Here is a 40,825-nt window from a genome sequence, read left to right on the forward strand (position 1 = left end):
GAAAGTGGTAAGCGACTCATTTTACCCAAGAAAAGAAAGAGGAAGCCTTTTCCTCGGGTTGTTCTGTATAAGGCTCCCCGGTATCCACATAAGAAAAGAGCCGCACGCTGTTAAGCGAGCGGCATTATGCCTTCGGGTGGCGTTTTTTGTTTTCATCTCAACACACCTATACCATAGGCGCGTCCAGCATTTAGCCCACTTGAAAGAATCTGTTATCACCCCTTTCTAAAAAATCACTAGTCCTATCCAAATACGATTTGTTAGTAGAATCAAAAAACTAGAAACAACAGATCTAGGAATCAAATACATAAGAGGCTATGTATTGATGCATTAGGTTGTGGTTTTCTTTAGGCAAGAAAAAAGCCCCTTTTCCTTTGAGAGAACCGGGGCTGTTACTAGTCAGAGTCATGCGGAGATCAGAGAAATGAAACATATCCCTAACTAGCCAGGTGCATCCAATACAAATTACTAAACATTCCGCAGGTAAGAGATGAGAGAGCGTCCTGTTTTTTGTACCTTCCGCGCTTGCTAACTTAGCTTCACCATTCGCCCATCCACGTCTGTCCAGGCGATGACGTGCATTACTATTGAAGTAATTGCATTGCTGAGTTTGGCAACTGTTTTGCTTGAGCAAGTATTGATGTACCTGCCTGTTGCAAAATCTGCGATTTCGTAAGTTCCGTGGTCTCTTTTGCCCAGTCTGTATCTTTGATACGACTGTTGGAAGCATCCACATTCTCACGTACGTTTGCTAAGTTATTGATGCTGTGACTGAGTCGGTTTTGTTTCGCACCTAAATCCGCACGTTGGCTATCAATATACTTGAGCGCGGCATCCACTACGCTAATGGCGTTTTGAGAGCCTGCAACCGTTCTGAGGTCCAAATCTTGAACCGTCGTTTGTACACCCGGACCACTCGTTAACCCGACTTCCCCGGCAAGTGCCCCAGAGATAGTAAGATCACCTTCCAAATGTGGTTCGGCTACGAAAACTTGTATCTGTCCATTTTCACTGACAGAAGCGTGAATCATATCCGACTGACCATTAATGTATGTCGCCAGTTCTTCGATATCATCACCAGCATTCGCCATTATCTCGATAACTTGTGCTTCACCCGCCTTTGTTGTGAATTCAAACTTGATATCAAGTTTGTCTGCAGGTACACCCCAATCTATCCCTTTGGCACTTTCTGGTGGTGCAACAAAAGTGCTGCCGCCCATTCGTGTATCATCAGCCCGGATACTTGTCAGTGCCATGATCATTGCTTCACCGGAGTTAGCACCAATCTGGAATGCAGCATCACCAAATGAGCCATTAAGCAGTCGACGCCCACCAAAGGATGTGGTTTCAGCGATGCGGTTGAGTTCATCCTGCAACGCAACTGCCTCTTCGTTGATAGCTCTACGGTCTGCATCGGTGTTCGAACCATTGGCAGACTGAATCGCAAGGTCTCGCATACGTTGCAGAACATTGGTTGATTCGTTCATCGCACCTTCTGCAGTTTGGGCAATGGAGATACCATCGTTGGCGTTTCTCATTGCTACATCAAGACCACGTGATTGCGCTGTCAATCGGTTGGAGATTTGCAAGCCAGCTGCATCATCTTTTGCACTATTAATTTTGTGCCCTGACGATAGACGCTCCATCGATGTGTTAAGGTCGTTGGTCGACTTATTTAGGTAACGTTGTGCCGTCATTGCGGAAACGTTAGTGCTCACTGTTACAGCCATAGTTTGCTCTCCTGTTGAGTTCGCTTTCTCAGCGAACCGGTCAGCTAATACTTTATTGGATAAGCACTGACCGAAAGTTACTTTTAGAAGTCCAACTTATTTAGTGGTGAACTTCTAACTGCACCTAAGTTGTTTCGTTACATTTATACATTCAACTTGTATGCCAACTTTTTCAACATTCTTACCGCTAATATGAATTAAATTTTATTTATCTATTTTTTAATGAGTTAGAATCAAATTAAATTCACTGTCTTTCTTTTTTTCTCTTAGAGATATCTCAATAAGCACAGAAAAAGTGACTCTCTTTATTTCTGTTTACCGCACGAAATGGCTTTAGCGGCAATCTTTTACCTTTTCCTCTCAAGAGGCAAACCGGGCACTTAAGGCTGAGCACATAAGGCGTGAGGTTGCAAAAAGAGTTTAAATGTAATTGAACAGTGTCAAGTCTTTCACTTTCCCGAAAGCTTGTTGGGAGGCTTTGAGTGCTAATGAGTTTTCGTTGAACTCGATCACCGCTTGTGCGTAATCAAGATCTTCAAAATTACTTTTTGACTTCGCCATAGAAAGCTTGAAGTCATCATGCTGATCTTCTTGAATATCCAAAGTCTTCAAGCGCGAACCCAAATCAGTACGAACCGTATTGATATGGGTAAAAGCTTTCTGAAACTCTTCTGTTACCTGGTGAAGTTCTGCCGTACCACTAGAATCAGCAACCGAGCGTTGAGAATATTCTTGTGCTTTTTGAAAAGTATCAAAGATGCTGAAGGTTTTCTTCGGCTCGAACGTAATATTGTCTCCAGGCGTAACCCGACCTTTGAATCGAATTTGCAAATCTTCGTACTTTATACCGACTTTTGGATCGTAAGTGTCCGATTTCACTACAGAGCCATCTTTTGCCAATTGATAACCGAAGCTCCCGTCCCCCATATCAACAAACGTAATGTTGTATTCAGAGGTATCGGAATAATTTAAATTTGTTGCACTTTCAACCAGCAGTTCAGACGCAACCTGAAGGTTATATTGCGGATCGTAGTCACCTAATGGGTTATCAATTTCCATAAACACTTTATTGCCCGGATCACTTACCGGTATTTCAAGACCATTGGCAATTTTCATATTGCGGCGATAAGAATCCCCGATATACGAAACATTCCCATTATTATCTCTAAAAAACGGTTGGTTTTTCGGTTTGGTTCCGGCAAAAATGTAGTTGCCTGACTCATCTTGTGTATTAGCAAGATTGAGCATGTTAAGGGCCATCTCTTCAAGCTCACGTGCTTTCGCTGCACGATCTTCTGGAGAAAGCGAACCATTAATCATTTCCATAACCGAGCGTTTGGCATCATCTGTATGCTGCTCGGCATTCGCAATGATCACCTCTTGGTTTTCAAGGCGGTTACGAATCAATACGATGGAATCCATGTATTGACGCAATTCTTCTGTTTGCTGTTTTATTCCCTGAACATAGTGAGCGGCTAACGGATTATCTGCGGCAGTAAGCAATTTCTTACCCGACGCTAATTGGGCTTGGTTGTTGTACACTTTTTGCTCTTGACGCTGTAGGTCATTCTGTACCGTTTGATAGTTGTGGAAACTGGCTATTCGATTAATCATCTAGCTCCCCTTCTATCTCAGTGCCAAAATCGTATTAAAGGTATCGTTCGCCGTTTGCATGATCCGCGAAGATGCCATGTAAGCTTGTTGAAACTTCATCATATTTGCAGCTTCTTCATCCAAGTTAACCCCAGAGATGGAAGCTATACGCTCTTTTGCCGCTTCATTTTCTAGCTTGGCAATATCGGCAAGTCGCGAGGCAGTGGATGTTTTCAACCCAACATCGGTATTTAAGTCTTTATAAACACCCAGCACGGTTGTATTGCCGTCATTCATCACCTTATCCGTTTGGATATTCTGCATTTTGAGCAAGTTACCGTTGTCACCTTCAGAAGGGACAAGGTTTGCCGCAAATTTGTCGTTCGCCTTTGCCCCGCTAGTCAGTTCGAATGTCGTCCCATCAACAGTAACAGGGCCAGAAGGCGGATAAGCTTGAGGTTGCATTACAACCTGCCCTTTCATATCCAAAACGGCGAACTGGTCTCCCGTTGGAGAGACAACAATTTGAAACTCTCTTAAATTCCCGGCTTGAAGAATGTTAAATTTAGCGGTGCCTAATGCTTCCGTGTAAGAACTTTCGTAGCTTTGAGCGGCAATTTTTGCAGGGTCGTTCATTTCCACTCTGATTAAAGAGGCGGAACTCTCAGTAGGGCGGATGAGAAAGCGCTCTCCTTCTTCAGGCGCGTTTTCTACATTGATCCTCATACCATCCAAAATGAAGCCGTTTGCAAAGTCACTATCAGAAACGGTAATGCTCTCACCGCTTGGTTTAGTGACACGATAGCTAGAGCCATCGTATTTAACCGAATACTCTCCACTACTGAGCTGAGAAATATCTTCGATAAAAACACCGATCTCTGCTTTTGAATCTGTCGAAGTAATCACACGTGATTTCAGCATTTCAGCTGAGTTAACATCGGTAAATACGTTTTCACCAATATCCCCACGTAAATCTAACCCTTGTGATTGCAATTTATTGACACCAAAAGACATGGCGATCGCTATACGCCCAAGCTCGCTCATAACATTAGGAATAGATTCATCACGTGCTTTCAAGAATGCCGCTAACTTACCATTCAAACCATCATGCTTAACGGCTTTAACTCCCTTACCTTCAACCATACCAATGCGTAGCTGCTGTGGATCAGGGTCGCCCTGTAAAAGAGTCAATTGGCTCGCTTCTGTCCCAGAGACCAAAGTGTGTCCGTTACCTATATGTACGTTAAAGCCTTCGTTGTTTTTACGTGGCGTGACGGTTACCTTGGTGAATTGAGCCAGTTCATTGATCAGACGTTCCTGTTCATCTCGAAGGTCATTGTTCGGTCCCGGTGTACGCATCATCAAACGGTTAACATCACGTATTTCGATCGCCAGTGAATTCATTTGCTCAATGGTGCCCTGCATTTTCTTATTGACGTTTTCTCTTTCAGTACGCACAACCGAATAAAAGTGGTTTAGGTTTTGGGTGATCAATTGTGATTTTTCTAACAGCACTTTTCTGGCACCCATATCATTAGGGGAATCCGCCAGTGTTTTTAATGTATCAAACCATTCGTTGATGTTTTCAGGGATTTTCTTTGAAGCCACTGAAGACAACATGTTCGTAATGTTATCCAAGTATTCTTCGGTATCCTGCTTATTCGCAAACTCTGTCGTAGTGAGGTTAAGCTCATTAACGGCAAATTGATCCCATGAGCGGCGAACATTTTCCACATGGACACCCATGCCATAAGTTTGCCCCCCAAATTGCTTAGGGGTATTAACTGCCTGGATCACAGACTGACGGCTGTAGCCCTCGGTATTCGCATTAGAAATGTTGTGACCGGTGGTATTTAATTGCCGTTGAGCTGTCAAGACGCTTTGTGTACCTACACTAAGTAGATCCGATGACATAATGCCCCCAAAAAGAATTGCTTAGAATCAATAAAATCGCTACTGCATCACCATGTGATATAAATGCAATATGTATGCCATCGAACTATCCAAGAAGGGGGAGGTAAGTTTAGTAGAGCAATGGAGGAGAATAATTTGAGAAAGGCTAAAACAAAAAACTGCACAAATAGTGCAGCTTTAAATTCATTAATTACCTAAAATATCATCCACCTGAGCTTTCACTCTTAGGACTTTATCAGCATAGTTCGGGTCGGTAGCGTAACCCGCTTTGTGTATTCCATGAATGAACGCTTTATTATCCCCGTCATGTTGAAGAGCGGTTTGGTAGCGAGGGTTATCATTCAAGAAACGCACGTAGTCGTTAAAGCTATCTTGATAAGAAGAATAAGAACGGAAGTCTGCCTTCTCCTTAACGGGAACACCATCATAAACCTCTAGAGTTTGGGTTGAGACTTTGCCACCATCCCAACGTTTGTCGGCTTTAATATTGAATAAATTGTTACTCGATCCTAGAGAGTTCTTGATAACTTTCTGCCCCCAACCGGTTTCCAATGCCGCTTGAGCAATGATGACCGAAGCATCCACACCAAGAGCTTGTGCTGCTCTATCCGCATAAGGTTTTAATTTATCAACAAACTGTTGTGGGGTATCGAATGCCGACTCACTTACTGCACGCGTTGCTGCTACTTGACGCACTTTATCGGAATCCACTGGCAAGCGAAGTGACGCATCCAATGCTGCATTTCTCATGGTCATTTCAGACGAGTCTTCACCCGCTCCAGCACTCAACTGAGCAACAATCATGTCAGCGAGCCCTAACGAACCAGAATCACTCATTTCACTTGCCATTTGTTCATCGAGCATTTGACGATAGAAATCCTGATTTTGACTTTTCATTAAGTCGGATTCAAAGGTCGTATTCGCATCACGCATTGATTTAAAAAGCATGGATGTGAAAATGGACTCAAACTGCTTTGCCGCCGTTTTCAAAGCCGCTTGCTTTTCTTCATCTGTTCCGGCACCCATTGCGCCCTGACGAAGTTTATCTAGGGAGGCAATATCGTGAATAAAGCCTATATCGTTAGGATTCTTAACCATCATGTTCTCCTAGATAATAATCAGCTGACCTTCAATGGCACCCGCTTGTTTTAACGCTTGCAAGATAGCCATTAAATCTGAAGGCGCCGCGCCAACTTCATTCACTGCTCGCACTAGATCATCGAGTGTAAGACCCGGCTCAAACTTAAACATCTTGCCAGACTGCTCTGATACTTCAATATCGCTATTTGGCACAACAACGGTATTCCCCCCCCCCATTGCGTTAGGTTGACTGACGTTGAGGTTTTCTTTTATCGCAACGGTCATGCCGCCATGTGTCACCGCAGCAGGTTTTAACCGAACGTGCTTACCAACAACGATGGTGCCCGTTCGCGAATTAACGATGATTTTTGCCGAACCATCAGCAGGGTTGAATTCAACGTTTTCAACCGCAGATAAAAAAGCCACTCGCTGGCTCACTTCACGCGGTGCTCGCACTTTTACGGAGGTCGCATCAATCGCTTGGGCCATTTGAGGACCTAGGAAATTATTGACCGCATCGGCCATACGTTGCGCTGTAGTAAAGTCAGATTGCAAAAGGTTAAAAGTAATGTAGTCACCACGACTAAATGGGTTAGGTACTTCACGTTCAACCGTTGCTCCGCTAGAAATGATGCCCACTGTAGGGTTATTACCAACGATTTTAGACCCATCAGCCCCCGTCGCACTAAAACCACTAACCACCAAATTACCTTGTGCTACGGCGTAAACTTCACCATCCAAACCTTTTAAGAAAGTTTGCAGCAACGTTCCGCCTCGAAGGCTTTTTGCTGCACCAATCGATGAAACCGTCACGTCAACTTGCTGACCTTGTTTGGAGAATGCAGGTAATTCAGCGGTTACAATCACCGCTGCAACGTTCTTCGTTTTAGGTTTTGTGCCTGGAGGTAATTGGATGCCGAAATTTTGAAGCATCGCATTAAAGCTTTGGTCAGTAAACGGTGTGGACTCCCCCGTACCTGGTAACCCCGTTACCAAACCGTAACCAACCAATTGGTTGCTACGAACCCCAGCAACTTTAGCCACATCCTTTATTCGCGCGGCTTGGGCTGAACCGATTGCCAGTATCATCAAACCCGCGACTACTACTGTCCATTTCTTTAACATGTCAAAACTCCGACAATTCTCTCACTTACAGAGATACATTAAAGAATCGTGCCAAGAATCCAGGCTCTTGCATATCTTGTTGATTTCCGGAGCCTGAATACTGAATTCGCGCATTTGAAATTCGAGTTGAGGCAATCGTATTGTCAAAATCTATGTCCTGCGGTCGAATTGTGCCGCTTAAGCGGATGTATTCATCCCCTGTATTTAAGGTAAGCCATTTCTCGCCACGAATAATCAGATTCCCGTTAGCGAGCACTTCAATCACTTCAACCGTTATAGAACCACTGATGCTATTTGACTGATTGGCCGAAGCATTCCCCGTAAAGTTATTCTGATTACTCAATTCGTATGAAAAGTTGTAATCTTGGATCTTCAGCTCTTGCCCACCAACACTCAGTGGGTCCATCGACGCGTCATTTGATTTGCTCAGATCGGCATCGGCACTTTTCGCGGCTTTGGTATTTTCCGCCAAATTCACCGTGACAATATCACCGACTCCATGGGGTTTACTATCGTCATACAGATTCTGGGTCTGCTGACTGTTAAATAATGAACCTGTTGCTGTCGCGTAATGCGCGGGTTTCTGCTTAGGATGAATCGGCGCCCAAGCCGGATCGCCTGCTACTGGCTCAGTTCTACTGCGCAATGTATCCACAATACCACCACTGCTGGACTGGTCACCTTCGATCGCATCGACAACCGTTGTCCCCGCATTCGGATCCGTGCCCTCCGGTTTTTGTATCGACGTACAACCTGCCATCACCAGTGTTAGAAAAACCAAGAGTAAACGCATCATGACAGTCACCTTATTACAATTGTTGATTCACAAAGCTCATCATCTTATCGACAGATGAAATGACCTTGGAATTCATTTCGTATACACGCTGAGCTTCAATCATATTCACGAGCTCTTCGGTGACATTCACGTTCGACGTTTCCAGCATGGATTGACGAATCGACCCTAAACCTTCCAAACCGGGTACGCCTTCTTGAGGATCCCCGCTAGCACCGGTAGGCAAATAAAGGTTCTGGCCAATGGGCTCTAACCCGCCAGGGTTAATGAAATCAACGGTTGTAATCTGACCAACCACTTGGTTATTTTGCTGACCACGTATCCGAACGGATACTTCACCATCGTTGCCTACGGTAATGGAAATCGCGTTATCTGGAATCACAATTTCAGGCTCCAGTCGATACCCTGACCCCGATGTTACGACAGCGCCTTCGCCATCAAGCGTAAACTGACCATTTCGGCTATAGCCGATGTTGCCATCAGGTAATAAGATTTGGAAAAAGCCATCGCCTTCCACCATGAGATCCAAGGCGTTACTCGTCGTTTGTGCGTTCCCATTCGTGTGCACCTTTTGCGTGGCGACAACTTTTGAACCAGCGCCAAGCATCAAACCAGAAGGCAATTCGGTATTTTGAGATGACTGACCGCCAGGTTGGTTGATGTTTTGGTAGAAAAGATCTTCAAAAACTGCGCGACTCTTCTTGTAACCAACCGTTGAGGCGTTTGCTAGGTTATTCGAAATGGTCGAGATATTCGTTTGCTGAGCATCTAAACCTGTTTTACTTACCCATAATGCTGGATGCATAACTCAATCCTCATTCTAACGGTTAGCTGGAACGCAGCAGAGAATCAGACGCTTTGTCCATATCTTCTGCTGTGCTCATGATTTTGACTTGCATTTCAAACTGGCGCTGTAAGTCGATCAAACTGGTCATTTCACCTACAGCATTGACGTTACTGCCTTCAACGGCTCCAGTCATAATTTTGATATTTGCATCAGCTTCGTATTCATTATTGTCATTTTTTCCACGGAAAAGTCCGTTTGTATCTTTGTACAAAGAGCGGTTATCCGTGTTGGTTAATTTAATTCTGTCGACGGCTTCCATCGCATCTGCTGGCGCACCTTGTGGGATCACAGAAATCGTGCCATCTCGACCGATTTCGACCTTACTCAATGGAATAGGCAAAGTAATCGGCGCACCAGTTTCCCCTAAGACGAGATGACCAGAACTGTTGGTCAATAATCCAGTTTGATCGATGTGCAGATTACCGTTACGGGTTAACCCTTCTTTGCCTGTTTTATCCATAACAGCAATCCAACCATTACCTTCTATGGTGACATCCAGATCGCGCCCCGTTGTTATCACACTGCCTTGAGCAAAGCTTTGCCCTGGGCGTTCCGTCATGCTGAACACTCGAGTCGGCAAGCCTTCGCCATACGCTTGCATAGAACGAGCCTGTGCCAAGTCGGCACGAAAGCCCGTTGTACTGACGTTAGCCAAGTTATTGGCTCTAAGCTGCATTGCCTGCATGTTTTGTTTTGCCCCGCTCATCGCGAGAAACAGTGAACGATCCATGGTGTGCTCCCATAAAAGTCTATAAAGCATATAAGCAACTATTGTGCCAAATTTTACAGCATTGATATCTAAGGAGCGATGAGACGAAGAGGAGAAACCGAGGAAGAGAAAATGGCAGAACCAAAACAAACATTGCCGCATAAAGCGGCAATGACAGATGATTGTAGATGTTATCGAATTTGGAGGATGTTCTGTTGCAAACCATTGTGGACTTCTAGTGAACGTGAGTTCGCTTGGAAGTTACGCTGAGCTGAAATCAGATCCACCAACTCTTGAGTCATGTCGATGTTCGATTGCTCCAGAGTACCGCTCGTTACCGAACCGAATGAACCTTTGTTCGATTCCCCCCAAATCTTATCACCAGATAATTGAGTAGAATTCCACTGAGTACCGCCTTTCTTATCCAAACCTTGCTCATTCGGCACACGCACGAGCGCAACACGCCCTAGCGTTACCGCTTCACCGTTTGAATAAGTGCCCATGACGCTACCGTATTCATCGAAATCAATCTTAGTTAAAAAGCCTGTTGTAGCACCATCTTCATTGAATTTATTCAATTCAAATGGAGCTGCATATTGGGTTGCTCCAAGCTGGTTAAACTCGATTTGCTGGTTTACATCCGCACCATTTAGGTTGATTGGTACTGCGCCAGTTCCTAACGGTTCAGAAATCACTTTTACTCCGTTATTGATACTGGCCAACGTACCGTCGTTATTAAACTTAAGAGTGTGACCCACATGTCCAGCCGGCGAAGTCGCATCACCACCTTGAATATTGATTGGCTTCTCTCCTTCACCATCAGTCATCGTATAATACGATTGCCATGTATTTGGCTGAGTAGCGTCTTTCAGGTAATAAGTCGTCATCTTATAGGACTGACCCATTGAGTCATAAATAGTCGAAGATGTAGAACGGTTATACGTCGTCGGATCCGTAATATCGAACAATGCTGGATCTTTCACTTCACCATTAGCTGGCATGTTAACACCTAGCTCAATATTTTCTGTCGGTTTCGGACGACCAAATTCCGCTGGAATGTTTAATGGCTGAGGCTCATAAGACGCAACCTCACCAGTATCAGGGTTCACCTGATAACCCAATAGATATTCATCATTAGAAGTCACCATGTAGTTATCTTTGTTCAGGTGAAAAGCACCATTACGAGTTAGTTCATTCAAATTTGGTTCTAAACGATCTTTCGATACAGCAAAAAAGCCTGTACCAGAAATTCGCAAATCCATTGGGTTATTCGTATAAATACTGGAGCCTTCATGGAATTGCTGTGCGACTTTTTGCGCCTGAGCACCACCGCCCGTTGCGGTTTTAGCATTGGTGAAAATTGAGTTTGAATAAACGTCTCCAAACTCCGCACGAGACTCTTTAAAACCAAATGAGTTGGCGTTCGCAATGTTGTTACTGGTTGTGTTCAAGTCCAGTTGAGCTGCGGATAACCCGCTTAAAGCAATATAAGACATTCCAAAATTCTCCTATCTAGCTAGCGCTTTACGCTTTTCCAACTTCGAGTACTTCAGCTAGTCGAACTGGCGATTCAAAGCCAGCCAGATTGAGCAGTACATTTCCATCACCTTTACCAAGGAGCACGCTGTTCACGTTTGCGTAAGTTGAAACTTCAAACTCACGTGCTTCCCCGTCTAGCAAACCACCCGCTTTCACGCTGTATTTGCCACCCGGCAATGGATTACCGTTTTCATCTAATCCGTCCCATTCAACCTTACTATCACCGGCAGGTGTTGCCCCTACGTCAAGGGTACGAACAAGTTGCCCTTGTGCGTTCTCAATCCGGACAAACATATTATCCAGCGCTTGAGGTACCTTAACCATGGCAGACATACCAGCGTTATCAGGTTTCATGCCTGCGGCACCAGGGACTAGTACATCACGACCAACCAATGACGATGCTTGCAGCGCTTGGTTAGACGTCATGGATGAATTCAGACTTTCGAACTGAGTATTCATCTTCCCAATACCATCGACGGTCGCAAATGAAGCCATTTGCGCAATCATCTGGTCATTGCTGACCGGCTTAAAAGGATCTTGTTGAGCAAGTTGCTTGGTAAGCAACGAAAGAAAATCTTCTTGGTTAAGTTCATTTTGTCCCGTTACTTTCTCAGTCTTATTCTGCTCTTGCAGGCTCTTAAGCTGATCAACATAGGACAAGCCGCTCTGACCAACATTGTTGATTCCGGCCATTACGTTACCTCCTTATCCCTATTGACCCATCTGCAGCGTACGCAGCAGCATTTGTTTGCTTGCATCTGCAACTTGCACGTTTGTTTGATACGCACGAGAAGCAGAAATCATATTTGCCATTTCTTCCATCACATTAACATTCGACTTAAAAATGTAGCCTTCGTCGTTTGCCAGTGGATGTTCAGGGTTATACTCAGCATCAAGCGGTTTATCACTTTCAATGATGCCCATTACCTTCACAGGAACATTGTGGTCGCGGTTATACTTCGCTTTACCTAACTCGGCCCCAAAAACAGCATGACGCGCCTTGTAAGTTTCTTCAGCAGAACTGCTTACACTGTTTGCGTTTGCTAGGTTACTAGAGGTGGTATTTAGACGAACCGACTCAGCGCTCATGGCAGATCCAGTTACATTGAATACATTAAATAAGCTCATCTACTTACTCCCCTTTTAAGGCTTTAGTTAGGTTCTTAAACTTACTGCCTAAGAAATCCAGTGAAGCTTGATGGCGAATTTGGTTTTGCATAAACAAATTACGTTCCAAATCCACATCAACAGTATTACCGTCACCCGTGTCCGGTTGTGTTGGTAATCGATACAGAGTATCCCCTGCAATATTAGTAGAGGCATTAATGTGCCGACCATCGGTACGAGAAAGACCAAAGCTTGCCCCCGACTTTGCCGCTACAAGCGCCTTGTCGAAATCCATGCCCTTCGCTTTAAAGCCAGGAGTGTTCGCTTGTGCGATGTTGGTAGAAATCACCTCAGCATTGCGCTCACGTAGGCCAACGGTGTGTTGGTGTATTCCTAAAGCTTTATCAAACGAAATAGCCATATCTTGCCTCTACCAAAAAGAACTGACTTACCTGTAAATTATTTTGCAATCTGCGTGCCAAGTTTTAGTTGGTAGCCAAAAGAAAATAAGTTTACAGATTTAATACAAGCAAATATTAAGCCAAAAGCTATGCAACCATAGGGTTTTTATGCGTGTCTTTGAAGCGATCCTTACTGATCATGTGATTAGCTGGATCAATAATATTTGGAATGTCATTACTGAGTGTATACCTAACATCGTCTTTCGTCAGTAATTGAGTGTGAGTAGGATAGCGCGGTAATAAAAAGCCCAGCAATGATTACTGGGCTTAGAAAAATAGTTTTGGATACATGGTTAACGCGATTACTTTAGCTTATAAATAATTCCAGGATTGCAACGAACCATATCGAATTTATCCGTCAATCCCGTCAACGACTCCGAAGCACCTAAAAGCAAGTAGCCCCCAGGATTTAAACAACCTGCCATTTGGTTAAGTACTTTTGATTTCATATCTGGGGAGAAATAGATCAAAACGTTACGACAAAAAATGATGTCGAATTTACCCAGTAGCGCGTAGCTATCCATTAAGTTTTGAGGGCGAAAATTAACCATGCGCTTAACGTTATCTTTCACCTTCATTTTGCCGTCACCAGCATCTTCAAAGAACATTTTACGGCGCTCAGGAGAAAGACCGCGACCAAGCGCTAAGTTGTCATATATACCCGCACGACATGCATCCAGCATACTGGAAGATATATCCGTCGCTGTAATCGATACGTTAGATAGCATGCCCGGTTTCTTTGACTGCGTTTCCAAAATAGTCATCGCAATCGAGTAAGGCTCCTGTCCAGAAGAACTCGCCGCTGACCAAATCTTAATTGGGCGTTTATTTGCCGCCACTTCCGGCAACAATCTGTCAGATAACACCGAAAAAGGATAGCTATCACGAAACCAAAGTGTTTCGTTTGTCGTCATTGCATCAACCGCTGCCACTCTAAGTTCGCGGTTTCTACCGGAGATCACATCTCTCAATAAATCAGAAAGCGATGCAACATTAAATTTGCCTACCAGAGGACTCAATCGACTTCTGACCAAATACTGCTTGCTATCGCCTAATACAATCCCGCATTGGGACTCTAGGAAACGGCTGAAATCGCGATACTCTTGATCGCTTATAGTTATCGCTGTCATTCAGTTCTCTTTAGCCGGATACCGCTGCTCTAACTGCTGAGCCTAACTCATCAGGGTTAAACTTCGCAATAAATTCGTTTGCTCCTACTCGTTCTACCATAGCTTGGTTGAACACCCCACTCAATGAGGTATGGAGAATGATATGCAGATCTTTCAGGTCATTATTTCTGCGAATTTCGGCTGTTAATGTATAGCCATCCATTTCAGGCATCTCGATATCTGAAATCACCAACGAAATTTGCTCATAGATACTCCCTTCGGAGGACATCTCTACAAGCTTATCGTAGGCTTCTTTACCATCTTTCACTGCAATTGCTTCGAAGCCAAGTCCTTCAATAGCACGTTGTACCTGTTTGCGGGCCACCGTAGAATCATCAGCAATTAGAATACGCTGCACAATGTTTCTTTCTTGCTGAATATTGGCAATTTCTTCTTTGATGTCTTCACTCATGGTTTCATCAATTGGAGAAATTTCAGCCAAAATCTTCTCTACATCAAGAATTTCGACTAATTCGTTGTCTATATTAGTAACCGCTGTTAGATAGTTGGCTTTACCTGCGCCATCAGGTGGAGGAAGGATCGATTCCCAGTGCATATTAATGATCCTTTCAACAGAACTCACCAAAAATGCTTGAATCGTTCGGTTAAATTCTGAGATCACAACAAAGCACTTGTCCAGATCGCTTGTTGGGCGACCACCAGTAGCCAAACTCAAATCAATAACGGAAACGGTTTGCCCCCGAATGTGCGCGACACCTTTCACCAAAGGGTGTAAATTAGGCATCGACGTCAGCTTGGGACACTGGAGTACTTCTTTAACTTTGAATACATTGATGCCATAACGCTGACGTCCCATTAGACGAAACGTTAAAAGCTCTAATCGGTTTTGACCGACGAGTTGTGTGCGTTGATTCACCGAATCAAGAATACCCGTCATAAGCGCATCTCCATCTCAAGCGTTTTCTAGTAAAGTATAATGAAAATCTGACAACCAAGATCATTACATACAAAATAGCGTATTATAAGGTAATTCTCAGTATGCAATCTATATCTAAGTGTAGAGCCATCTGCAAAAAGTTTGGGAAAAGTATCGGCTTTTGTTTAACTTTCTTTAGCCTATATTGTTCCGCTGCTACTGAGCAACAGATCAAGGATATCCAAAACGCCGCAAAAGCACACGTAAAAGCAACCTTTAAGACAGCCTCATCGGACAAGTTAGAATTAAACGCTGCTAACTTGGATTCGCGCATAAAAACATCAAGCTGTCCATCACCTTTAGTGACCTCTTCCCCCTCTAATTCTCATTCAAATACCAATGTAACCGTACTTGTCGAGTGTATAGAAGACAACTGGCGTGTGTACGTTCCGGTACGCATAACCCTAATGCGCCCGTTAGTCACAGCTCTTCGTCCTCTAGCTAGAGGTGAACTCATTAACAAATCAGATATTAGCATAACTTTTGTCGAACAACGTGCTTATCGTCGGTATGGTTTTAATCAAATGGATCAAGTCACGGGTGCAAAACTAAAGAAAAACATCAGACAAGGCGAGGTAATCGAACGTCGAGATATCTGCGTCGTTTGCCGTAATGAGGGCGTTATCATTAAAGCTGTTAAGGGTGAATTAACCATCACTACGAAAGGAACCGCTCTCTCAGATGGCGCTCAAGGTGAGCAAGTAAAGGTGAAAAATACCAAATCAAATCGTATAATTGATGCTATAGTTACTGGAATTGCAGAAGTAACGGTTACGTTTTGATCTGTATAAATTGGAAAATGAAAAAACTCAATCTTTTGAGTAAATTTTAGCTAAAGTATTCCAAATCCGTGTCGATATCATTTGTACAGGTTCTTTATAATTTGTGAATAAGGCTCAAACTATGGCAAGCATTGATCAATTAAGGTCCGGGCAAAATGTGGCAACCAGCCGCACTCCAACCCGCACAGATTCAAACGCTACGTCACGTTCTGATTCTGTGGCCGAACCTAAAAGTGGCGGCAAAGACGCTGTCTCGCTTAGCCAAGAAAGCAAAGCGATCGGTCAACTTCACCAATCTATGGCTGCCGAGCCCAGTTTTGATAGCGCGAAAGTCGCCGCTATTAAAGAGGCAATTGCAAACGGATCCTACACTGTAGATCCGGAGAAGCTGGCAGAAAATATGGTGAAGTTTGAAGATGAACTAGCTGGACTGTAAAAGCTACAGTCCAGTTTTTTTTCGGTTCTTGATGTATGGCAACATTAAATAGTCTACTCGAATATCAAATTAAGAATGCTCAATCCCTTTCGGATTTGCTAGAGCAGGAAAAAATCGCAATCGCTAATCGTATATCTAAAGACATCGAATCCTTAGCGAAGCAAAAACTCGCCTTGATAAACCAACTCCAACAAACCGATAAGCGAATGGCCGAGCATACTGATGTCGAACAACTGCAGTCTAATGCCACGTTCGCAGATAAAGTCAAGCAAGTACAATCGATTGTGCTTGAATGCCAGCAGATGAATGAAATCAACGGTGAAGCCTTACAACGCGCTCAACTTAGCTTTAATAAACTGCATAACCTCATGCAGCAAAGTCGAGGCAAAATTGGGATGACTTACAATGCCGGTGGGCAAACACAAACCTTTTCAACGCTTGGCACAAATATCAAAGCGTGAGTTTAAACGCGCAAATATCAAACGAAATATAAACGAATTGGAAAAGCGGCAACCCGAAGGTTGCCGCTTTTCGTTTTTATAGAGCCATTATTTTTATAGAGCAATTGTTTTACTAAAGCAGTCGTTGAAGAGAATAGAAGTTTCGTGCCATTAAAATAGAGACGATTTCTTTTTAATCGGCACTTGCTGGACGTCCCCGTATTCACGTAACTTATCCATCTTCTCGATATCCAGCTTGAGCTCGGTTATGTAATTATCCCCTACCGCATAAGTTCTAACGACCTCAGCGCCACGGATAACACCATCTACAGCTCCTGAAGCATACTCAGCCCCCAGACGTTGATCTTCAAGATCCGATCTCGCGCTGACTCGTAAACCATAAACTTGCTCTGCGAGTTCACGATAAGCATCAACTTTTGACGCTCTCAACGCACGCACCTGCTTCTCTTCAGCATTGCGTCCTCTTTGATCGCTGATACTTGCATATCCTACTGCAACCAAAACGTTCTCACCGCGGTTATTGATAGGCTGGCAACCTGCTGCCACCAGCACTGCAATTAGTAAAAATATCTTTTTCATTTCTCTCACCTTTAATCTCTGCTACACACTCATCAGCTTAAGGGCTAACCGGCTAAAAGCCCGTCCACAAAAGCCAAGCTATAAGAAGCTATGGGCGTAGAATAATTGTGTTCTGTGTCTTCATCTCGGGGTCAGATCGAATAATCACACCATCCTGAGTACGAATGCTTCGCAGAGTTTCTAGGTCACGACCAATACGATCGGCAGGTAAGAAACCTTGTGCCGTTGCAACAACAATACGAGTTTGCATGCCAACAACACGTGCATTCACCAGCACACCGCCTTCTTGACGTAGCATCGTTCCCGTCAGAACATACTTAACGTCTTGCTCTCTCGCTAACTCTTTCCAATCACGGCTAAAGGCGAAATCCCCTTCTTGCGTCACTCGAATAGAGCCCGTTGCTTTAAAGTCCACCACTTTAAAACCTCGACGTTGAAATTGGTGGATAAACCCCTCAGAAACTGAGTTCCCTAACCAATTTGTCGTGTCCATATTTTGCAAATCAACAAACGATGTGATGGCAATTGGTGAGCGCGCTGAAACACTCGTGTTAGAAAGAATTAACTCTTCGGTTAAACTTTCTACAAAAAAGTCCATGGTATGACGTGGCGTATCCATCAGCATAAATCGACTGCCCGGATACGTATCTTTACCATCATATATGGGTGAAAACGCGCAAGATGCTAAAAGCATTGTCATTGCGACTACAAACCATTTCTTCATTCTCTTCATCTCCGGATATACTAGGTGCCATTACTCCAACGTGTTTACCCATTGTTGGAACAATACTTGCTTTCCTTAGTTGCTCGCTAAGAAAAAACTCACCGAAACCTGCTAATCAAGTATCTAGCAAAAAACATACCCACATGGTAAAGCACTGATGAAAAAATACGATTTTCGAACCATTTTGTTGATATTCAGTTTGATTTTTTCAACTGGGATTCATGCTGCATGGTATGAAGTCAATGGTGATGCCACGATAGTGTCAACAAAAGAGGCAGCAAGAATTTACGCCATTGAGGATGCCCTATATAAGGCAATGAGTTTTTCCGGTGCAGACATCGGCACACTCAGCTTTATTCAGCCATTTTTGGAGGAGCCTCGCCAAGAATATCAATTCACTAATCATGAAGTTCGTTATGTCCGCATCATGAATGAAGATGTTTCAGGTGGCAAAGTTAGGCTGAAAGTTAGGGTAGATATTTACCCTTCGGCAAAGGGTTGCCATGTGGATCAATACAAAAAAACATTCGCAGTTGGACTTATCGATATATTAGAGCCAACCCAAGCGGTAATGGGCAGCATATATTCTCTAGGTAAAGATTACGGCACGATCATCAGCCGCCAATTAAACGATGAATCGTTGAGCTTCTATTCCATAGGAACCACAGAATATGAAATAAGAAGAGATCAACCCGAAGTCATCAAAATGCTGGCTCAGGATACAGGGGCGCAATACCTCATGACCGCTGCCATTACAGACCTGACAGCCACCGTCGAAACGTCCTTGCTTGGCAGAGAAACCATTAACCGACAATTCGCCATGGAAGTCATCGTTTTTGATGGTAAAACAGGCAGTGAGATGTACACTAAAAATTATCGAGAAGTCGCTCTTTGGCCTTTCCCGAAAACCAGTAAAGTCGACACCAAAGGTGCGCGATTCTGGTCTTCTACTTACGGGGAGATGATGATGCGTGTTAGTCGCAACGTCATGCTGGATTTAGAATCCGAGCTATCTTGTAAGATCACCTTGCCGGAAGTTGTGTCGATAAAAGACAATACAGTCACCATCGACTTAGGTCGCCGACACGGAGTGAAAAAAGGTGACGTATTGCAACTTTGGCACACCGGAGCCTTTATTGATCAAAACGGCATTGCTCGCAATCGCGTTTCTAAGAGTGATATTACGCTTACCGTAACACGTGTTTATGATAAAGGGGCAGAGCTTTCAATCAATCAGCCTAACCTAGCCCGAAGCGTTCAAATTGGCGATGTGATGCACAAACAAATTTTTGATTAAAACCAAACGCTTAACATCGGGGAAAAAATAGGTATTATAAAAATACTCCGCTCCCGTGGCACAGCTGGATAGCGCGGCCCCCTCCTAAGGGGCAGGTCACAGGTTCGAATCCTGTCGGGAGCGCCATATAAAACAAAGACTTAGCTTATTTTTAAGCTAAGTCTTTTTTGTTTATTGCCACTATATGTAGCACCCATGTAGCAATTTTCTATTTTTCTGTAATCGGTGCTACACAGCTTGATATCGTAGATAAATTACGAGCCGGAACTCTCGATTTCATAAAAGCTAAGCCCAGTGAATTCATTTTTTGTCACTAGGTTTAAAAAGCTGTTTTCCGCATTCGACGTATATAGGCTTATCGGAGTGTCACTTAACTTAAACAACTTTGGAGTAGAAACCTTGTTGCGATCGACAACGAATCGTTTGTATGGTCTGGTTTTATGTATTCGACCATTGGGTTTGTAGTTTACCTCTGTCAATTCGCTGTCTAGCGCATCCAGTTTAGAAACAACATTTAATGCATACCATACCGAGTTATCAACATTCACAGGTAAAAACTCGCAAGATGCCCCCATCTCTTCCTGAAATTTAGGTGCTATGTCGTGACGAATAACAAAAGTACTGCTCCCCCAAGCGGCAACCATTGGCTTCTCCAAATCTGCCGAGTCATCATGTATTAGCCAGTCGAGCGTTATAGGGCGCCAAGTTGATAACTTTGAAGAGCCATCAAATATAAGCCATTCACCATCACAAATAGCTTCTGAATCTGAGAGGCTTGTTTGTTCTAGATATAGGTATTTATCTACATCCGCTTGGATACCGAATACTTCAGTGAAAGCATCTTCTTTAGCCTGCAATTTCATTTGCCCTTATTTTACGTGTTATTGGGAATAGACCCATTTTTAGATCATCACCAATATCTTCCAAAACTTCAATGATGTCCTCTCTGTCGGCATCCTGAACTCTCGTTTCAAGTCAGTGCTCAACGTTCAGATAATAAAAAAGTATGAATACCCAGTTGTGACCTATGGCACTAACTAGCAAGGACTCAACGCGTTTTAAATCTAAAGAAAAGGATTGCCAGTACCCTGAATGGAAACAATCCGACTGTTGTTACATCCCAATGGTTTGATCGGTTGTCTTTGAGATCTTGATCCATGTGGCGAAAGGTTTGACAGGAATAACAAAAAGTTTCAGATTTGCATCGTTCATAAGATGCTTGAATCACTTCTAGTGTAAAAGTGTGACTGGGGTGCCGTGTAAGTTGCGACGCTCTTCAAACGAGCGGCAAATTCTTCTATTCTTTTCATCAAGTAACAAACATATCAATTTCGTCCCTTATGAAGAAAAGCAGCCTAACAACAAGTACCGGGCACAGGTTTATTTCTAAAAGCAAAACTGCATTTAAAATACACATCCACACCCCAGATGACACGGTATTGCATCGCTCTGTGGGGTTTGTGCGCATTGGTGAAAAGAAAGGTTTGAAAAAAGCCATCAAACTACGCAATGAACTCGGTAGAGAAATGTGGGGGAAATTTTGGCGGCGTTTGCTAAAAGATCCGTATCTAATGACCCGCCTACCGCACAGTGTAGAGCCCGTTGTTGTCTATAAGCCTAATCCGACAAAATCCGACCCGGAACATCGGGACGCGTGTTATTTGGCAAAATGGCGTGAGTTCAATGAAAGCGGCGAATACAAGTACAAAACCAAAGTTTGCTCGATTAACAAACACGGTAAACTCGCGGCTTATACGCAAACTAAAAAGGCGTTACTTGAAGCACACAAACACAATATTGAGATTCTGACTTACATGGGTCGCTTGAACAGCATTGATTTGAAGTAGTTAAGGTTGAAATGACTCAAGCTGAAATAAAAAAGACCGCACAGCAGCGGTCTTTTCAAGGAATTTCGACTAAGCGTTAGCTTCACGCTCTGCAATGAATGCTAATGCCATCTTGATACGAGCAATCACGCGATCTTTGCCTATCAGTTCCATAACTGCATCCACCGATGGCGATTGACCGCTGCCAGTAACAGCAACTCGAAGTGGCATACCAATTTTCCCCATGCCAATTTCTAACTCTTCACACACCGCGGCAATAACGCCTTCTTTAATGTTTTCAGTATCCCACTCATCTAATGCTTCCACTTTTGCCAGTGCCAGCTCTAATGGACCTTTTGCAACGCCACGTAAGTGTTTCTTCGCGGCGCCCGCTTCAAACTCCGAAAAATCTTCATAGAAGTAACGGATTTGCTCTGTAAGTTCTACCAACGTATTGCAGCGCTCACCAACCAGCGTGATGACGTCTGTAATGGCAGGACCATTTTCAGTGCTTAGGTTTTGGTTATCTAGGTGCCACTGAAGATGCTCTGCTACGTATGCCGGATCCGATGTTTTAATGTAGTGGTTGTTCAACCAATGCAGTTTTTCCGTATTAAACGCCGAAGCCGACTTAGAAATCGCTCCTAGGCTAAACAGCTTAATCATCTCTTCTTGAGAGAAAATTTCCTGATCGCCATGTGACCAGCCAAGGCGAACAAGGTAGTTGTTCAACGCATTTGGAAGGTAACCTTCGTCGCGGTATTGCATCACAGAAACCGCACCATGACGTTTTGATAGTTTCGCCCCATCGTCACCCAGAATCATTGCGCAGTGAGCAAACGTAGGAACTGGTGCACCCAACGCTTCATAAATGTTAATTTGACGAGGGGTATTATTGATGTGATCTTCACCACGAACAACGTGCGTAATCCCCATATCCCAATCATCGACAACCACAACAAAGTTATACGTTGGGGAACCATCGGTACGGCGAATGATGAGGTCATCCATTTGAGCATTGCTGATTTCAATGCGACCACGGATTTGATCATCAAAGACAACACTTCCCTCTTTCGGGTTACGGAAACGGACTACACAAGGGTCACCGTCTTTCGCGGCTTCATTTGCGGCTTTAATTTTAGGGTGATTTGCATCGTAACGCGGCATTTCTTTGTTGGCTTCTTGTTCTTCACGAATCTCATCAAGAAGTTCTTTCGATGCATAGCACTTGTAAGCTTTATCTTCCGCAAGCAATTTATCCACTTGCTCGTTGTAACGGTCAAAACGCTTAGACTGGAAGTAAGGACCTTCATTCCACTCCAGACCAAGCCACTTCATCCCTTCTAGAATCGCATCAACGGCTTCCTGAGAGTTACGCTCCAAATCCGTATCTTCGATACGCAGAACGAATTCACCGCCCTGGCTCTTTGCAAATAACCAAGAGTAAAGTGCTGTACGCGCACCACCGACATGCAGATAGCCAGTTGGGCTAGGAGCAAAACGAGTTTTAACCGTCATGAGATTTCCTTTGGGTGTTTAAAAGCGGCACCCTATTGGGTACCGCGTAAATAAGGATAAAAATTGGCGACATTTTAACACCCAATTGCAATTGTACAATGAGGAAAAATGAAGAAGGATGACGAGTCAATACATGCTTTGGAGTGCCATTTGCGTTTCTTGATGCATCTCGCGGAGCAGAAGGTATAAAGGCAAACCAAGAGACACACCCACGAGACACGTACCCAAAATGGGTTTCCAAGGCTGGGTAAACCCAATTTTTTTACTGTCATATAAAATAAACCCAATAAGCACGACAGCGGAAATCAATACATCTAACCACGCGAATAACCCCATTTTATTGCTGTTGATGTGCTCGATGATGAGGGGAATGGAAAAACCAAACTCTCCAAGCCAAGAGAGTAAGGCAGAATAAGGAACCACTGTTCCGACAATGCATGCGACCAAGTAAAAACCCTTCATACTGCCTCCTGATATCCTTACACGAGAAACCCATTTTGAGAAAAAATGTAACGCTTGTTGACCTTCCCCTTGAAGGAAGGTTTATGCTCAGTAGTAATCAATAATCTGACGAGAAGCGTTATGATCCACTACTCCATCTCACTACACGGACTGAACTGCATGGGATGCGCAAAGAAAGTAGAAACGTCTTTGCTAAAAATCCCCAACACCTCCGTGATATCAATAGATAAGCACCAAGTCAATCTTGTTAGCTCAGCACCGTTAAGTGAGATCTTTCTTTCAATTGAAAGTTTAGGCTATCAAGCAGGAGTTCAAATTGGGGTTACGCTCTCGGGTTTAAATTGTGGAAAATGCGTTAAAAAATTAGAGCAGGTATTTTCACAACACTCTCATATTGCACGATTTGAAGTAACAAAGGTGAAAGCCAATCTAGTCGGACTTTTAGATGAAGATGAGATTATTAGTATTGTCGAGAGTGCTGGCTATTCTGCGTCTTCATTGCAGCGTCCTAACACGCTTGATATAGATGGCAATTCCAGTAATGACGATCCCCTCAAAGAAAAGAGTCAAGTAGAAGAAAGCTCAAAGCCCCCTTCTACATTGCATCAACAACACTCGGTATCAGAATCGCTTGATACCATTCAACTTGCACTCACAGGGTTAACCTGCGCAAGTTGCGTATCGTCTGTCGAAAAAGCACTGATGGCCGTCGATACGACTCAGAAAGTTCAAGTGAACTTGGCAGAACAATCCGCATTAGTCTTTGTTCGCGACCACTCAAAGCGCACCCAAGAAATGCTAATCCAATCCGTTGAAAGTGCAGGTTATGGTGCTGAAGTCGTAACCAGCGAACAAGAACGACGTGAACAGCAAGCGCAATTGTCAGCGCAAGCTATGACGCATCATAAGAAGGCATCTCTGCTCTCTCTTTCTCTTGGTGCACCTTTGATGCTATGGGGCATTTTCGGTGGCAACATGATGATTCGCCACACTCAAGATCAGTGGATGTGGGGTGTTATTGGGCTTTTGTGTTTATGGATTCTTGCGGTTCCCGGCAAGCATTTCTTTGTGAATGCATGGAAATCGCTGCTGCACAAACGCGCCACCATGGATACATTGGTAGCACTCGGCACGGGGGCGGCTTGGCTATTTTCCATGATCGTTGTCGTTTTCCCTGAATGGCTGCCCTCTGCCTCGCGTCACGTTTACTTCGAAGCCAGTGCTATGATCATTGGGTTAATTTCATTAGGTCACTTTATAGAAGCCAAAGCAAAAGCCAAAACCACTCGCTCGCTTGAAGCATTGATAAACTTGCAGCCAGAAACCGCGATCGTCATCAACGCAGATGGCTCAGAACAGGAGTTGCCACTCAAAGAGGTAACACTGGGCATGAAACTGCGTATCCTCCCCGGCGCAAAAATTCCCGTCGATGGCACCATTCTCCAAGGTGAAAGCTACATTGATGAATCCATGTTAACAGGAGAACCTATTCCCAAAGTAAGGAAGGTAGAAGACACCGTTTCCGCAGGTACATTAAATCAAGATGGGTCACTGGTGATCGAAGCGACAACCATTGGTGAAAACACCATGCTCGCTCGCATCGTCTCCTTAGTTCGTCAGGCACAAAGCAGTAAGCCACAAATCGCCAAACTTGCCGATTCCATTTCAGCGGTATTTGTCCCTGTAGTGGTATCCATCGCAATAGGAGCTTCGTTGATTTGGTTTGCTGTCGGTCCCGATCCTAAAGCCAGTTACATGTTAATGGTCGCGACTACGGTACTTATTATTGCTTGCCCTTGCGCGTTAGGGCTTGCCACTCCCCTTTCCGTTACCGTTGGTATTGGCAAAGCCGCTGAAATAGGCGTGCTTATTAAAGATGCGGATGTCCTTCAGCAAGCCAGTAAAATCAATATGGTGGTGTTTGATAAAACAGGAACACTGACGGAAGGCCGCCCAAGTGTCACTCACATTGAATACCTAGAAAACTGGACGCAAGAGAGCTTACTGCCTTTCATTTTTGCGGTAGAAAAAGCTTCAGAACACCCATTAGCAAAAGCACTATGCCAATTCGCAGAAAAGCATCAAAACGCCGATTATGCTGCCGAGCAATTTCAAAATCATCGAGGGTTAGGGTTATCAGCACAAGTGAGTCATCGACAAATCGACATAGGTAACCGAAAATTTATCGAATCTAAAGTCAATTTCCCTAACGTAACCAACCCGACAGAAGGGGTGTTTACTGAGGTATTTGTGTTGGTCGATAACCACCCCGCAGCCAAAATATTCATCGCGGATGCCGTTAAATCGGATGCTAAAAACGCAGTGTCTCTACTTCATGAAATGGGCATAAAAGTTGCCATGTTGACTGGTGACAACGCTGCTGTCGCCAATGCTGTTGCCAGCGAGCTCAACATAGATCAAGTCATCGCCGATGTATTACCTAATCAAAAAGCCAGCCACATTCAGGCATTGCAAGAACAAGGTTTCAATGTTGCAATGGTTGGAGACGGCATTAATGATGCCCCAGCCCTTGCACACGCCAACGTCAGTATGGCGATGGGAGGCGGGTCTGATTTAGCGATAGAAAGTGCGCAAATGACACTGTTGAATGCCTCCCCGCTGACGGTTTCTAAAGCCATCAAGCTTTCAAAAGCCACGGTTAAAAATATGAAACAGAATCTATTTGGTGCCTTTATTTACAACTCCTTAGGCATTCCTATTGCCGCTGGTGCACTTTACCCTGCATTTGGATTTTTACTCAGCCCAGTTATCGCTGGTGCTGCCATGGCGCTCTCATCGATCACCGTTGTGAGCAATGCCAATCGCTTGCGATTATTCGATACAAAATGAACCATAATATGAGGTGAACTATGAAAATCTCCCGCTTTATACTTACACTAGGAATGCTCACATCTGCTTCAGCAATGGCGGCACAGGTCGTCACACATAAATCTCCCTATTGCGGATGCTGCTCAGAATGGGTGAAACACATGGAGGCATCGGGTTTTGATGTGGAAGTCAAAGACTACAAAAACCTGGATCCAATAAAGAAAAAGCTGGGCATCACCCCAGAGCTGACCTCTTGCCACACCACCGAAATAGATGGCTTTGTATTTGAAGGTCACATCCCTGCCAGTGATATAAAATCTTTTCTGGAGAACCCACCAAAACAAGCGATAGGATTGGCCGTTCCGGGAATGCCTTTAGGTTCACCAGGTATGGAATATAACGATAAAAAAGATCAATACAATGTGTATGCGTTCAACAAAGATGGCAGTACTTTTGTGTTTTCGACACATAACGAAAGTAAGTAACGTATACCTACAGCCATGAATCAACATGCAAAAAGCCGAAGCAATGGCTTCGGCTTTTGTTATGCATAGAGCAGTTTGTTACGGTGTATAGTAAGTCGCCGCACCTGGACCGACTGGCAGACCAAATATAAATACCCACACGTAGAACAGAAGACTCCAACCAACTAAGAAGCAGATCGAGTAAGGCAACATCGTCGCGATTAGCGTACCAATGCCCAAATTCTTCATGTAGCGAGTCGCAACAGCCAGAATCAGACCAAAGTAACTCATCATCGGGGTAATGATGTTCGTCGTAGAATCACCGATACGATAAGCCGCCTGAATCGTTTCCGGCGCATAACCAACCAGCATCAACATCGGAACAAAGATAGGAGCCGTTACCGCCCACTGGGCAGACGCTGAACCGATCATCAAGTTGATAACACCACACATAAGGATGAAGGCGAAGAACAACATAGGTCCCGTTAAACCGATGTTCTGCAGAAAGTCCGCACCGGCAACCGCAAATACTTGACCAAAGTTCGTCCACTTAAAGAAAGCAACAAACTGAGCAGCAAAGAAGACCAGTACAATGTACATTCCCATTGATGACATCGATTTCGCCATCGCATCGATGACATCACGATCCGTTTTCATCGTGCCCACGACTTTACCGTAAACAAAGCCAGGGATAGCAAAGAAAACAAAAATGAACGCCACAATACTCTTCAGGAATGGAGACCCAGCAACTTCACCAGTAACAGGGTTACGAAGTACACCATTTTCCGGCACGATAGTCCATGCCAGTAAACCACTCACTGCAAGCACCGCAAGACCCGCCCATTTCAGACCTTTCTTCTCTTGTGCACTCAGCTTACCCATCTCGTCTTTAGACAAATCTTCAGACGCTTCTTCAGAGTTGTATTTGCCCAATTTAGGCTCAACAATTTTCTCGGTAACAAATGCCCCCGTGATAGCAATGAAGAAAGTAGAAACAAACATGAAATACCAGTTTGCTTCAGGACCAACAGAATAAGTTGGATCAATCATCTGGGCGGCGGTTTCTGTGATACCAGAAAGAAGAGGATCAACCGTACCGATAAGTAGATTTGCAGAGTAACCACCCGATACACCAGCAAATGCCGCAGCCAAGCCCGCTAATGGGTGACGCCCCAAAGAGTGGAATAGCATCGCCGCAAGCGGAATCAGTACCACATAGCCAAGCTCTGAAGCGGTATTCGAAATGATACCAGCGAAGACAACCGTAAAGGTTACCATGCGCTTAGACGCCCCCATGACCATGCCACGCATTGCTGCAGAAAGTAGACCTGAATGTTCAGCAATCGCCACGCCCAGTATCGCAACCAAGACGGTTCCTAACGGCGCAAAACCAACAAAGTTTTTCACTAGGTTGGTCACAATAAGTTGCAAACCCTCTGCATTCAGCAAGCTTACAACTTGTATCATGCCATCTGCTGCGCGACCTTTTGCTCCCTCTGGACGCGGATCAACCACAGAGACTTCAAAGTACCCTGCAATACCGGACATAACCAGAATAGCAACACAGAAAATAGCGAATAAAGTGATCGGATGGGGCAATAGATTCCCCAAATATTCCACACCATCAAGAAAACGTGTAAACAGTGACTTTTTAGGTGGATATTGTGTATTTGAAGCAGATGAACTCATCTGTTCCCTCCTTGTAGTAATTCCTAGTTTCTTTGACATACCTATCAAAAAAACACGCGGAGATTACGTCACATGGAGAGTAATTTAAAGCCATAAATGTTACAAACCGTAAATTTGTAGCAAATTTAAAACTAATTTCACGATTTTATTTAAATAAATCATCTAGAAAGATCATAAATTACAACATATCAAATACACAATTGAGCAATCAGATGCTTATCTATAACTTTTCACTTTACCTTGGACAGCTTTAAAACGAGGATTTGTTTTGCAAATCACATAAATGCGACCACGGCGTTTCACAACCTGACAATCCGGGTGGCGTTGCTTAGCGCTTTTTAGAGAGCTGAGGACTTTCATTACTCACTCACCTCTTCTTTTGCTACAGACTTCATTCCACCAAAACGGCGATTGAAGTTAGCGACTCGTCCTTCTTTATTAACAACGCGTTGTTTGCCTGTGTAAAAAGGGTGTGATTCGGACGAAACATCCAACGTGTAATAGGGGTAAGTGTTGCCATCTTCCCACTCGATCGTACGATCCGTTTGCAACGTTGAACCAATTAAAAAGTACTTATCAACACTGGTATCGTGGAACACGACGGTTCTATATTCAGGATGAATATTCGGTTTCATTTGTCTTACTCCAAAAAAATCTCAAACGTTATGTTATAACAAAACATATTGATAACGATTCTCAATTTAGAATGCAAGTTTTTTTTGTGTTATGTTCCATTTAGTTTCCGAATTACTAACCCCATCTCCTGCCATGAATCACACTATTTCGCCTATTGGTTTTGTTGAATCGCCATACAAAGAAAAATTCGCTGTTCCCCGCCAGCCAAGGCTCGCCCCACATTCAACGGCACGAATTCGCCTGATTGGAAAAGCCAATTCACCTGAAGCAATCAGAGGAATAGAACAATTTAGCCACGTATGGGTACTTTTTTTGTTTGACCAAAATTTATCCGGCGGATGGAAACCAACCGTCCGCCCCCCACGATTGGGTGGCAACGAAAGAATCGGGGTGTTTGCGTCGCGTTCGACATTTAGACCAAACGGAATTGGCATGTCTGCTGTCGAGTTGAAAGGTATAACCAAAGAAGGTGATCAGGTATATTTAGAACTTGGCAGTGTCGATCTGGTTGATCGAACGCCTATCGTGGATATCAAACCCTATATCCCTTACTCCGACGCCATTCAAAATGCCACGGGCGGTTACGCGGAGCAAGCACCAGAAACGTTGGAAGTCAGCTTTCTCGCTGCCGCTTGCGGGGTATTGGATACCCACCCAAATCGGGCACAAATTTACCAAGTCATCACCGAGGTTTTAGGGCAAGACCCTCGCCCCGCCTACAAGAAAAGTAAGCCAGACAACAAAGAATATGCAGTAAACCTGTTCGATTTGAACGTAAAATTTACGGTCAGCGACAACTTAGTCGTCGTCAGAACAATTGAACGCTTTTGACAATCACATTTGGCTGATATCATAAACGGCTTAATTGGGGTTTATAAACCCTACCTCCTTGAATGGGAAACCTTTACTCCTGACCATTCTGGCTTGAGTATCTAACTTTGATAAACGGATAAATTGAATGCGTACCAGTAACTATCTTCTTTCTACTCTGAAGGAGACCCCAAACGATGCAGAAGTAGTGAGCCACCAGCTTATGCTACGTGCAGGTATGATCCGTAAGCTGGCTTCAGGTTTATACACCTGGCTGCCTACTGGTCTGCGTGTGCTGCGTAAAGTCGAAAACATCGTTCGTCAAGAAATCAACAATGCCGGTGCAGTTGAAACATTGATGCCCGTTGTTCAGCCGTTTGAACTTTGGGAAGAGACAGGCCGCAGCGAAAAAATGGGCGCAGAACTTCTTCGCCTGACTGATCGCCATGAACGTCCGTTTGTACTTAGCCCAACTGCTGAAGAAGTCATTACCAGCCTAGTGCGTAACGAAGTAAACTCTTACAAGCAACTTCCGCTAAACCTATATCAAATCCAAACCAAATTCCGGGATGAAAGGCGTCCGCGCTTTGGTGTAATGCGCTCGCGTGAGTTTTCAATGATGGACGCGTACAGCTTCGACATTGACAAAGACGGTCTACAAAAGTCTTACGAAGCCATGCACGCTGCCTATTGTAAAGCTTTTGATCGCATGGGGCTTAACTACCGTTCCGTTCTTGCTGACACAGGTGCGATCGGTGGTAACGGTTCTCACGAATTTCACGTATTGGCAGAAAGTGGGGAAGACCTTATCGCTTTCTCTTCTGAGTCTGATTACGCGGCAAACATTGAAAAAGCAGAGGCACTTGCCCCAGTAACTGAACGTGCAGCGCCGACTCAAGAAATGACAATAGTCGATACGCCAAACGCAAAAACCATTGCAGAGCTGGTTGAGCAATTTGATCTCCCCATTGAAAAGACCGTTAAAACACTGTTTGTGAAAGCGTCTGACGAAGTGGAAGCGGATATCATTGCGCTTATCATTCGTGGCGACCACGAGTTGAACGAAATTAAAGCAGAGAACCTCGCTCAAGTGGCGTCTCCCTTAGAGATGGCAACAGAAGAAAATATCCGAGCACTGATTGGCGCAGGTCCGGGGTCTTTGGGTCCTGTTGGTCTTGAACTGCCATTCATCGTCGATCGTACCGTTGCTGCGATGAGTGACTTTGGCGCTGGCGCAAACATCGACAACAAACACTACTTCGGTATCAACTGGGGTCGCGATGTTGAACTCGGTCAAGTAACAGATTTACGTAATGTTGTCGAAGGCGATCCTAGCCCATGCGGTCAAGGTACAATTCAGCTTAAACGCGGTATCGAAGTCGGTCATATCTTCCAACTCGGTAAAAACTACTCAGAGAAGATGAACTGTGGCGTGCTTGGTCCAGATGGCAAAAACGTTATCCTAGAAATGGGTTGTTACGGTATCGGTGTAACACGTGTTGTTGCAGCCGCTATCGAACAGAACCACGATAAGTTCGGCATTATCTGGCCAGACGCGATTGCACCATTCCAAGTAGCGATTGTCCCTATGAACATGCACAAATCAGAGCGAGTGAAAGAAGCGGCGGAAAAGCTGTACGCTGAATTGACCGTAGCTGGCATTGAAGTCCTGTTTGACGACCGTAAAGAACGCCCTGGTGTCATGTTCTCAGATATCGAGCTAGTGGGTATTCCTCACACGATCGTTATCGGTGATCGCAGCATGGACGAAGGCAACTTCGAATACAAAAACCGCCGTAAAGGCGAAAAAACCGCTATCGCGATCGATAACATCATTGAGCATATTCAAGCACAGCTTGCTTAATACGCTTTACTGATTTCTATTGTCAGAGTCATTCCTCCGAAAAGGGCAACGTCGTTGCTCTTTTTCCTTTTCAACATCATTCATCTCTAATTCATGTTAAGAAGCGTACTCTGAATTCGCTGCTAAAAATGGAGTCGAGTATGGATCTCAAAAGCCTATTAAACCAAGCACTAAATTCTGATTTGATAAAGCAAGGTAGTCAAACTCTTAGCCAGAGTGCACAAACTCTCGGAAATAGTGCACAAAAGCTTGGGCAAGACAAAAGCCCACTAGCAACATTAGGAGCTGGAGCGGTAGGAGGAGGCTTGATTGGCTTGCTAATGGGGTCCAAAAAATCCCGTAAAATGGGAAAGAAAGCATTAGGAGTCGGCAGCGCTGCTGCTTTGGGTGCGTTGGCGTTTAAAGTGTACAACGACTGGCAGAAAAACCAGCCGGGGAAAACGCCCGCTCCCTCAACACCACTGAGTGAAGATCAACACAGTATTTTAATTCTCAAAGCCATGATAGCGGCAGCCAAAGCTGATGGTCATGTCGACCAACAGGAACAAACAAAGATTCAGCAAGCTGTCACAGAGCTAGGGGCAGACGATTTCGTTAATCATCTGGTTCAATCCGAATTAAACAAACCTCTCGACCCTTCAGATATCGCTCGGTCGGTATCCAATAAAGAGCAAGCAGCAGAAGTCTACCTTGCCTCGTTACTTGTCGTTGACGAGCAAAACTTTATGGAAAGGAGCTATTTAAAAGAGCTAGCCAACCAGCTCGAACTTGCTGAAGATTTGGTATTGCAGTTAGAAGCTCAAGTGAAGACATAACGGTTTGCTCAGATGGCTCTTTTCCCCCCTTAGTAGGGGCCATCTGAGACTTTATTCTTCCTTACCTTGTGCAAATACTCCCCGAATTGCGCGAAGACAAACTCCTGTTTTGAGTTTGTTTTTTTGTATCTTGAGGTCAATATCGTATCTCTGTATATTGACCTCAGTTTTCATTTCCTAGGTATTCTTTATGAAAGTATTCGATTGTTGCGAGCTCATTCGTCAGATGTATGCTCAAATCGGCAGCGGTGATCAGGCCTATGTGCCAAGTGCAATTGCGTGTTCAATTCGTACCTTTAACGATATTGCATCTAACGCAACCCTACCGGATGAAGTACGTGAAAAAGCCGCTTTTGCCGCTGCTAATTTATTGATTTCAGATTTTGAGGATAAGTAATGAATTTAGCTAACTACGAATCCATGGATCCAGTCATGCTAATGAGCATTGTGAACATGAAACTTCGCGATGATTTTGGCGGTGACCTCGATAAACTGGTGGTTTTCTTCGATATCGATAAAGAAAAGTTAGAAGCGAGGCTAGCAACCGCCGGTTTTGAATTTTTATTGGAGGCAGGGCAATTTCGATAGCCCCGCGCACTCTAGAATACATATGATAACGCCGCTGATATCAGCGGCGTTATCTATTGGTGTGATTTACAGCACTTTAGAAGGCACTGTTTAACCGCAATACCCTAAAAACCTTAACCAAAGGATGCCCATATAACGGTTGCAACAAGAACAGGGCAAACAAACTTCACATACGTCGGCCATATTTTGCCAAACCAACCCAATTGAAAATCTGGGCTTCCGAGTTCAAGCTCTTTAATTTTTGAATGTCGATTCCACACCCACCCACCAAATAAGCAGAACATCAATGCGGCGGTAGGCTGTAAATATTGCGTTGCTACCATTGCTACCAACCCAAACAGTTCACCGAAATTATAAACAATGACGACACTAAACAGTGCGATTACGCCGCCCAACGCCCAGCTTGTCGTGCTGCGTTTTGACTCAAAACGTTCACTCACCAAAGCTACTGGGCACTCAAGCATTGAGATAGATGATGTGAGTGCTGCAATCGTCAGAAGCAAGAAGAAAATGATCGCAAACAGCTGACCAAGTAAACCAAGGCTTTCAAACATCAATGGTAGAACGGTGAAAACTAAAGTATCAGAGCTCAGTAGAGAACCATCTTCTGCATAGATCTGTACGCCTTTTTGCATCGCTACAAACATCGCAGGCAAAACCACTAAACCCGCAATGAAAGCAACCGCAGTATCCACCAGCGTGACATTCATGGCCATTTTAGGCAGATTTTCTTTTTTACTTAGGTAAGAACCATAAATCAGCATCGAACAGCCACCAATGGTCAGTGAAAAAAAGCCTTGTCCCATTGCCGCTAGAATCAGCTTTCTATCCCAGACTTTTTCGAAGTCTGGGATCAAATAATGCTTAAGCCCTTCTACTGCACCGGATTGCATCATGATGTAGACAAAAAGCAAACCAAACAAAGCAAACAATGCTGGCATTAATCGAGTCGACCACTTTTCAATTCCCTGCTTCACACCGCCTTGAACGATCAAAATGGTTAGAACATAAAAAGCCAATGTCCCCAAAAGATTTCTCTCTACACTGAACCCTTTAAACCATAGAGCGGCAGATGAAAAACCGAATAGCTCAGCAATCGCGCCCAGCAGGAAGCAAATTAGCCAACCGCCTACGATAGAATAAAAGGCGAGAACAGCACTGGGAACACTAAGACCAATCCAACCGACCAAGCCACCCACTTTTTTGCCGAATGGATTATCCGTGAGCGACTTCATGCTATCGACAGGGTTAGCCTGACCATGACGACCAATCGCCATTTCAACAACCAACATTGGAAAAGCCACGACGAGGATCATGATGAGGTACACCATTAAAAATGCACCGCCGCCATTACTTGCTGCCTGAGTAGGGAAACCCCATATATTTCCAAGACCGACCGCCGCACCAGCTGCGGCCAACACGAAACCTAATCTCGAACCAAAATTTTCTCTTATATTTGCCATACCACACTACTGACACACTCACAAACTAGTTGGCTAGTACAATAGTGTTTTACATAGGCAAAAACAAGCGATCACAGCGGCAATATCCAAACAGGAGCAGTTATCTCTACTGATTAATCTGAAAAATTAGAGTTACCTCGATAAATATTCTTTCCACCACTATTCGTTGGGTAAAATACGTCCTCTCTGCCGAACATAATAAGGTGAGGTTCCTCGAAAACATACTGAAACTCAGGAATGGCAAAATATTTCTCTGTGATACTCAATCTAATTTTTTAATTAATTCAATATTCTAACAATGACATTGTTTCACTCTCCGTCTAATAAATAGAGACTTTGTGTGTTTATAAGTTAAGCACTTTATACCCAAGCAACTTCACAGAAATGACATAAGTTGGCATTTGAGGCTGCTTGAGCAAATTCTGGGGCCAGTTGTATATCCCCATACTTTTTAAGACGGGAGAAGAAATGAAAAGGACAATTATCAGCGGAGCTATACTGTCCGCTTTAAGCTTGACCAGTGCGGTACAAGCGGCAACAGTAGACTGTAAAACACTGCCTGTTTGGCAACCAGATACTGCCTACTCTACTGACGGAAAAGTTCAACAGGATAACAACGCCTATCAAGCGCGCTGGTGGTCTAAAGGGAGTTCGCCAGCCACTCATTCTGGTGACCAGCAAGAATGGCAATGGCTGGGTGCATGTGGCGGCAGCAATGCCGCGCCAGAGGTTGTGATTACGTCACCACTCAACAATGCGCAGCTCACAACGGGTCAAGTGGTTGGTTTACAAGTAAACGCATCAGACACGGATGGTAGCATCGCACAAGTAGAATTCTTCTTGTCTGGTGTAAGCTTAGGTGTGGCAACCACCGTACCTTATACAGTGGATTGGACAACGGTGGCAGGTAGCCATACGATTTCTGCCGTTGCTACCGACAACTTAGGTGCAACGAACGAATCGACTGTTCTCGTGCAGGTAACACCAACTGGCGACCTAGTAGCACCAAGCATCGGTCTCACATTACCCACAGGCTCTGAATCGATTACGCAGGGCGACGTTCTGACTCTATCAGCCAATGCCGCGGATACCGATGGCACCGTTACTCAGGTTGACTTCTATGTGAATAGCAATCGCGTTGCGACAGATACCGCTGCGCCGTTTGAATATAGCTGGAGAACTAAAGCGGGTGTTCATACCGTTTCTGCGAAAGTAACAGACAACGACAATATTTCAACAGCAAGCCAAGAGATATCTTTGAATGTGAAGTCGGCGTCTTCGGGTGGTTGTGCTGACGCCACACCTTATGTAGCAGGTACAGCTTACAGTGCGGGGGCACTGGTCGAAAACGCCAACCAAAAATACCGCTGTGACATTGCAGGCTGGTGTTCATCCAACGCAGCTTGGGCATATGAACCCGGTGTGGGTCAACACTGGAAAGAAGCATGGACAGGTCTCGGCGCATGCAGCACTGCACCTGACGTTGTTTTATCCGCCCCTTCGACTGGCGATGTCATTCTAGCTGGTTCAAACGTTGTGGTCAGCGCACAAGCAAGCGATGCCGATGGCAATGTAACTCAAGTTGAGTTCTTCGCCAACAACACCAGTTTAGGTATTGATACGCAAGCGCCGTACACCATGAACTGGCAAGCCACAACTGTTGGTGAAACCACCGTGAAAGCCATCGCCACGGATAACGGCGGGTCGACAGGTGAGGCCAGTGCTTTGGTGACCGTGAGTGACCAACCCATCGTTACTCGGCTCACTTCCCCAGCAAACGGAAGCACCGTTGGGGTTGGCAAATCAACCGCCATCAGTGCTGATGCGACAAGCTTAACGGGCTCGGTTCAAAGTGTTGATTTCTTGGTGAATGGTGCTGTTCTTTCCTCTGATACTACCGCACCTTACACCGCAAACTGGACACCGGCAGCCATTGGTAACTACACCCTAACGGTGATCGCCAAAGATTCCGCAGGAAACAGCGCGGTATCTTCAGGTGTCACAGTCAATGCGGTTGAACACGTCGCCAAAAAGCACAACCTTATCGGTTATTGGCATAACTTTGTGAACGGCTCAGGCTGCCCACTTCGCTTAGCCGATATGTCTGAGCGTTGGGATATCATTGATATCGCGTTTGCCGACAACGATCGCAACAGCGACGGTACCGTTCATTTCAACTTGTACTCCGGTGATATTCACAGTAGTTGTCCGGCACTTGACCCTGTTCAGTTCAAACAAGATATGGCGGCGCTACAAGCCAAAGGTAAAATTTTTGTTCTGTCGCTCGGCGGTGCAGAAGGAACCATTACCTTAAATACCGATCAAGATGAAGCCAACTTTGTGAACAGCTTGACGAACATCATCAAGGAATGGGGTTTTGATGGGTTGGATGTCGACCTCGAAAGCGGCTCAAACCTATTGCATGGTTCTCAAATACAGGCTCGTTTAGGTCGTGCTCTTAAAGCGATAGAAGCAAATACGGGTGGCGATATGTACCTAACCATGGCGCCTGAGCACCCATATGTTCAAGGCGGGATGATCGCGTACACAGGTATTTGGGGGGCTTACATTCCGGTGATTGACCAAGTGCGTGACACGCTAGACTTACTTCATGTGCAGCTGTACAACAATGGAGGATTAGCCAACCCATACATGCCTGGCGCCGCGCCTGAAGGCTCTGTCGATATGATGGTCGCCTCAGCCAAAATGCTCGTTGAAGGATTTCAACTGGCTGACGGTTCTCAGTTTGCACCTCTACGGGATGATCAGGTAGCCATTGGTTTACCATCAGGACCGAGCAGTGCTAACTCTGGTCAAGCACCAGTGCAGAATATCAACGATGCGCTCGATTGCTTAATTAAAGGCACAAAATGCAGCACGGTTGTCCCTACTAAGCTTTATCCGAGTTTTGGTGGCGTGATGACATGGTCCATCAACTGGGACCAACACGATGGGTTCAACTTCTCTGCCCCTGTCGGTAATAAGCTAGACCAACTGAATGCGGGTCAGTAGCGATTCACTGAATCAACACAGATAACTCAATAAAGAAAGGGGAGCCATTGACATTGGCTCCCCTTTATTTTCTGATTTCTATGATTAAAAGGCTTAGATTAAGAACACAGGGTAGTCTTTCAACTCTGGCACTTTCTCATGCAGTTTCTGTTCTTCACCCGCCACCTCTTTTAACTGTTCACAATACTGCTGAGCTTCTTTTCGAATCTCATTAGATTGCCCTTCAATCTTTTCTTGCAACGTATCTTTTAGTGAACCCAGTTGCTTTTGCAATTCCGTAAAGTTAATGCCACCTTCTGTCTTCATTTTTTCAGACAAAGCAGAAAACGCGCTGGAGATAAATTCCCCATTGAATGTTTCCATTGCACCATCAAAGTCTTTCTTCCAATGACTGAACGCGTCACCAAACGCATTTTCCTTAAGAATAAACTCTCCGTCTTGGTAGTAGCGAGATTCTAGATCAGAGTAAAAATCATCGATAGCAGACTTCACATTATTGAATGCTTGGCTGTTGTTAAAACTGGCACTGACATCGTCAACAATGTCTTTTGCAAGATCAACTCCGTTATTAGCGATGTCTTTGGCTCTTGGCAGATACTCGTTCATTTTTTCACGATACGAACCTACCGCCTGATGTTGCCATTCATCGAGCGCCAATTTTTCACCATTAATAAAGACATTATTATCTTTATCTATCAGAACCTTTGCTGCCCCTTGCTGGTAAACCTCAACTCGACTTCCATCCAAATGAACCTCATTATCGACATCGACTTGGCATTGCGAAGCATGTGAGTAAGTGCTTATTGTTAGCATTGCTAACCCTATCCATTTGATATACATAGTCACCTCAAAATAGACCCATATTCAATTTACGCTAACCAAAATGAGTGAGTGAGTTGTCAGTAATCTGTTATAACAACTCAACGACTTCAAAGTGGGTCTGCCGATTTCCTATAACTAATGTCACTTCGTCGCCCAGATATTTTCCTTTCAACTGCTGCCCTAAAGGAGCCTTTAATGTCACACTGGCTATCGACTCACCATTGTACTCAACATTCGTTCCACCAGCCGTGGGCGCAATAAAATACCAAGCCTCTTTCCCATTAGGGTCTTCCAGTTTGACCAACGCCGATACCGCAATCGGTGTGTCTTCATTAAACTCTCTTAGTACCAATTCAGAATACATACGAATATTCTCTTCACATTCGGCCACTCTCTGCGCTTGTCCATGCGCAAGATACGCGGCTTCCAATGCCAACGTATCGTATTTATGTTCCGGTACCGTCTCTTCATCCGTCGCAGATTCTATAGCCGTTTGAGCCGCATTTAACGCCGTTTTATGTATGCGTTGTAATTCATTTAGAAATGCCTGTCGAAGTTCAGACTTGTTCATATTATTTATTCACCAAACTTGTGCCCGTTAAAAACTTTGAGCCTGCTAGAAACTAAGGGATTACTAGAAACTAAGCGACGGCTAGAAGCTTTGGGTCTGTTAGAATAGCCGGACTGATACGAAAAGGGGAAGATTTTACATGGTAGATGAGGTGATTGGCCAAAGTTTACAGCACGTATTCGGTTTTAATACGCTGAGAAAAGGTCAAGATGATGTGGTTACTCACGTGTTGCAGGGTCATTCAAGTGCGGCAATTTTCCCTACGGGCTCAGGGAAATCTCTTTGCTACCAATTACCCGCTCTGCATCTTCCCAATTTGACGTTAGTGATCTCACCGCTACTGGCATTGATCAAGGATCAACTTCAGTTTTTGAAAGGAAAAGGAATCGCAGCCGACTCCATTGACTCCACACAAGACAGAGAAACCACTCAACGCATCATGCAATCTGTCCGAAATGGAACCACTAAGATACTGATGATTTCCGTTGAAAGGTTGAAAAATGAACGTTTTCGTCAATTTATTTCGCAAGTCCCGATCTCGATGATGGTGGTGGATGAAGCTCACTGCATCTCGGAGTGGGGGCACAATTTTCGCCCAGATTATTTAAAGCTCCCTCAATACCAGCAAGCTTTGAACATTCCACAAGTGTTGCTTTTAACCGCCACAGCCACACCGCAAGTCATTGCCGACATGCAGAGTAAGTTTGCCATTCAACCAGAACACATCACCATTACCGGTTTTTATCGTTCTAATTTGCACTTAAATATTCAACCCTGTCTTTCAGAAGACCGATTAGAAAGGTTGGCGAAAATTGTCAATGAATCCCCTTCCGAGCCCACGATTGTTTATGTCACCTTGCAGCAAACTGCGGAGCAAGTTGCGGGATTTCTACGCAACCATGGCGTTCAAGTTCAGGCTTATCATGCAGGATTAAAAAGTGAAGATCGCGAGCGAATCCAGCATTCCTTTATGCAAGGTCATATTCCCTGCATTGTCGCCACCATCGCCTTTGGAATGGGGGTGGATAAGGCCGATATCCGCCGAGTCATTCATTTTGATTTGCCGAAATCCATCGAAAACTACTCCCAAGAAATTGGCCGAGCAGGTCGAGATGGGGAAAACTCACAATGCGTTCTGCTTGGCGATAAATCGGGGCTTACCGTGCTTGAGAACTTTGTGTATGGCGACACACCCGATGCTCATGCCATCCAAAGGGTCATCGAGCAAATATACGAGCACTCGGATGAATGGAGCATTATGCTAAATCGGCTTTCGAAAGAAGTGAACATTCGTCAATTGCCCTTGAAAACTTTACTGGTGTATCTTGAATTGCAAGGCGTTATAGAACCACGATTCACCTATTTCGCCGATTACCGATTTAAATTAAATGTCGACCAACAGACGATTGCCCAGCGATTCCAAGGGGAAAGAAAGCAGTTTGTGGAAGCCATTTTCCAATGCTCACCGAAGGCAAAGACGTGGCATACACTGGATTTTGATGCTTTATGGCAAGGCTATTCCGCAGAGCGAAACCGAGTGGTATCTGCGTTAGACTATTTCCATGAAAATGGTTGGATTGAGCTGGAAAGTAAGCAAGCAACCGAGGTTTACCGGGTATTGAACACCCAACAGGCGCCTCACAAGTTAGCCGAACAAATGCATCTTTTATTTGAGCAAAAAGAAGCCAGTGAGATCAATCGAATTCGGGAGATGGTGGCATTCTTTGAGGGAAATAGGTGCTTAAGCCATCAGCTTGCTCACTATTTTGCGGACGAAAACGCCCCCTTACATTGCCAACATTGCTCAGTATGCCGTGGGCAAGTTGCCACACTCCCCTCTTCACACTCTGCTGAATTCGAGCATGAGAGTATCACGCATTGGATTGCTCCTTATCAAAGGGCAATGAAAGATCAAGCAACCCCTAAAGCGCTGGCACGTTTCTTATGTGGCATCACAACACCCGAATCGACACACATCAAAGCGAGGCAAATGGAAGGGTTTGGTCGGTTGGAGAGTACCCCGTTCAGTGACGTTCTTGAGTTAGTTGTACTAATTCAGACCTGATCTGACAGTTACCCACTTTTCGACTCGGTGCCTGTCAGATTATATCTGGGCTAGATTCTTTTCTGCCCAGATTGATTTCCCATCCTCTAATGTCTCTATTGGCGTTCG

39 protein-coding genes and 1 tRNA gene are annotated in these 40,825 nt (G+C 44.5%); 15 read left to right on the top strand and 25 right to left on the bottom strand.

The window, feature by feature from the left end; all coding sequences use genetic code 11:
• Positions 1–584 precede the first annotated feature (584 nt).
• The 14 genes from HC752_RS21520 to HC752_RS21585 form a co-directional block, all read right to left on the bottom strand.
• On the bottom strand, positions 585–1,730 hold the full coding sequence (locus HC752_RS21520; RefSeq protein ID WP_190337262.1) for a flagellin: 1,146 nt from the start codon (positions 1,728–1,730) through the stop codon (positions 585–587).
• 420 nt (positions 1,731–2,150) lie between these two features.
• Complete coding sequence (gene flgL, locus HC752_RS21525) at positions 2,151–3,344, bottom strand: flagellar hook-associated protein FlgL (RefSeq protein ID WP_190337263.1); 1,194 nt, start codon at positions 3,342–3,344, stop codon at positions 2,151–2,153.
• 12 nt (positions 3,345–3,356) lie between these two features.
• Positions 3,357–5,237 carry a flagellar hook-associated protein FlgK gene (gene flgK / locus HC752_RS21530; RefSeq protein WP_190337264.1) on the bottom strand — a complete coding sequence of 627 codons (1,881 nt, stop codon included), beginning with the start codon at positions 5,235–5,237 and terminating at the stop codon, positions 3,357–3,359.
• 186 nt (positions 5,238–5,423) lie between these two features.
• On the bottom strand, positions 5,424–6,335 hold the full coding sequence (flgJ, locus tag HC752_RS21535; RefSeq protein ID WP_190337297.1) for a flagellar assembly peptidoglycan hydrolase FlgJ: 912 nt from the start codon (positions 6,333–6,335) through the stop codon (positions 5,424–5,426).
• A gap of 9 nt (positions 6,336–6,344) precedes the next feature.
• Positions 6,345–7,442, bottom strand: a complete 1,098-nt coding sequence (locus HC752_RS21540; protein ID WP_190337265.1) for a flagellar basal body P-ring protein FlgI — start codon at positions 7,440–7,442, stop codon at positions 6,345–6,347.
• A gap of 25 nt (positions 7,443–7,467) precedes the next feature.
• Complete coding sequence (gene flgH / locus HC752_RS21545) at positions 7,468–8,238, bottom strand: flagellar basal body L-ring protein FlgH (protein ID WP_190337266.1); 771 nt, start codon at positions 8,236–8,238, stop codon at positions 7,468–7,470.
• A 13-nt stretch (positions 8,239–8,251) separates the two neighbouring features.
• Positions 8,252–9,040, bottom strand: coding sequence for a flagellar basal-body rod protein FlgG (gene flgG, locus HC752_RS21550; protein ID WP_190337267.1), 789 nt, complete (start codon positions 9,038–9,040; stop codon positions 8,252–8,254).
• Positions 9,041–9,062: 22 nt separating this feature from the next.
• Positions 9,063–9,812: a flagellar basal body rod protein FlgF gene (locus HC752_RS21555; RefSeq protein WP_190337268.1), complete on the bottom strand. Its 750-nt coding sequence runs from the start codon at positions 9,810–9,812 to the stop codon at positions 9,063–9,065.
• A 170-nt stretch (positions 9,813–9,982) separates the two neighbouring features.
• On the bottom strand, positions 9,983–11,287 hold the full coding sequence (gene flgE / locus HC752_RS21560; protein WP_190337269.1) for a flagellar hook protein FlgE: 1,305 nt from the start codon (positions 11,285–11,287) through the stop codon (positions 9,983–9,985).
• Between the two features lie 28 nt (positions 11,288–11,315).
• Complete coding sequence (locus HC752_RS21565; protein WP_190337270.1) at positions 11,316–12,023, bottom strand: flagellar hook assembly protein FlgD; 708 nt, start codon at positions 12,021–12,023, stop codon at positions 11,316–11,318.
• Positions 12,024–12,041: 18 nt separating this feature from the next.
• Positions 12,042–12,458, bottom strand: coding sequence for a flagellar basal body rod protein FlgC (gene flgC / locus HC752_RS21570; RefSeq protein WP_190337271.1), 417 nt, complete (start codon positions 12,456–12,458; stop codon positions 12,042–12,044).
• A gap of 4 nt (positions 12,459–12,462) precedes the next feature.
• Positions 12,463–12,858 (bottom strand): flagellar basal body rod protein FlgB, encoded by a 396-nt coding sequence (flgB, locus tag HC752_RS21575; protein ID WP_190337272.1) that lies wholly within the window; start codon positions 12,856–12,858, stop codon positions 12,463–12,465.
• Positions 12,859–13,200: 342 nt separating this feature from the next.
• On the bottom strand, positions 13,201–14,028 hold the full coding sequence (locus HC752_RS21580; protein WP_190337273.1) for a protein-glutamate O-methyltransferase: 828 nt from the start codon (positions 14,026–14,028) through the stop codon (positions 13,201–13,203).
• A 10-nt stretch (positions 14,029–14,038) separates the two neighbouring features.
• Complete coding sequence (locus tag HC752_RS21585) at positions 14,039–14,965, bottom strand: chemotaxis protein CheV (RefSeq protein ID WP_190337274.1); 927 nt, start codon at positions 14,963–14,965, stop codon at positions 14,039–14,041.
• Positions 14,966–15,039: 74 nt separating this feature from the next.
• Between HC752_RS21585 and flgA the strand changes: the two genes are divergently transcribed.
• The 3 genes from flgA (at position 15,040) to HC752_RS21600 (ending at position 16,683) form a co-directional block, all read left to right on the top strand.
• A complete protein-coding gene (gene flgA / locus HC752_RS21590) occupies positions 15,040–15,786 on the top strand; it encodes a flagellar basal body P-ring formation chaperone FlgA (RefSeq protein ID WP_446751454.1) in 747 nt (248 codons plus the stop codon).
• A gap of 121 nt (positions 15,787–15,907) precedes the next feature.
• Positions 15,908–16,222, top strand: a complete 315-nt coding sequence (gene flgM / locus HC752_RS21595; protein WP_190337276.1) for a flagellar biosynthesis anti-sigma factor FlgM — start codon at positions 15,908–15,910, stop codon at positions 16,220–16,222.
• A 35-nt stretch (positions 16,223–16,257) separates the two neighbouring features.
• Entirely contained in the window at positions 16,258–16,683 is a 426-nt protein-coding gene (locus HC752_RS21600) for a flagella synthesis protein FlgN (RefSeq protein WP_190337277.1), read from the top strand.
• Positions 16,684–16,833: 150 nt separating this feature from the next.
• On the opposite strand, the gene HC752_RS21605 is transcribed toward HC752_RS21600, so the two are convergent.
• Positions 16,834–17,262 (bottom strand): LPP20 family lipoprotein, encoded by a 429-nt coding sequence (locus HC752_RS21605; protein WP_190337278.1) that lies wholly within the window; start codon positions 17,260–17,262, stop codon positions 16,834–16,836.
• Positions 17,263–17,350: 88 nt separating this feature from the next.
• Positions 17,351–17,986, bottom strand: coding sequence for a FlgO family outer membrane protein (locus HC752_RS21610; protein ID WP_104399140.1), 636 nt, complete (start codon positions 17,984–17,986; stop codon positions 17,351–17,353).
• Positions 17,987–18,143: 157 nt separating this feature from the next.
• Here HC752_RS21610 and HC752_RS21615 point away from each other — a divergent pair, with 157 nt between their 5' ends.
• Entirely contained in the window at positions 18,144–19,283 is a 1,140-nt protein-coding gene (locus HC752_RS21615) for a flagella assembly protein FlgT (protein ID WP_190337279.1), read from the top strand.
• Between the two features lie 49 nt (positions 19,284–19,332).
• A tRNA-Arg gene (locus HC752_RS21620) sits at positions 19,333–19,409 on the top strand.
• A 128-nt stretch (positions 19,410–19,537) separates the two neighbouring features.
• Here the strand turns inward: HC752_RS21620 and HC752_RS21625 are convergent.
• Positions 19,538–20,146: an imm11 family protein gene (locus tag HC752_RS21625; protein WP_190337280.1), complete on the bottom strand. Its 609-nt coding sequence runs from the start codon at positions 20,144–20,146 to the stop codon at positions 19,538–19,540.
• Positions 20,147–20,623: 477 nt separating this feature from the next.
• On the opposite strand from HC752_RS21625, the gene HC752_RS21630 reads away from it, so the two are divergent.
• The gene (locus HC752_RS21630; protein ID WP_190337281.1) at positions 20,624–21,130 is read left to right on the top strand and encodes a Fe3+-citrate ABC transporter substrate-binding protein; all 507 of its coding nucleotides are present in this window, start codon (positions 20,624–20,626) and stop codon (positions 21,128–21,130) included.
• Between the two features lie 69 nt (positions 21,131–21,199).
• On the opposite strand, the gene gltX is transcribed toward HC752_RS21630, so the two are convergent.
• Both gltX and HC752_RS21640 read right to left on the bottom strand, forming a co-directional pair.
• Entirely contained in the window at positions 21,200–22,627 is a 1,428-nt protein-coding gene (gene gltX / locus HC752_RS21635) for a glutamate--tRNA ligase (RefSeq protein ID WP_190337282.1), read from the bottom strand.
• Positions 22,628–22,753: 126 nt separating this feature from the next.
• Positions 22,754–23,089, bottom strand: coding sequence for a DUF2834 domain-containing protein (locus HC752_RS21640; protein ID WP_190337283.1), 336 nt, complete (start codon positions 23,087–23,089; stop codon positions 22,754–22,756).
• A 120-nt stretch (positions 23,090–23,209) separates the two neighbouring features.
• Here HC752_RS21640 and HC752_RS21645 point away from each other — a divergent pair, with 120 nt between their 5' ends.
• A complete protein-coding gene (locus HC752_RS21645) occupies positions 23,210–25,939 on the top strand; it encodes a copper-translocating P-type ATPase (RefSeq protein ID WP_190337284.1) in 2,730 nt (909 codons plus the stop codon).
• Between the two features lie 20 nt (positions 25,940–25,959).
• Positions 25,960–26,403: a DUF411 domain-containing protein gene (locus HC752_RS21650; protein ID WP_190337285.1), complete on the top strand. Its 444-nt coding sequence runs from the start codon at positions 25,960–25,962 to the stop codon at positions 26,401–26,403.
• A gap of 78 nt (positions 26,404–26,481) precedes the next feature.
• Here HC752_RS21650 and HC752_RS21655 read toward each other — a convergent pair whose 3' ends face one another.
• The 3 genes from HC752_RS21655 to HC752_RS21665 all read right to left on the bottom strand — a co-directional run bounded on the left by HC752_RS21655 (position 26,482) and on the right by HC752_RS21665 (position 28,706).
• Complete coding sequence (locus HC752_RS21655) at positions 26,482–28,071, bottom strand: AbgT family transporter (protein WP_190337286.1); 1,590 nt, start codon at positions 28,069–28,071, stop codon at positions 26,482–26,484.
• Positions 28,072–28,287: 216 nt separating this feature from the next.
• Positions 28,288–28,431 carry a type B 50S ribosomal protein L36 gene (gene ykgO, locus HC752_RS21660; RefSeq protein ID WP_190337287.1) on the bottom strand — a complete coding sequence of 48 codons (144 nt, stop codon included), beginning with the start codon at positions 28,429–28,431 and terminating at the stop codon, positions 28,288–28,290.
• Positions 28,431–28,706, bottom strand: coding sequence for a type B 50S ribosomal protein L31 (locus HC752_RS21665; RefSeq protein ID WP_190337288.1), 276 nt, complete (start codon positions 28,704–28,706; stop codon positions 28,431–28,433). The genes ykgO and HC752_RS21665 overlap by 1 nt, the downstream gene beginning before the upstream one ends.
• A gap of 133 nt (positions 28,707–28,839) precedes the next feature.
• On the opposite strand from HC752_RS21665, the gene tsaA reads away from it, so the two are divergent.
• From tsaA to HC752_RS21690, 5 genes are all read left to right on the top strand, one after another.
• Positions 28,840–29,538 (top strand): tRNA (N6-threonylcarbamoyladenosine(37)-N6)-methyltransferase TrmO, encoded by a 699-nt coding sequence (tsaA, locus tag HC752_RS21670; protein WP_190337298.1) that lies wholly within the window; start codon positions 28,840–28,842, stop codon positions 29,536–29,538.
• A gap of 127 nt (positions 29,539–29,665) precedes the next feature.
• Entirely contained in the window at positions 29,666–31,381 is a 1,716-nt protein-coding gene (locus HC752_RS21675) for a proline--tRNA ligase (RefSeq protein ID WP_190337289.1), read from the top strand.
• 140 nt (positions 31,382–31,521) lie between these two features.
• Positions 31,522–32,196 carry a tellurite resistance TerB family protein gene (locus tag HC752_RS21680; protein WP_190337290.1) on the top strand — a complete coding sequence of 225 codons (675 nt, stop codon included), beginning with the start codon at positions 31,522–31,524 and terminating at the stop codon, positions 32,194–32,196.
• Between the two features lie 190 nt (positions 32,197–32,386).
• A complete protein-coding gene (locus HC752_RS21685) occupies positions 32,387–32,593 on the top strand; it encodes a YaeP family protein (RefSeq protein WP_190337291.1) in 207 nt (68 codons plus the stop codon).
• Positions 32,593–32,784, top strand: a complete 192-nt coding sequence (locus HC752_RS21690) for a DUF4250 domain-containing protein (protein WP_190337292.1) — start codon at positions 32,593–32,595, stop codon at positions 32,782–32,784. The genes HC752_RS21685 and HC752_RS21690 overlap by 1 nt, the downstream gene beginning before the upstream one ends.
• Before the next feature lie 113 nt (positions 32,785–32,897).
• On the opposite strand, the gene HC752_RS21695 is transcribed toward HC752_RS21690, so the two are convergent.
• Positions 32,898–34,247, bottom strand: a complete 1,350-nt coding sequence (locus tag HC752_RS21695) for a sodium-dependent transporter (protein ID WP_190337293.1) — start codon at positions 34,245–34,247, stop codon at positions 32,898–32,900.
• A 468-nt stretch (positions 34,248–34,715) separates the two neighbouring features.
• Between HC752_RS21695 and HC752_RS21700 the strand changes: the two genes are divergently transcribed.
• Positions 34,716–37,259 (top strand): Ig-like domain-containing protein, encoded by a 2,544-nt coding sequence (locus tag HC752_RS21700; RefSeq protein WP_190337294.1) that lies wholly within the window; start codon positions 34,716–34,718, stop codon positions 37,257–37,259.
• Positions 37,260–37,352: 93 nt separating this feature from the next.
• Here the strand turns inward: HC752_RS21700 and HC752_RS21705 are convergent, their stop codons facing one another.
• Together HC752_RS21705 and HC752_RS21710 are read right to left on the bottom strand one after the other, a co-directional pair.
• Positions 37,353–38,072 (bottom strand): YggN family protein, encoded by a 720-nt coding sequence (locus HC752_RS21705; RefSeq protein ID WP_238930594.1) that lies wholly within the window; start codon positions 38,070–38,072, stop codon positions 37,353–37,355.
• Between the two features lie 97 nt (positions 38,073–38,169).
• Positions 38,170–38,652 (bottom strand): transcription elongation factor, encoded by a 483-nt coding sequence (locus tag HC752_RS21710; RefSeq protein WP_190337296.1) that lies wholly within the window; start codon positions 38,650–38,652, stop codon positions 38,170–38,172.
• A gap of 151 nt (positions 38,653–38,803) precedes the next feature.
• On the opposite strand from HC752_RS21710, the gene HC752_RS21715 reads away from it, so the two are divergent.
• Positions 38,804–40,717 carry a RecQ family ATP-dependent DNA helicase gene (locus HC752_RS21715; protein ID WP_190337299.1) on the top strand — a complete coding sequence of 638 codons (1,914 nt, stop codon included), beginning with the start codon at positions 38,804–38,806 and terminating at the stop codon, positions 40,715–40,717.
• Positions 40,718–40,825 lie beyond the last annotated feature (108 nt).

It is taken from the genome of Vibrio sp. S9_S30 (assembly GCF_014694455.1).
Lineage (GTDB): Bacteria > Pseudomonadota > Gammaproteobacteria > Enterobacterales > Vibrionaceae > Vibrio.

Excerpts from the sequence above, each read along its gene's own strand:
- HC752_RS21700 (WP_190337294.1), top strand. The coding sequence starts at position 34,716 with ATGAAAAGGACAATTATCAGCGGAGCTATACTGTCCGCTTTAAGCTTG.
- HC752_RS21610 (WP_104399140.1), bottom strand. The coding sequence starts at position 17,986 with ATGAAGAAATGGTTTGTAGTCGCAATGACAATGCTTTTAGCATCTTGC.
- HC752_RS21600 (WP_190337277.1), top strand. The coding sequence starts at position 16,258 with ATGGCAACATTAAATAGTCTACTCGAATATCAAATTAAGAATGCTCAA.
- flgJ (WP_190337297.1), bottom strand. The coding sequence starts at position 6,335 with ATGGTTAAGAATCCTAACGATATAGGCTTTATTCACGATATTGCCTCC.
- HC752_RS21685 (WP_190337291.1), top strand. The coding sequence starts at position 32,387 with ATGAAAGTATTCGATTGTTGCGAGCTCATTCGTCAGATGTATGCTCAA.
- HC752_RS21630 (WP_190337281.1), top strand. The coding sequence starts at position 20,624 with ATGAAGAAAAGCAGCCTAACAACAAGTACCGGGCACAGGTTTATTTCT.
- HC752_RS21650 (WP_190337285.1), top strand. The coding sequence starts at position 25,960 with ATGAAAATCTCCCGCTTTATACTTACACTAGGAATGCTCACATCTGCT.
- HC752_RS21705 (WP_238930594.1), bottom strand. The coding sequence starts at position 38,072 with ATGCTAACAATAAGCACTTACTCACATGCTTCGCAATGCCAAGTCGAT.
- HC752_RS21710 (WP_190337296.1), bottom strand. The coding sequence starts at position 38,652 with ATGAACAAGTCTGAACTTCGACAGGCATTTCTAAATGAATTACAACGC.
- HC752_RS21680 (WP_190337290.1), top strand. The coding sequence starts at position 31,522 with ATGGATCTCAAAAGCCTATTAAACCAAGCACTAAATTCTGATTTGATA.
- HC752_RS21585 (WP_190337274.1), bottom strand. The coding sequence starts at position 14,965 with ATGACGGGTATTCTTGATTCGGTGAATCAACGCACACAACTCGTCGGT.
- flgK (WP_190337264.1), bottom strand. The coding sequence starts at position 5,237 with ATGTCATCGGATCTACTTAGTGTAGGTACACAAAGCGTCTTGACAGCT.
- HC752_RS21520 (WP_190337262.1), bottom strand. The coding sequence starts at position 1,730 with ATGGCTGTAACAGTGAGCACTAACGTTTCCGCAATGACGGCACAACGT.
- flgM (WP_190337276.1), top strand. The coding sequence starts at position 15,908 with ATGGCAAGCATTGATCAATTAAGGTCCGGGCAAAATGTGGCAACCAGC.
- HC752_RS21690 (WP_190337292.1), top strand. The coding sequence starts at position 32,593 with ATGAATTTAGCTAACTACGAATCCATGGATCCAGTCATGCTAATGAGC.
- HC752_RS21580 (WP_190337273.1), bottom strand. The coding sequence starts at position 14,028 with ATGACAGCGATAACTATAAGCGATCAAGAGTATCGCGATTTCAGCCGT.
- flgB (WP_190337272.1), bottom strand. The coding sequence starts at position 12,858 with ATGGCTATTTCGTTTGATAAAGCTTTAGGAATACACCAACACACCGTT.
- HC752_RS21565 (WP_190337270.1), bottom strand. The coding sequence starts at position 12,023 with ATGGCCGGAATCAACAATGTTGGTCAGAGCGGCTTGTCCTATGTTGAT.
- HC752_RS21615 (WP_190337279.1), top strand. The coding sequence starts at position 18,144 with ATGAAAAAATACGATTTTCGAACCATTTTGTTGATATTCAGTTTGATT.
- HC752_RS21675 (WP_190337289.1), top strand. The coding sequence starts at position 29,666 with ATGCGTACCAGTAACTATCTTCTTTCTACTCTGAAGGAGACCCCAAAC.
- flgL (WP_190337263.1), bottom strand. The coding sequence starts at position 3,344 with ATGATTAATCGAATAGCCAGTTTCCACAACTATCAAACGGTACAGAAT.
- tsaA (WP_190337298.1), top strand. The coding sequence starts at position 28,840 with ATGAATCACACTATTTCGCCTATTGGTTTTGTTGAATCGCCATACAAA.
- flgC (WP_190337271.1), bottom strand. The coding sequence starts at position 12,458 with ATGAGCTTATTTAATGTATTCAATGTAACTGGATCTGCCATGAGCGCT.
- flgE (WP_190337269.1), bottom strand. The coding sequence starts at position 11,287 with ATGTCTTATATTGCTTTAAGCGGGTTATCCGCAGCTCAACTGGACTTG.
- HC752_RS21665 (WP_190337288.1), bottom strand. The coding sequence starts at position 28,706 with ATGAAACCGAATATTCATCCTGAATATAGAACCGTCGTGTTCCACGAT.
- HC752_RS21540 (WP_190337265.1), bottom strand. The coding sequence starts at position 7,442 with ATGTTAAAGAAATGGACAGTAGTAGTCGCGGGTTTGATGATACTGGCA.
- HC752_RS21555 (WP_190337268.1), bottom strand. The coding sequence starts at position 9,812 with ATGGATCGTTCACTGTTTCTCGCGATGAGCGGGGCAAAACAAAACATG.
- HC752_RS21695 (WP_190337293.1), bottom strand. The coding sequence starts at position 34,247 with ATGGCAAATATAAGAGAAAATTTTGGTTCGAGATTAGGTTTCGTGTTG.
- ykgO (WP_190337287.1), bottom strand. The coding sequence starts at position 28,431 with ATGAAAGTCCTCAGCTCTCTAAAAAGCGCTAAGCAACGCCACCCGGAT.
- HC752_RS21625 (WP_190337280.1), bottom strand. The coding sequence starts at position 20,146 with ATGAAATTGCAGGCTAAAGAAGATGCTTTCACTGAAGTATTCGGTATC.
- HC752_RS21655 (WP_190337286.1), bottom strand. The coding sequence starts at position 28,071 with ATGAGTTCATCTGCTTCAAATACACAATATCCACCTAAAAAGTCACTG.
- HC752_RS21605 (WP_190337278.1), bottom strand. The coding sequence starts at position 17,262 with ATGAAAAAGATATTTTTACTAATTGCAGTGCTGGTGGCAGCAGGTTGC.
- gltX (WP_190337282.1), bottom strand. The coding sequence starts at position 22,627 with ATGACGGTTAAAACTCGTTTTGCTCCTAGCCCAACTGGCTATCTGCAT.
- HC752_RS21645 (WP_190337284.1), top strand. The coding sequence starts at position 23,210 with ATGATCCACTACTCCATCTCACTACACGGACTGAACTGCATGGGATGC.
- flgG (WP_190337267.1), bottom strand. The coding sequence starts at position 9,040 with ATGCATCCAGCATTATGGGTAAGTAAAACAGGTTTAGATGCTCAGCAA.
- HC752_RS21640 (WP_190337283.1), bottom strand. The coding sequence starts at position 23,089 with ATGAAGGGTTTTTACTTGGTCGCATGCATTGTCGGAACAGTGGTTCCT.
- flgH (WP_190337266.1), bottom strand. The coding sequence starts at position 8,238 with ATGATGCGTTTACTCTTGGTTTTTCTAACACTGGTGATGGCAGGTTGT.